The sequence below is a fragment of the Micromonospora sp. NPDC023814 genome (assembly GCF_040639595.1).
Taxonomy (GTDB): domain Bacteria; phylum Actinomycetota; class Actinomycetes; order Mycobacteriales; family Micromonosporaceae; genus Micromonospora.
The window spans coordinates 56,234-113,455 of record NZ_JBFAAF010000005.1 but is presented as its reverse complement, the minus strand read 5'-3'; the positions used below and the strand labels follow the sequence as shown (position 1 = coordinate 113,455).

At 74.3% G+C, this 57,222-nt stretch carries 49 protein-coding genes and 1 pseudogene (2 of these 50 only partly in view); 21 read left to right on the top strand and 29 right to left on the bottom strand.

What is annotated here, in order from left to right; translation table 11 throughout:
- Both purQ and purS read right to left on the bottom strand, forming a co-directional pair.
- Positions 1–208 carry the start of a phosphoribosylformylglycinamidine synthase subunit PurQ gene (gene purQ / locus AB0G14_RS04145; protein ID WP_357449744.1) on the bottom strand. The gene continues 476 nt to the left of window position 1, outside the view, so only the first 208 of its 684 coding nucleotides appear in the window; its start codon is at positions 206–208; its stop codon lies off the left edge, out of view.
- The gene (gene purS / locus AB0G14_RS04140) at positions 205–468 is read right to left on the bottom strand and encodes a phosphoribosylformylglycinamidine synthase subunit PurS (RefSeq protein ID WP_030332194.1); all 264 of its coding nucleotides are present in this window, start codon (positions 466–468) and stop codon (positions 205–207) included. The genes purQ and purS overlap by 4 nt, the downstream gene beginning before the upstream one ends.
- 407 nt (positions 469–875) lie before the next feature.
- Between purS and AB0G14_RS04135 the strand changes: the two genes are divergently transcribed.
- Entirely contained in the window at positions 876–1,559 is a 684-nt protein-coding gene (locus AB0G14_RS04135) for a trypsin-like serine protease (protein WP_357693533.1), read from the top strand.
- A gap of 23 nt (positions 1,560–1,582) precedes the next feature.
- Positions 1,583–2,150 (top strand): annotated as a pseudogene (locus tag AB0G14_RS04130) (YbjQ family protein).
- Positions 2,151–2,265: 115 nt separating this feature from the next.
- Here the strand turns inward: AB0G14_RS04130 and purB are convergent.
- The 3 genes from purB to AB0G14_RS04115 all read right to left on the bottom strand — a co-directional run bounded on the left by purB (position 2,266) and on the right by AB0G14_RS04115 (position 7,031).
- A complete protein-coding gene (gene purB, locus AB0G14_RS04125) occupies positions 2,266–3,690 on the bottom strand; it encodes an adenylosuccinate lyase (protein ID WP_357693531.1) in 1,425 nt (474 codons plus the stop codon).
- Positions 3,691–3,813: 123 nt separating this feature from the next.
- Positions 3,814–5,595: a PT domain-containing protein gene (locus AB0G14_RS04120; protein WP_357693529.1), complete on the bottom strand. Its 1,782-nt coding sequence runs from the start codon at positions 5,593–5,595 to the stop codon at positions 3,814–3,816.
- Between the two features lie 143 nt (positions 5,596–5,738).
- The gene (locus AB0G14_RS04115; RefSeq protein WP_357693527.1) at positions 5,739–7,031 is read right to left on the bottom strand and encodes an acetyl-CoA C-acetyltransferase; all 1,293 of its coding nucleotides are present in this window, start codon (positions 7,029–7,031) and stop codon (positions 5,739–5,741) included.
- Positions 7,032–7,086: 55 nt separating this feature from the next.
- Here AB0G14_RS04115 and AB0G14_RS04110 point away from each other — a divergent pair, with 55 nt between their 5' ends.
- From AB0G14_RS04110 to AB0G14_RS04080, 7 genes are all read left to right on the top strand, one after another.
- A complete protein-coding gene (locus AB0G14_RS04110) occupies positions 7,087–8,442 on the top strand; it encodes a 3-oxoacyl-ACP reductase (RefSeq protein WP_357693525.1) in 1,356 nt (451 codons plus the stop codon).
- Positions 8,442–9,509, top strand: coding sequence for a MaoC/PaaZ C-terminal domain-containing protein (locus AB0G14_RS04105; protein WP_357693523.1), 1,068 nt, complete (start codon positions 8,442–8,444; stop codon positions 9,507–9,509). The genes AB0G14_RS04110 and AB0G14_RS04105 overlap by 1 nt, the downstream gene beginning before the upstream one ends.
- Before the next feature lie 114 nt (positions 9,510–9,623).
- Complete coding sequence (locus AB0G14_RS04100) at positions 9,624–10,376, top strand: NUDIX domain-containing protein (protein WP_357693521.1); 753 nt, start codon at positions 9,624–9,626, stop codon at positions 10,374–10,376.
- Entirely contained in the window at positions 10,373–11,344 is a 972-nt protein-coding gene (locus AB0G14_RS04095; protein WP_357693519.1) for a serine/threonine protein kinase, read from the top strand. Before AB0G14_RS04100 ends, AB0G14_RS04095 begins: the two co-directional genes overlap by 4 nt.
- Positions 11,345–11,354: 10 nt before the next feature.
- The gene (locus AB0G14_RS04090) at positions 11,355–12,314 is read left to right on the top strand and encodes a hypothetical protein (protein ID WP_357693517.1); all 960 of its coding nucleotides are present in this window, start codon (positions 11,355–11,357) and stop codon (positions 12,312–12,314) included.
- On the top strand, positions 12,311–13,573 hold the full coding sequence (locus tag AB0G14_RS04085) for an adenylosuccinate synthetase (RefSeq protein ID WP_357693515.1): 1,263 nt from the start codon (positions 12,311–12,313) through the stop codon (positions 13,571–13,573). The genes AB0G14_RS04090 and AB0G14_RS04085 overlap by 4 nt, the downstream gene beginning before the upstream one ends.
- Before the next feature lie 123 nt (positions 13,574–13,696).
- Positions 13,697–14,308: a DedA family protein gene (locus AB0G14_RS04080; RefSeq protein WP_357693513.1), complete on the top strand. Its 612-nt coding sequence runs from the start codon at positions 13,697–13,699 to the stop codon at positions 14,306–14,308.
- A gap of 82 nt (positions 14,309–14,390) precedes the next feature.
- Here AB0G14_RS04080 and AB0G14_RS04075 read toward each other — a convergent pair whose 3' ends face one another.
- Together AB0G14_RS04075 and AB0G14_RS04070 are read right to left on the bottom strand one after the other, a co-directional pair.
- The gene (locus AB0G14_RS04075) at positions 14,391–15,032 is read right to left on the bottom strand and encodes a response regulator transcription factor (RefSeq protein WP_357693511.1); all 642 of its coding nucleotides are present in this window, start codon (positions 15,030–15,032) and stop codon (positions 14,391–14,393) included.
- The gene (locus AB0G14_RS04070) at positions 15,029–16,234 is read right to left on the bottom strand and encodes a histidine kinase (protein ID WP_357693509.1); all 1,206 of its coding nucleotides are present in this window, start codon (positions 16,232–16,234) and stop codon (positions 15,029–15,031) included. The genes AB0G14_RS04075 and AB0G14_RS04070 overlap by 4 nt, the downstream gene beginning before the upstream one ends.
- A gap of 249 nt (positions 16,235–16,483) precedes the next feature.
- Here AB0G14_RS04070 and AB0G14_RS04065 point away from each other — a divergent pair, with 249 nt between their 5' ends.
- Positions 16,484–17,125 (top strand): DedA family protein, encoded by a 642-nt coding sequence (locus AB0G14_RS04065; RefSeq protein WP_357693643.1) that lies wholly within the window; start codon positions 16,484–16,486, stop codon positions 17,123–17,125.
- 163 nt (positions 17,126–17,288) lie between these two features.
- Here the strand turns inward: AB0G14_RS04065 and AB0G14_RS04060 are convergent, their stop codons facing one another.
- The gene (locus tag AB0G14_RS04060) at positions 17,289–17,927 is read right to left on the bottom strand and encodes a TetR/AcrR family transcriptional regulator (protein WP_357693507.1); all 639 of its coding nucleotides are present in this window, start codon (positions 17,925–17,927) and stop codon (positions 17,289–17,291) included.
- A 68-nt stretch (positions 17,928–17,995) separates the two neighbouring features.
- Here AB0G14_RS04060 and AB0G14_RS04055 point away from each other — a divergent pair, with 68 nt between their 5' ends.
- The 3 genes from AB0G14_RS04055 (at position 17,996) to AB0G14_RS04045 (ending at position 21,200) form a co-directional block, all read left to right on the top strand.
- A complete protein-coding gene (locus tag AB0G14_RS04055) occupies positions 17,996–18,448 on the top strand; it encodes an SCP2 sterol-binding domain-containing protein (RefSeq protein ID WP_357449789.1) in 453 nt (150 codons plus the stop codon).
- A gap of 1 nt (position 18,449) precedes the next feature.
- Positions 18,450–19,664 carry an acyl-CoA dehydrogenase family protein gene (locus tag AB0G14_RS04050; RefSeq protein WP_357693505.1) on the top strand — a complete coding sequence of 405 codons (1,215 nt, stop codon included), beginning with the start codon at positions 18,450–18,452 and terminating at the stop codon, positions 19,662–19,664.
- Between the two features lie 210 nt (positions 19,665–19,874).
- Entirely contained in the window at positions 19,875–21,200 is a 1,326-nt protein-coding gene (locus AB0G14_RS04045) for an MFS transporter (protein ID WP_357693503.1), read from the top strand.
- Here the strand turns inward: AB0G14_RS04045 and AB0G14_RS04040 are convergent.
- The 10 genes from AB0G14_RS04040 to AB0G14_RS03995 all read right to left on the bottom strand — a co-directional run bounded on the left by AB0G14_RS04040 (position 21,191) and on the right by AB0G14_RS03995 (position 37,037).
- A complete protein-coding gene (locus AB0G14_RS04040) occupies positions 21,191–22,018 on the bottom strand; it encodes a hypothetical protein (RefSeq protein ID WP_357693501.1) in 828 nt (275 codons plus the stop codon). The genes AB0G14_RS04045 and AB0G14_RS04040 overlap by 10 nt on opposite strands.
- On the bottom strand, positions 22,011–22,529 hold the full coding sequence (locus AB0G14_RS04035) for a SigE family RNA polymerase sigma factor (RefSeq protein ID WP_357693641.1): 519 nt from the start codon (positions 22,527–22,529) through the stop codon (positions 22,011–22,013). The genes AB0G14_RS04040 and AB0G14_RS04035 overlap by 8 nt, the downstream gene beginning before the upstream one ends.
- A gap of 59 nt (positions 22,530–22,588) precedes the next feature.
- Positions 22,589–23,836 carry a phosphoribosylamine--glycine ligase gene (gene purD, locus AB0G14_RS04030; RefSeq protein ID WP_357693499.1) on the bottom strand — a complete coding sequence of 416 codons (1,248 nt, stop codon included), beginning with the start codon at positions 23,834–23,836 and terminating at the stop codon, positions 22,589–22,591.
- Positions 23,837–23,847: 11 nt separating this feature from the next.
- A complete protein-coding gene (locus tag AB0G14_RS04025) occupies positions 23,848–26,055 on the bottom strand; it encodes a hypothetical protein (protein ID WP_357693497.1) in 2,208 nt (735 codons plus the stop codon).
- On the bottom strand, positions 26,056–28,473 hold the full coding sequence (locus AB0G14_RS04020) for a hypothetical protein (RefSeq protein ID WP_357693494.1): 2,418 nt from the start codon (positions 28,471–28,473) through the stop codon (positions 26,056–26,058).
- Positions 28,473–29,969: a hypothetical protein gene (locus AB0G14_RS04015; RefSeq protein WP_357693492.1), complete on the bottom strand. Its 1,497-nt coding sequence runs from the start codon at positions 29,967–29,969 to the stop codon at positions 28,473–28,475. Before AB0G14_RS04015 ends, AB0G14_RS04020 begins: the two co-directional genes overlap by 1 nt.
- Complete coding sequence (locus tag AB0G14_RS04010; RefSeq protein WP_357693490.1) at positions 29,938–33,282, bottom strand: AAA domain-containing protein; 3,345 nt, start codon at positions 33,280–33,282, stop codon at positions 29,938–29,940. Before AB0G14_RS04010 ends, AB0G14_RS04015 begins: the two co-directional genes overlap by 32 nt.
- Positions 33,282–34,709 carry a hypothetical protein gene (locus AB0G14_RS04005; RefSeq protein ID WP_357693488.1) on the bottom strand — a complete coding sequence of 476 codons (1,428 nt, stop codon included), beginning with the start codon at positions 34,707–34,709 and terminating at the stop codon, positions 33,282–33,284. Before AB0G14_RS04005 ends, AB0G14_RS04010 begins: the two co-directional genes overlap by 1 nt.
- Positions 34,710–34,775: 66 nt before the next feature.
- Positions 34,776–35,438, bottom strand: a complete 663-nt coding sequence (locus tag AB0G14_RS04000) for a VWA domain-containing protein (RefSeq protein WP_357693486.1) — start codon at positions 35,436–35,438, stop codon at positions 34,776–34,778.
- Between the two features lie 312 nt (positions 35,439–35,750).
- A complete protein-coding gene (locus AB0G14_RS03995; RefSeq protein WP_357693484.1) occupies positions 35,751–37,037 on the bottom strand; it encodes an adenylosuccinate synthase in 1,287 nt (428 codons plus the stop codon).
- 123 nt (positions 37,038–37,160) lie between these two features.
- Between AB0G14_RS03995 and AB0G14_RS03990 the strand changes: the two genes are divergently transcribed.
- Together AB0G14_RS03990 and AB0G14_RS03985 are read left to right on the top strand one after the other, a co-directional pair.
- Positions 37,161–38,309 carry a hypothetical protein gene (locus AB0G14_RS03990; protein ID WP_357693482.1) on the top strand — a complete coding sequence of 383 codons (1,149 nt, stop codon included), beginning with the start codon at positions 37,161–37,163 and terminating at the stop codon, positions 38,307–38,309.
- Positions 38,310–38,334: 25 nt separating this feature from the next.
- Positions 38,335–40,647, top strand: coding sequence for a chromosome partitioning protein (locus AB0G14_RS03985; protein WP_357693480.1), 2,313 nt, complete (start codon positions 38,335–38,337; stop codon positions 40,645–40,647).
- Between the two features lie 57 nt (positions 40,648–40,704).
- Here the strand turns inward: AB0G14_RS03985 and AB0G14_RS03980 are convergent, their stop codons facing one another.
- Entirely contained in the window at positions 40,705–41,133 is a 429-nt protein-coding gene (locus tag AB0G14_RS03980) for a DUF3151 domain-containing protein (protein WP_357693478.1), read from the bottom strand.
- Between the two features lie 356 nt (positions 41,134–41,489).
- Between AB0G14_RS03980 and AB0G14_RS03975 the strand changes: the two genes are divergently transcribed.
- Positions 41,490–42,755 carry a hypothetical protein gene (locus AB0G14_RS03975; protein WP_357693476.1) on the top strand — a complete coding sequence of 422 codons (1,266 nt, stop codon included), beginning with the start codon at positions 41,490–41,492 and terminating at the stop codon, positions 42,753–42,755.
- Between the two features lie 66 nt (positions 42,756–42,821).
- Here AB0G14_RS03975 and fbaA read toward each other — a convergent pair whose 3' ends face one another.
- Positions 42,822–43,847, bottom strand: a complete 1,026-nt coding sequence (gene fbaA, locus AB0G14_RS03970; RefSeq protein WP_357693474.1) for a class II fructose-bisphosphate aldolase — start codon at positions 43,845–43,847, stop codon at positions 42,822–42,824.
- A gap of 152 nt (positions 43,848–43,999) precedes the next feature.
- Entirely contained in the window at positions 44,000–44,383 is a 384-nt protein-coding gene (locus AB0G14_RS03965; RefSeq protein WP_357693472.1) for a phage holin family protein, read from the bottom strand.
- Between the two features lie 127 nt (positions 44,384–44,510).
- Here AB0G14_RS03965 and AB0G14_RS03960 point away from each other — a divergent pair, with 127 nt between their 5' ends.
- Complete coding sequence (locus AB0G14_RS03960) at positions 44,511–44,723, top strand: hypothetical protein (protein ID WP_357693470.1); 213 nt, start codon at positions 44,511–44,513, stop codon at positions 44,721–44,723.
- 4 nt (positions 44,724–44,727) lie between these two features.
- Here the strand turns inward: AB0G14_RS03960 and AB0G14_RS03955 are convergent, their stop codons facing one another.
- Positions 44,728–45,789 carry an LCP family protein gene (locus AB0G14_RS03955; RefSeq protein WP_357693468.1) on the bottom strand — a complete coding sequence of 354 codons (1,062 nt, stop codon included), beginning with the start codon at positions 45,787–45,789 and terminating at the stop codon, positions 44,728–44,730.
- The gene (locus tag AB0G14_RS03950; protein ID WP_357693466.1) at positions 45,786–46,271 is read right to left on the bottom strand and encodes a SigE family RNA polymerase sigma factor; all 486 of its coding nucleotides are present in this window, start codon (positions 46,269–46,271) and stop codon (positions 45,786–45,788) included. The genes AB0G14_RS03955 and AB0G14_RS03950 overlap by 4 nt, the downstream gene beginning before the upstream one ends.
- 180 nt (positions 46,272–46,451) lie before the next feature.
- On the opposite strand from AB0G14_RS03950, the gene AB0G14_RS03945 reads away from it, so the two are divergent.
- The 4 genes from AB0G14_RS03945 (at position 46,452) to AB0G14_RS03930 (ending at position 53,118) form a co-directional block, all read left to right on the top strand.
- Positions 46,452–47,996, top strand: a complete 1,545-nt coding sequence (locus AB0G14_RS03945) for an LPXTG cell wall anchor domain-containing protein (RefSeq protein WP_357693464.1) — start codon at positions 46,452–46,454, stop codon at positions 47,994–47,996.
- 318 nt (positions 47,997–48,314) lie between these two features.
- A complete protein-coding gene (locus AB0G14_RS03940; RefSeq protein WP_357693462.1) occupies positions 48,315–49,748 on the top strand; it encodes a 3' terminal RNA ribose 2'-O-methyltransferase Hen1 in 1,434 nt (477 codons plus the stop codon).
- Positions 49,745–52,270 carry a polynucleotide kinase-phosphatase gene (locus tag AB0G14_RS03935; protein ID WP_357693460.1) on the top strand — a complete coding sequence of 842 codons (2,526 nt, stop codon included), beginning with the start codon at positions 49,745–49,747 and terminating at the stop codon, positions 52,268–52,270. Before AB0G14_RS03940 ends, AB0G14_RS03935 begins: the two co-directional genes overlap by 4 nt.
- Positions 52,271–52,404: 134 nt before the next feature.
- Positions 52,405–53,118: a VTT domain-containing protein gene (locus AB0G14_RS03930; RefSeq protein ID WP_357693458.1), complete on the top strand. Its 714-nt coding sequence runs from the start codon at positions 52,405–52,407 to the stop codon at positions 53,116–53,118.
- 58 nt (positions 53,119–53,176) lie between these two features.
- On the opposite strand, the gene AB0G14_RS03925 is transcribed toward AB0G14_RS03930, so the two are convergent.
- From AB0G14_RS03925 to AB0G14_RS03900, 6 genes are all read right to left on the bottom strand, one after another.
- Complete coding sequence (locus AB0G14_RS03925) at positions 53,177–53,554, bottom strand: metalloregulator ArsR/SmtB family transcription factor (protein WP_007073957.1); 378 nt, start codon at positions 53,552–53,554, stop codon at positions 53,177–53,179.
- 57 nt (positions 53,555–53,611) lie between these two features.
- Positions 53,612–54,151: an orotate phosphoribosyltransferase gene (locus AB0G14_RS03920; RefSeq protein WP_350685601.1), complete on the bottom strand. Its 540-nt coding sequence runs from the start codon at positions 54,149–54,151 to the stop codon at positions 53,612–53,614.
- A gap of 168 nt (positions 54,152–54,319) precedes the next feature.
- A complete protein-coding gene (locus AB0G14_RS03915) occupies positions 54,320–55,129 on the bottom strand; it encodes an SDR family oxidoreductase (protein ID WP_357693455.1) in 810 nt (269 codons plus the stop codon).
- Entirely contained in the window at positions 55,126–55,830 is a 705-nt protein-coding gene (locus tag AB0G14_RS03910) for a hypothetical protein (RefSeq protein ID WP_357693453.1), read from the bottom strand. The genes AB0G14_RS03915 and AB0G14_RS03910 overlap by 4 nt, the downstream gene beginning before the upstream one ends.
- Before the next feature lie 72 nt (positions 55,831–55,902).
- A complete protein-coding gene (locus tag AB0G14_RS03905) occupies positions 55,903–56,733 on the bottom strand; it encodes a hypothetical protein (RefSeq protein ID WP_357693451.1) in 831 nt (276 codons plus the stop codon).
- Positions 56,734–56,855: 122 nt separating this feature from the next.
- Positions 56,856–57,222: the 3' end of a polyamine aminopropyltransferase gene (locus AB0G14_RS03900; protein WP_357693449.1), read on the bottom strand. 1,202 nt of this gene lie beyond the right edge of the window; 367 of the gene's 1,569 nt are visible here — the last part of the coding sequence; its start codon lies beyond the right edge, outside the window; the stop codon is at positions 56,856–56,858.

Below are 57,222 nucleotides of genomic sequence, written 5' to 3'. Positions count from 1 at the left end.
TCACCGGGGCGAACCGGGCGATGGCCCCGCAGCGCAGGTAGTCGCCGTAGGAGAAGCCGCCGGGCAGGACGACGGCGTCCACCCCGTGCAGCCGCGGGTCACCGTGCCAGAGGCGGACCGGTTCGGCGCCCGCGATGCGGACGGCCCGGGCCGCGTCCCCGTCGTCCAGCGAGCCGGGGAACGTGACCACACCGACCCGGGCGGTCACGAGCGGGCGTCCGCGGTCTCGTCGGCCTCGACCAGGCGGACGGTGAAGTCCTCGATGACCGGGTTGGCGAGCAGTTTGTCGGCGATCTCCCGGGCCCGGTCCAGGTCCGGTTCACCGGTGAACTCGATCTCGATCCGCCTGCCGATCCGAACCGAGGCGACGTCGCTGACGCCGAGCCGGGGCAGCGCGTTTGCGACGGCCTGGCCCTGCGGATCGAGGATCTCGGGCTTGAGCATGACGTCGACGACGACGCGAGGCACTGGGCACTCCTGACTGTGTACGCAGTTGGGTGCCGACCCACAACGGGCGAGCGCAGCCAGCCTACCTGGCAGATACGGCCCTGGACGCACCGGCCGGACGCAGTTCAGGCAGCGATCGGCATTCCCGCCGCGAAGGCCGGGGACCGATACGGGTTCGTTGCGATCCCGATGCGTTTCCGTTGCCGACCAGCCCGTTTCGCCCCACTCCGGCCGCCGGGACGCCCGCCGCCACCGGCCGACGGACCATCCTTCTTATTGATGAAAATCGATGAAACTTGTGAACGACATCTCAGGAGCCCTACCGTACATCGTCGTACGTCGATCGGACGTGTCCGGCCGCCGGGCCACCCGGCCCGCCGGCCGACAGCTCGACCCGGTGACCCCGGGCCCATCCCCGAAGGAGCCCCATGCGCATCCGATCCCTGATCGCAGTGCTGGCCACCGCAGCGGCCGGCCTGCTCGGCGCCAGTTCCGGCGCCCTTGCCGCCCCGGCGGGCCCGCAGCCCATCATCGGTGGCGGGACCGTCTCGTCCGCCCCGTGGGCCGCCGCGGTGTTCAGCAACGGATCGTTCACCTGCTCCGGCACGATCATCGCGCCGGAGTGGGTGCTCACCGCCCGGCACTGCCTCGGCGGCACCATGTCCGTCCGGGTCGGCAGCGTCTACCGCTCCTCCGGCGGGGTCACCCGCACGGTGAGCGCCAGCTACAGCCGCTACGACCTGGCCCTGATGCGCCTGTCCAGCTCGGTGAGCACCTCGTACGTCACGCTGGCCAGCAGCAACCCGCCGATCGGCTCCACCAACTCGATCTACGGCTGGGGCATGACCTGCTACAGCGGCTGTTCCGCCGCCAGCCAGCTGAAGACCGCGAGCGTCCAGGTGACCAGCAACAGCGCCACCGACGCGTACGGCGGCCAGGCGATCCGGAGCACGCGGATCAACGGCAACGCGTGGCGGGGCGACTCGGGCGGCCCGCAGTTCTACAACGGCCGTCAGGTCGGCGTCGCCTCGACCGCCGACGGCTACAGCATCCAGAACTACGGCAGTGTCGCGTACAACCGGGCCTGGATCACCTCGGTGGCCGGTGTCTGACGGTTAGCGCCCGGGCGGCGCGGATGGCCGGCCACGCGCCGGCCGTCCGCGCCGCGCCGTTTTGCAGCATCCGATCAGGTGAACAAGGCTCGCGATCGGGTGCGGGTTCGCCCTGACAGCATCGGAAACGTGCTGGTCGTGACGACGGAGCAACTACCCGGGTACGAGATCCGCCAGATCCTCGGCGAAGTGGTGTCGTCGATGGCCAGGACGCGGAACCCGTACCGCGAGGGGGTCAAGAACCTGCGCGGCGGCGCGTACGACCCGATGGCGCCGGACAACCTGACCCGGTGGCGTACCGACTCGGTGGCCCGGCTCGGCGAGGAGGCCCGCCGCCTCGGCGCGAACGCCGTGGTGGGGATGCGCTTCGACAGCCGCGACTGCGGCGAGATGTGGATGGAGATCTGCGCGTACGGCACGGCGGTGATCGTGGTGCCCAAGGTGCCCGACGTCATGCCGCCCGACCAGCCGCTGGTCGCTGCGGAGACCGCCCACGACCCCGCCTTCGCCGAGTCCCCGGGCGGCATCGCCGAGCCGGCGAGCGCCCCCAACCTCCGCACCGCGGCGGAGACCCCCACCCGCGACTCCTGACCACCCGCCGGCCCGGTCGGCGCCGGTGCGACCGGCCGGGCGGCGGCGAGCGGCGCCGGGCTCCGGGCCGCCCGCGCCCCGGCCGGCGCACAGGAGCCGGTGGCGGAGGGGAAGGTCAGAGGATGGGGGGCGGGGTGTAGGCGACGGCGTCGGGGTGGGCGTCGACCACGGCGGCGACGCGGCGGGTGACCGCCTCGACCTGGGCCGGGGCGGCGCCGACGAAGGCGGTGCGGTCGGCGACGAGCGCGTCGATCTCGCCCCGGGTCAGGCCCAGGCGGCCGTCCGCCGCGAGGCGGTCGAAGAGGTCGTTCTCGGCGGCGCCCTTCTCGCGCATGGCGAGCGCGACGGCGACCGCGTGCTCCTTGATCACCTCGTGGGCGACCTCGCGCCCGACGCCGCGCCGGACCGCCGCCACCAGGATCTTGGTGGTGGCCAGGAACGGCAGGAAGCGCTCCAGTTCCCGGTTGACCACCGCCGGGTACGCGCCGAACTCGTCGAGCACGGTGAGGAACGTCTGGAACAGCCCGTCGGCGGCGAAGAACGCATCCGGCAGCGCGACCCGGCGGACCACCGAGCAGGAGACGTCCCCCTCGTTCCACTGGTCGCCGGCCAGCTCGCCGACCATCGACAGGTAGCCCCGGATGATCACCGCGAAGCCGTTGACCCGCTCGCTGGACCGGGTGTTCATCTTGTGCGGCATCGCGCTGGAGCCGACCTGGCCCGGCTTGAAGCCCTCGGTCGCCAGCTCCTGGCCCACCATCAGCCGGATCGTCGTGGCCAGCGAGGACGGCGCGGCGGCGATCTGCGCCAGCGCGGAGAGCACCGCCAGGTCGATCGAGCGCGGGTAAACCTGGCCGACGCTGTCGAGCACCCGGGAGAAGCCGAGGTGCTCGGCCACCCGGCGCTCCAGCTCGGCCACCTTGTCGGCGTCGCCGTCGAAGAGGTCCAACTGGTCGGCGGCGGTGCCCACCGGGCCCTTGATGCCGCGCAGCGGGTACCAGTTGATCAGGTCGTCCAGCCGCTCGTACGCGATCAGCAGCTCCTCCGCAGCCGAAGCGAAGCGCTTCCCGAGCGTGGTGGCCTGCGCGGCGACGTTGTGCGAGCGGCCGGTCATGACGAGGCCCGAGTGCTCGACGGCCAACCGGGACAGCCGGGCCAGGGTGGCGACCACCCGGTCCCGGACCAGCTCCAGCGAGGCCCGCACCTGGAGCTGCTCGACGTTCTCCGTGAGGTCCCGGGAGGTCATCCCCTTGTGCACGTGCTCGTGCCCGGCGAGCGCGCTGAACTCCTCGATCCGGGCCTTCACGTCGTGCCGGGTGACCCGCTCCCGCTCGGCGATCGAGGCGAGGTCGACCTGGTCGAGCACCCGCTCGTACGCCTCGACCACGCCGTCCGGGACGGACACGCCGAGATCCCGCTGCGCCCGGAGCACGGCGAGCCAGAGCTGCCGTTCCATCCGGATCTTCTGCTCCGGTGACCAGAGGGCGACCAGCTCGGGCGAGGCGTACCGGCTGGCGAGCACGTTGGGGATCGTCGTCACGTACCTCAGTCTTTCATGCCCGGGGACGCGGCCCGACGGACGTCTGGCCGCTCACCAGCGGTGACAGCCGAGGCGGTACCCGGGCAGCGGGGTCTGCCGGGTCTCGCTCGGCTCGCCGCGCGGTCAGTCGGCCCGGCCGCGCGCCGAGCCGCCGGAGATGACGAGGCGGTCCAGGTAGAGCAGCTGCAACGCCACGAACGCGGCCAGGAACAACAGCAGCATCGGCAGCGGCAGCACCTGGGCGACGAGCCCCCGCATGGCCTCCGGGTCGCCGAAGGACTCCGCGAGCCGCAGGAGGACCAGGTTCGTCGCCGGCGCGTGCCGGACGTCCGCGACGACCAGTTGCGGCCACAGCCAGCTCTGCGCGCCGACCAGCCAGCTCAGCAGCCCGGCGCCGGCCAGCATCGGCAGGGCGGGCAGGAGCATGGTCGACCCGAACCCGCCACCGGCCTCCCAGCGTTCCCGCTGGCCCCGGAAGAACAGGGTGAACACCACGAGCGCGGGGATGCAGAGCCAGCCCGGTGGGATCAGCCCGACGAAGGTGCTGAGCTGGTCGGCCTCCCGGGCCCGGACGAAGTGGGCGATGGCCAGCGGACCGTCGCCGACGAAGAGCCAGGGCGCGAACGGCAGCAGGAGCAGCTCGCTGGCCCGGCCCAGTGGACGCAGGCCGCCGATGCCGAAGCCGGCCAGGGCGGCGACGCCCACCCCGACCACCGCCGGGATCAGCGGCGGCAGCCAGGTGTTGACCTGGACCTGGCCGGTGGAGACGCCGGAGGGCAGGGGCGCCGCCTCGGCAGGGAGCGCCCGCAGCCACGGCGCCAGCACGTAGGCGAGCACGCCGAGGAACGCCAGCAGCCCCACCGCCAGCAGGCCGAGCGCGACCGGGTTGCGCGCACCGGCCGGGACCCCCGTCGGAGCGCCCGCCGACATGCCCGTCGGAGTGCCCGTCGGAGCGCCCGCCGGCGTGCCCGTCGGGGCACCGGCCGGGCGGTCGCGCCACCCGGTGAAGGCGATCCTCGTCCGGGTGATCAGGAGCAGGACGACGGCGAGAATGCCGAGCACCGCCAGCAGGGCGAGCAGCAGCACGTTGCCCGCGGCGCCGACGCCGAACTGGAGCCAGGCCACGCTCTCCCGGACGATCCGCACCAGGGGGGCGACCTGGTCTTCCCGCCCGCCGAGGACGGGCCACTGGAGGGACCAGGACTGCACGGTCACCGCGACGACGGCCAGCCCGAGCACGCCGCCGACGGCCAGGACCGCCGGGCCGGAGCGGCCGCCGCCGGGGCCACGGCGCAGCGCGGCGAGGAAGACGGTGGCACCGACCGCGACCACCAGCCCGGCCGTCAGCAGCGCCACGGCGCGTACGGCGGTCAGCGTGGGCGCCTGCGTCCAGGCGTCCCGGTCGGCCTCGAACCGGTCCATCGTCCACGCCATTCCCACGGCGAGCGGGGCGTAGGCGGCCAGCGGCAGGGCCAGCAGCGCCCGGGTCACCAGGCGGGGCACCCGGCCGGCACGCTGTGCGGCGAGCGCGAGCAGCGGGGCGACGAGCAGCGCGAGCAGCAGCGGGACGAGGGCGAGGAGCAGCGCGCGGCCCAGGTCGCCGAGGAACCCCCGCTCGATCACCTGCGCGTAGTTGTCGCCGCCGGCGGACTCGGTCGGCCCGCCCAGCCCGTTGCCCCGCCGGAAGCTCTCCACCAGCGTGCTGACCGACGGGAGCACGTACGACCAGAGCAGGGCGACGGCCGCCGGCACGAGCAGCACCAGCCCGGTGACCACCTGGGCCGTCCGGCCGATCCCGACGCCCCCGGACGGCGCCGGGCCGGACGGGGCCGGGCCGGACGGGGCCGGAAAGGGCGGCGCGGGGTGGGCCTTGGGGTCGGGCACGGACGTGGGGTTGGTAGACACCGGCGGGATCCTCCGGTCGACAGTGGAACGGGGGGCGACTCAGGTTAGGCCACCCGACCGGCACCGCGTCCAGGTGCGGATCTGCACAGTCACGCCGGCCGGCGGCGCGCGCCGCACAGCGTCCACCCCAGCGGGGCGGGCGCTCAGCGCTCCAGGATCGCCGTCACGCCCTGGCCGCCGGCCGCGCAGATGGAGATCAGTCCCCGCCCGCTGCCCTTCTCGGCGAGCAGCTTCGCCAGGGTCGCCACGATCCGGCCGCCCGTCGCCGCGAACGGGTGCCCGGCGGCCAGCGACGAGCCGTTGACGTTCAGCTTCTCCCGGTCGATCGGGCCGAGGGGGGCGTCCAGCCCGAGCCGGTCCTTGCAGAACTCGGGCGACTCCCAGGCGGCCAGGGTGGCCAGCACCTGCGAGGCGAACGCCTCGTGGATCTCGTAGTAGTCGAAGTCCTGGAGCGTCAGCCCGGCCCGGGCCAGCATCCGGGGCACCGCGTAGGCGGGGGCCATCAGCAGCCCCTCGTCGCCGTGCACGAAGTCGACGGCGGCGGTCTCCGACCAGGAGAACCAGGCCAGCACGGGCAGGTGGTGCTCGCGGGCCCACTCCTCGCTGGCCAGCAGCACCGTGGAGGCGCCGTCGGTCAGCGGCGAGGAGTTGCCGGCCGTCATCGTCGCCCGCTCGGCGTCCGGGCCCTTCGCGCCGAAGACCGGCCGCAGCGACGCGAGCTTCTCCGGGCTGGTGTCCGCGCGCAGGTTCTGGTCGCGGGTGAGCCCGAGGTAGGGCGTCAGCAGGTCGTCGAAGAACCCCCGGTCGTACGCGGCGGCGAGCCGCTGGTGCGAGCGCAGCGCCAGCTCGTCCTGCGCCTGCCGGTCGACCTGCCAGCGCAGCGCCGTGCGGGCGGCGTGCTCCCCCATCGACAGCCCGGTGCGCGGCTCGGCGTTGCGCGGGATCTCCGGCCGGAACGGCTGGGTCGGGCGCAGCTTCGCGGCGATCCTCAGCCGCTCGCCGAGGGTGCGGGCGCTGTTGAGCCTGAGCAGCGTGCGGCGCATGTCCTCGTTGACGGCGAGCGGGGCGTCGGAGGTGGTGTCCACGCCGCCGGCGATGCCGACGTCGATCTGCCCGAGGGCGATCTTGTTGGCGACCAGGATGGCGGCCTCCAGCCCGGTGCCGCAGGCCTGCTGGATGTCGTACGCGGGGGTGTGCGGGTCGAGCTTCGAGCCGAGCACCACCTCGCGGGTCAGGTTGAAGTCCTTGGCGTGCTTGAGCACCGCGCCGGCGACCACCTCGCCGACCCGCTGGCCGGCCAGGCCGAACCGGGCGACCAGCCCGTCCAGCGCCGCGCCCAGCATGTCCGCGTTGGACGCGCTCGCGTACCGCGAGTTGGACCGGGCGAAGGGGATGCGGTTGCCGCCGATGACCGCCACCCGCCGGATGCTCTGCACGATCCCGCCTCCTCGAAGGGCTTGCCCTCAACCTACTCGCCAGTAGGCTACGCCTATGACCGACAGGTACGCGAGCTTCGTCCGATCGGGGGCCGGTCGCGCGCTGGTCAAGCGCCTCGGGCTGCCCGACCCGCCGCGACTGCGCCGGCACACCCCCGGCGACCCCCTCGCCCCCGGGCCCGTCCTGCTCGGTGCCGCGACCGGGGGTCGGCTCGCCGAGCAGGTCGGCAGGATCCTGACCGCCGCCGGGGTCGCGCTGCGCGACCCCGCCGCCGTGGAGCCCACCGAGCGCTTCGCCGCCCTGGTCTTCGACGCGACGGGCATCACCGACTCCACCGAGCTGCGCCAGCTGTACGACTTCTTCCACCCGCACGCCCGCTCGGTGCTGCCCAGCGGTCGGGTGGTCGTGCTCGGCACCCCGCCCGCCGAGGGCGGCTCGGCCCGGGAGGCCACCGCCCAGCGGGCCCTGGAGGGGCTGACCCGCAGCATCGGCAAGGAGTTCGGCCGCGGTGTCACCGCCCAACTCGTGTACGTCACGAAGGAGGCCGATGCCGGCACGTCGACCGGCGTGGAGGCCACCCTCCGGTTCCTGCTCTCCGGCCGGTCCGCGTACGTCTCCGGGCAGGTGATCCGGGTCGGCGCCGGCACGGCCGAGCCGCCGGCCGACTGGGACCGCCCGCTGGACGGGCAGGTCGTCCTGGTCACCGGGGCGGCCCGGGGCATCGGCGCGGCGCTGGCCCGGGTGCTGGCCCGCGACGGCGCGCGCGTCGTCGCGCTGGACATCCCGGCGGCCGGGGATGCGCTGGCGGCGGTCGCCAACGAGATCGGCGGGACGGCCGTCCAGCTCGACCTCACCGCTCCCGACGCCCCGACCCGGCTCGCGGAGCACCTCGCCGGCCGGCACGGGCGGGTCGACGTGGTCGTGCACAACGCCGGCATCACCCGGGACAAGACCCTCGGCCGGATGGACGCCGACCGCTGGGACTCCGTGCTCGACGTCAACCTCTCCAGCCAGGAGCGGATCAACGACGTGCTGCTGGAACGGGAGCTGATCCCGGCCGGCGGCCGGATCGTCTCCGTCTCCTCCATCGCCGGCATCGCCGGCAACCGGGGCCAGACCAACTACGCCACCAGCAAGGCGGGCGTGATCGGGCTGGTCGACTCGCTCGCCCCCACCCTGCGCGAACGGCAGATCAGCGTGAACGCCGTCGCCCCCGGGTTCATCGAGACCCGGCTGACCGCGCGCATCCCGCTGATGCTGCGCGAGGCGGGCCGGCGAATGAACAGCATGTCCCAGGGCGGGCTGCCAGTGGACGTCGCCGAGACCATCGGCTGGCTGGCGTGGCCGGCCTCCGGCGCGGTCAGCGGCAACGTCGTCCGGGTCTGCGGCCAGAGCCTGCTGGGGGCGTGATGGCCGCGCGGAGGGGACCGGCGGAGGGCCCGTCCGACGACCTGTCGGTGCACGAGCTGATCGACGGCCCCACGGAGCGGCTGTCGGCGGAGGCGCTGGCCGCGATCCGCCGGCCGGGGCCGGCCGACCACGACCTGAGCCTGGCGGAGACGCACGACCTCTCCGGGCACGCCTCCTCCGTGGAGGCGACGCAGGACCTGGCCGGGCACGCCGGGGCGGTCGCCCGGGAGCGCGTCGAGCTGGCCCGGATGCCGGCGGCCGGGCCGCTCTACCGGCGGGCGCTGCTCGGCGCGCTGCCCGGCCTCGGCGGGCGGCCGGCGGCGGCCGGCGCCCCGGCGGTCGAGCTGGCCGTCGGCGGGATCGCCGTCGACCGGGCGCACCTGGCGGACTACGACCGGGTCTGCGGGTTCCGGCTGACCGACCGGCTGCCCGCCACGTTCCCGCACGTCATGGGCTTCCCGCTGGCCCTGCGCCTGATGACCGCGCCGGGGTTCCCGATCCCGCTGACCGGCGTGGTGCACGTGGGCAACCGGATCACCCTGCACCGCCCGGTCACGGCCGACGAGACCCTCGACTTCACCACGTACGCGGAGAACCTGCGTCCGCACGACCGGGGGCGGCAGGTCGACGTGGTGCTGGTCGGCTCGGTCGGCGGGGAGGAGGTCTGGCGCGGCGTCTCGACGTACCTCGGCCGGGAGCACAGGCCCGGCGGCGGCCGCGACCGGGGCGAGCGATCCCCGGCGCCGGCCGGCTCGGCCCACTGGCGGGTCGAGCCCCGCGTCGGTACGCACTACGCGCGGGTCTCCGGCGACCACAACCCGATCCACACCTCCCGACTGGGGGCCCGGCTGTTCGGCTTCCCCCGGCCCATCGCGCACGGGATGTGGAGCAAGGCGCGGTGCCTGGCCGCGCTGGAGAACCGGCTGCCGGACGCCTACACCGTCGAGGTGGCGTTCAAGCTGCCGGTGCCGCTGCCGAGCACGGTGAGCTTCGGCCTGCTGCCGGGCGGCGGGTTCGCCCTGCACGACCTGCGCGGTCGCCCGCACCTGGTGGGTCTCGTGCGCTGACCGCCCCTGCCGACCCCCGGCCGCGCCCCACCCGCGCCGCCGGGGGTTGGCAGGGGCGATCGCATGCGCTAGGTTGTTCTCACATCGAGATGTTCTCAAGATGAGAGGGACGCCGTGGACGAGCAGGACTTCCTGGCCGCGTACGCCCCCCGGGCCTATCCGGCGGTCGCGGTCACCGTCGACGTGGTGGCGCTGACCATCCGCGACGGCGCGCTCCACCTGCTGCTCATCCGGCGCGGTGAGCCGCCCTTCGCGGGGCACTGGGCGCTGCCCGGCGGCTTCGTCCGCCCCGACGAGGACCTGACCGCCGGCGCCCGGCGGGAGCTGGCCGAGGAGACCGGGCTCGGCGGCGAGGGGCTGCGTCGCGTACACCTGGAGCAGTTGGCCAGCTACGGCGGCGTCGACCGTGACCCGCGGATGCGCGTCGTCTCGGTCGCCCACCTCGCGTTCGCGCCCGACCTGCCGGACGCGGCCGCCGGCACCGACGCCGACGAGGCGGCCTGGCTGCCGGTGACCGCCCTGAGCAGCCGGCAGCTCGCCTTCGACCACGACCGGATCATCGCCGACGGGCTGGAGCGGGCCCGGTCCAAGCTGGAATACACCCCGCTCGCCACCCGCTTCCTCGCCCCCGAGTTCACCATCAGCGAGCTGCGCGCCGTCTACGAGACGGTCTGGGGGCACCCGCTGCACGCCGGCAACTTCCACCGCAAGGTGCTCTCGGTGCCGGGCTTCGTGGAGAGCACCGGCGCCAGCACCGAGCGCGGCGGGGCCCGGGGCGGCCCCCGCGCCAAGCTCTACCGGGCCGGCGACGCCCGGCTGCTGCACCCGGCGCTGCTGCGCCCCGCCCGGGAGGAGGCGGTGCGGTGAGGACCGCCGAGGCGATCCGCCTGGTCGCGGCGGCCCGCACCGACGCCGACCTGTTCGGCGCCGACGAGCCGGCCCGGCGCTACCGCGAGCTGGTCGCGGCCCTGCACCCCGACCGCGTGCCCGCCGACTCGGCCGTACGCGCCGAGGCCACCGACGCGTTCGTCCGGGTCACCACCCGCTGGCGGGCCCGGCGGGTCACCGTCCTCGGCGGCTACCGCCTCGGCGCGCCGGCGCACTCCGGCGACCTGGCCGACCTCTACGACGTCGGGGCGGACAGGCTGCTCAAGCTGCCCCGTCGGCCCACCGACAACGACCTGATGGCGCGGGAGGCGCACGCCCTGCGCGCCCTCGCCGAACGCGGCGACCCGCGCTACCTGCCCTACGTGCCCCGGCTGGTGGAGGAGTTCCGGCACCGGGACCCCGACACCGGCGCCGAGCGGCGGATCACCGTGCTCGCCACCGCGCCCGGCCTGCACGACCTCACCGAGGTGCGGCGCGCGTACCCGGACGGGCTGGACGCCCGGGACGCGGCCTGGATGTGGCGGCGGTTGCTGGTCGCGCTCGGCCTGGCCCACCGGGCGGGCGTGGTGCACGGGGCGGTGCTGCCGCCGCACGTGCTGATCGAGCCCGACGGGCACGGCGTGGTGCTGGTGGACTGGTGCTTCTCCGTCGTCGACGGCGGTGCCGTCCCGGCGCTCGTGCCCGGCCACGAGGACTGGTATCCGGCCGAGGTCGTCGCGAAGCGCCCGTGCGGGCCGGGCACCGACATCGCGATGGCCACCCGCTGCATGACCTGGCTGATGGGCCCGCGCGCGCCGCGCGAGCTGCTCGCCTTCGCCCAGGGCTGCCTGCGGCCCGCCCTGAACGCCCGGCCCGGCGACGCCTGGCGCCTGCTCCGCGAACTCGACGAGGTGCTGGACCGGCTCTACGGGCCGCGCACCTTCCGACCCTTCACCCTGAACCCCTGAGGAGGCTGCCATGGGCAGTGGAATCTGGTCCACCGACGTGTACGACGCCGCCGACCGCTACCGCCGGGCCACCGGCAAGAGCGCGTTCTCCTACAGCGACAGCGGGGCGCGCACGGTGCACCCCGCGCTCGACCCCCGCGACGCGACGCGGGAGAGCCGCGACTCCGCCGAGCACCCGCAGTCGACCGCCATCGCCGTGCTGTTCGACGTGACCGGCTCGATGGGTCACGTGCCCCGTACGCTCCAGGCCAAGCTGCCGCAACTGCTCGGGCTGCTCCAGCGGCAGGGCTACGCCCGCGACCCGCAGATCATGTTCGGCGCGATCGGCGACGCCACCTGCGACCGGGTGCCGTTGCAGGTCGGGCAGTTCGAGTCCGACAACCGGATGGACGACGACCTCGGCCGGATCGTGCTGGAGGGTGGCGGCGGCGGGCAGATGACGGAGTCGTACGAGCTGGCCATGTACTTCATGGCCCGACACACGGTCACCGACTGCTGGGAGAAGCGCGGCCGACGCGGCTACCTGTTCATCATCGGCGACGAGCTGGCGTACCCCCGGGTGAAGGCTCGGGAGGTGGCCCGCCTGATCGGCGACGACCTGGCCGAGGACGTGCCGCTGCGGCAGGTCGTCGACGAGGTGACCCGCCGGTGGGACACCTACTACCTGCTACCCGCCGGCAGCCACTACTCCGGCAACGCCAAGGTGCTCGACTTCTGGCGCGACCTGCTCGGGCAGAACGCCGTCGTGCTGGACGACCTCGACGCGGTCTGCGAGACCATCGCGCTCACCATCGGGCTCGGCGAGCAGGCCATCGACCTGGACGAGGGCCTGCGCGACCTCGACCGGGCCGGTTCGGGCGCCACCGGGACGGTGTCGAAGGCGCTGGCCCGGCTCGGCCGGGGGCGGCGCGCCGAGGTGTCGGCGCTGCCGGCCTTCCGGAACACCGACGGCGGGGTCACCCGGCTGTGAGACACGTGACGGTGGTCGACCTCGGCTACGGCGACGCCGGCAAGGGCACGGTCGTGGACTGGCTCTGCGCCACCCGGCCCGTGCACACCGTGGTCCGCTTCAACGGGGGCGCGCAGGCGGCGCACAACGTGGTGCTGCGCGACGGGCGGCACCACACCTTCGCCCAGTTCGGCGCGGGCACCTTCCACCCCGGGGTGCGTACGCACCTGTCCCGGCACGTGGTGGTGGACCCGCTGGCGCTGGCCGCCGAGGCCGACCACCTCGCCTCGGTCGGGGTGCCCGACGCGCTCGACCGGCTGACCGTGGACGGGGAGGCGCTGCTCGCCACCCCGTACCACCGGGCCGCCAACCGGGCCCGGGAGATCGCCCGGGGAGCCGACCGGCACGGCTCCTGCGGGCTGGGGGTGGGCGAGGCCGTCGCGTACGGTCTCGCCCACCCCGACGAGGCGCCCCGGGTGGCCGACTGCCGCACCCCGGCGCTGCTGCGCCGCCGGCTGACCGCCCTGCGGGACCGGCTGACCGCCGAGCTGGGGCCGCTGGACGCGCCGCCCGTCGAGGACTGCCTGCCCGCGTTCACCGGGTTCGCCGGGCGGGTGGCGGTCGTGGACCGGGGCTGGCTGGCCGGGGCGCTGCGCGCCGGGACGTGCGTCTTCGAGGGCGCGCAGGGGGTGCTGCTCGACGAGTGGCACGGCTTCCACCCGTACACGACGTGGAGCACCACCACGTTCGCCAACGCCGACAGCCTGCTCGCCGAGGCGGGCCAGGCGGGCACGGCGACGCGGCTCGGGGTGCTGCGCGTGACCACCACCCGGCACGGGCCGGGGCCGCTGGTGACCGAGGACCCGACCCTGCCGCTGACCGACCCGCACAACCCGACGAACCCGTGGCAGGGCCGGTTCCGGTTCGGCCACTTCGACGCGGTCGCCCACCGGTACGCCCTCGCCGCGGCCGGGGGCGTCGACGGCCTGGCGTTGACCCACCTCGACCTCGCCGGCCCGGGGCTGCGGATCTGCCGCCGCTACGACTGGACCGACCGGCTCACCCCGGGCCCGCCCGGCGACCTGGACCGGCAGGCCACGCTCACCGCCCGCCTGCTGCGCTCCCGCCCGGTGTACGACGACCCGCCCGTCGACTGGCCGTCGGCGGTGGCCCGGGAACTGGCCGCCCCGGTGGTGCTCACCTCGCACGGCCCCACCGCCGGGGACAAGGTCCCGCACGGCCCGCTGCTCGCCCCGCCGGCCCTGGTCACCACCGCCTGACGCGGTGACCGCGGGCCGGCGGCGGGTGAGCGTGCCGCCGCTCGCGGATCCTGAATGCGTCGCCGAGCAGGGTGATCCGGCGACTCGGTCACCCGGCGCACCGTGCCCGGCCAGCATGGGGGCATGGAGTCCGCGCTCGACCTGCTCCGGCAGCTGGTCAACTCCCCGTGGGTGTACCTGCTGCTGTTCGGGCTCACCGCGGTCGACGCGTTCTTCCCGGCGGTGCCCGGCGAGACCGCCGTGATCACCGCCGCCGTACTCGCCACCGACGGCAGCCCCAACCTGGTGGCGGTGATCGTCGCCGCCGCGTTCGGCGCCTGCGTCGGCGACCACATCTCGTACGCCATCGGGCGCGGCGGCGGCGCGCACCGGCTCGCCCGGTTTCCCGAGGACAGCCGGCGGCGGGCCGGTTCGGAGTGGGCCCGCCGGGCGGTGCACCGGCGCGGCGGGCTGATCCTCACCACCGCCCGGTACGTCCCCGGCGGTCGCACGGCGGTGACCCTCACCATGGGCGCGGTCCGCTACCCGCTCCGCTCGTTCCTGCTGTTCGACTCGATCGCGGCGGTGAGCTGGGCGCTCTACTCCGCCCTGCTCGGCTACTTCGGCGGGCTGGCCTTCGAACGCGACCCGGTCCGAGGCATCCTGGCCGCGGTGGGCATGTCGGTGGCGGTCACGCTGGTGCTGGAGTCCGTCCGCTGGCTGCGCCACCGCGCCCACCGCCGCACCTTCCACTGAACGGGCACCGGAACGACCGGACGCCGTGGCCGGACAGACGACGCCGTGGCGAGGCGGGCGCCGACGACTCGTGGCGGGGCCGTCAGAGGAGGTCGGCGTCGTGGACCAGGATCGCCAGCTGCACCCGGTTGGCGAGCTGGAGCTTCGCGAGGGCCCTGCTCACGTGCGTCTTGACCGTCGCCTCGCTCATCGTCAGCCGGCGGGCGATGTCGGCGTTGCCCAACCCCCGGCCCACCTCCCGGACGATCTCCAACTCCCGGTCCGTGAGGTGGCCGAGCCGCTGCCGTGCGGCGTCCCGCCGGGCCGGGCCGCGCTCGGCGAAGGAGTCGATCAGCCGCCGGGTGACCGTCGGGGCCAGCATGGCGTTTCCGGCGGCCACGGTCCGCACGGCGGCGGCGAGTTCCCGGGGCGGCGTGTCCTTCAGCAGGAAGCCGACCGCGCCCGCCCGCAGCGCCCGGTGCACGTACTCGTCTCGGTCGAAGGTGGTCAGCATGACGACCTTCGCCCCGGTGGCGACCACCTGCGGGGCGGCGGTCAGCCCGTCGGTGCCCGGCATCCGGACGTCCAGCAGCACCACGTCGGGACGCAACCGGCGGGTCTCGGCCAGCGCCGCCGCGCCGTCGGCCGCCTCGCCGACCACGGTGAGGTCGGGTGCCGCCTCCAGGATCAGCCGCAGCCCGGCACGGACCAGCTGCTCGTCGTCGACCACCAGGACCCGGATCATGTCGCCTCCTCCACCGGGATCAACGCCCGGACCAGGAAGCCGCCGTCGCGGGGGCCGACCTCCAGCCGCCCACCCAGCAGTTCCACCCGCTCCCGGAGGCCGATCAGCCCGAGTCCCGCTCCCGGCAGGGCCGCACCGCCCGCCGGCCGATCGTCCGCACCCGGCCGGGCTGGGCCGCCCGCCGACGGGCCGGTGCGGACGCTGATCTCCAACCCGCCCGGGAGGTACCGCAGCCGGACGGTGGTGTCCGCGCCCGGCGCGTGCTTGCGGACGTTCGTCAGCGCCTCCTGGACCACCCGGTACACGGTCCGGCCGACGGTCGCGGAAACGGGCCGGGGCGTCCCCTCGTCGTGCCGGTCGACCCGCAGCCCGGCGGCGCGGGACTCCCGGACCAGGTCGTCGACGCCGGCCAGCCCGGCGGTGGTGCTGGTGGCCGGCTCGCCGGCGGGCGCGGGCTGGCGCAGCACGCCGAGCACCTCCCGCAGGTCGGTGAGAGCCTGCCGTCCGGTGGACCGGATCAGGGTCGCGGTGTCGACGGTCGCCGGATCGGTGGCGGTGACCTCCAGCGCTCCGGCGTGCACCACCATCAGCGACACCCGGTGCGCCACCACGTCGTGCATCTCCCGAGCGATCCGGGCCCGCTCCTCGGCCCGGACGCGCTCCGCCCGCGCCTCCTGCTCGCGCTCCAGCCGCTCGGCCCGGTCCCGCAGGGCGGCCAGGGTGTCCCGGCGGGCCCGGACCCAGAGCCCGACGACCAGCGGGAACAGCACCGTCCACGCGAACATCGCCAGCGCGTTGGCGGGCGTGGCGGTGGTCAGCCGCCGCTCGCCACCCACCACGACGCCGATCACCACGCCCGCCACCGCGACCAGGGCGGCGCCGGTGAGGAAGCCGGCGAGCCGCCGCCGGTCCCGCAGCCGGAGTCCGGCCTGCCAGGACGCGACGGCCACCGCCGGCCAGGCCGCCAGGAGCAGCCACGTGACGGCGGCCGTCACGAACAGCGGCCAGCGCCGTACGCGTACCGTCGCGGCGGCCCAGCCCGCGAGGACGGCGACGGCGAGGACCAGCACCCGGGGCAGCGGCGAGCGCACCCCGAGCGAGCCGGTCGCCGCCCCCCAGACCCCCGCCGCGACGACGACGGCGAGCAGCACGGGGGCGTACCGCTCGGCGGTGCGCCGGAACGCGACGGCTCGGGAGGTCACGCCCCGAGCCTAGGCCGGGCGGAGGCCGTTGCCGTCCGCCCGCCTCCGGTGTGCGCGCGGCCCGTGCTTCGCTCCGGCACCGCCGTGGCTGGCCGCGGCGCGCAACCCCTGGCGCCGGTCCGCGCCCGACCCTGAAAGCCGGTCGTGCCCGACCCGGATCCCTCTCCGGGTCGGGCACGACTTAAGTCGCAGGCACCGGGTGACCACCGGGCGATGGCAGGGCCGTCGGGCGGCACCAGCATCGAGATCATGGATTCGGTGCTCGACCTGCTCCACCAGACGATGTCCTCGCCCTGGGTCTACCTGGCGCTCTTCGCGATCGCGGTGATCGACGGCTTCTTCCCGGCGGTGCCCAGCGAGACGGCGGTGATCACCGCCGGCGTGTTCGCGGCGACCGGGCAACCCGACCTGATGGCGGTGATCGCGGTCGCGGCGGCCGGCGCGCTGGTCGGCGACCACGTGTCGTACGCCATCGGCCGGCACGGCGGCGGACGCCTCCTCGCCCGCCTGCCCGACGGCGGCCGACGACGGGCCGCCTACGAGTGGGCGCGGCGCGGGATCGCCGTGCGGGGCGGGCTGATCCTCACCGTCGCCCGGTACGTCCCCGGTGGCCGGACCGCCGTCACGATGACCATGGGGGCGACGCGCTTCCCCCGGCGGCGCTTCCTCGCCTTCGACGCGCTCGCCGCCGGCTCGTGGGGGGTCTACTCGGCGCTGGTCGGTTACCTCGGCGGGCTCGCCTTCGAGCAGGACCCGATCCGCGGGCTGCTGCTCGGGCTCGGTCTCGCGCTGACGGTGACCCTGCTGGTGGAGGCGACCCGCTGGCTCCTGAACCGTCGCCGGGCGGCCGTCGGCGCGCCCGCCCGGGAGCCGGCGGAGCTGCGACGGTGACCCACCGGCGGCCCCGGCTGCCGACGCCGGCCGGGCCTCGGCGCCATCGCCGCCGGCCGGGTGTCGGCGTCATCGCCGGCGGCGGCGTCGGCGAGACGCAGCACCAGCCGGGCATGGGGACCACGCGCGGGCGGCGGGCCGGCCGGCCTTCCCGGGCGGGAGGTCAGGCGGTGGGCGGCCGCCAGGTGGCGCCGTGCAGGAGTTGGCCGGCGCCGAGCCACGCGACGTTCATCATCCGCGTCGCGGTCTTCTCCGGGTCCGCCTCCGGGTGGTCGGCGAGCCAGTCGGCCAGCGACTCGGTCGCCCCCACCAGGGCGTACGCGACGACCTCCAGGTCGGTGTCGCCCACCTCGCGCCCCTCGGCGCGCAGCGCGTGGCCGAGCATCCCGGCGACCACCTCGACCAGCCGGGCGCGCATGCCCGCCAGCTCGCCGGCGAACGGCTGCTCGCCCCGGGCCTGCCGGTAGAGCACCGCCCAGCCGTCCCGGTGCGCCCCGACGAAACCGAAGAACGCCCGCAGCCCGCGCCAGAGCCGCTCGTCGGCCGACAGTTCGGGGGCGGCCGCCCCGGCGATGGCCTGCATCATCCGGGCGCCCTCCCGGTGCAGGCAGGCGACGAAGAGCTCCTCCTTGGTGCCGAGGTAGGCGTAGACCATCGGTTTGGAGATGCCGGCGTCCTCGGCGATCTCGTCCATGCTGGCCGCGTGGAACCCCCGGCGGGAGAACACTTTCACGGCCGCGTCGAGCATCTGCTGCTCGCGTACGGCACGTGGGAGGCGCTTGAAGGTGGGTGGGGTGGACACCCTTGCGAGCATACCTACTCGTGCGTAGGGTTACGCACGAGTAGCCAAACCCCGGAAGGTGCAGACCCATGACTGACTTCGACCCGGCCAACTTCGCGAACGTCGGCCCCAAGGAGTTCGCCCAGCTGGTCAAGTCCACCCCGGACGACAAGATCGCCGAGGTCATGTCCGGCGACCTGCGCGGCAAGATCCTGGGCGAGGTCTTCGGCCGGATGCCGCAGCTCTTCCGCGCCGACCGGGCGGGCTCGACCAACGCGGTCATCCACTGGAACATCACCGGCCGTCCCGACGGTGGCACCGACACCTACGAGGTCGTCATCGCCGACGGCGCGTGCACGGTCAACGAGACCGCGCAGCACGACCCGAAGCTGAGCCTCACCATGGGCCCGGTCGAGTTCCTGAAGATCGTCTCCGGTGGGGCCAACCCCGTCATGATGTTCATGACCGGCAAGCTCAAGGCCAAGGGCGACCTGGGCCTGGCCGCCAACATCGCCAACCTGTTCGACATCCCCAAGGCCTGACATGGCCGAGTTCTCGCTCGACCTGAACGAGGAACAGCGGGATCTGCGCGACTGGGTGCACGGCTTCGCCGCCGAGGTCGTGCGCCCGGCCGCGGCCGAGTGGGACGCCCGGGAGGAGACTCCCTGGCCGATCATCCAGGAGGCGGCGAAGGTCGGCCTGTACGGCTTCGAGTTCCTCGCCACCTGCTGGGCCGACCCCACCGGCCTCTCCCTCCCGATCGCCAGCGAGGAACTCTTCTGGGGTGACGCCGGCATCGGGCTGGGCATCTTCGGCACCTCCCTCGCGGTGGCCGCCATCTACGGCACCGGCACCCCGGACCAGATGGTCGAGTGGGTGCCGCAGTGCTTCGGCACCGTCGACGAGCCCGCCGTCGCCGCGTTCTGCACCACCGAGCCCGAGGCCGGCTCCGACGTCGGCGCGATGCGCACCCGGGCGGTCTACGACGAGGCCACCGACGAGTGGGTGCTGAGCGGGCAGAAGGCGTACGCCACCAACGGCGGCATCGCCGGGGTGCACGTCGTCACCGCCTCGATCGACCCGACGCTCGGTTCCCGGGGGCAGGCGGCGTTCGTCGTACCGCCGGGCACCGCCGGGCTGACCGCGACCCGCAAGCTGCGCAAGCTGGGCCTGCGCGCGTCGCACACCGCCGACGTCTTCCTCGACGACGTACGCGTGCCGGGGCGCTGCCTGCTCGGCGGCCGCGACGCGCTGCGCGAGCGGCTCGACCGGGCCCGCTCCGGCCGGCGCGCCTCCGGCCAGGCGGCGATGCGCACCTTCGAGCTGTCCCGGCCCACGGTCGGCGCGCAGGCGCTGGGCGTGGCCCGGGCCGCCTACGAGTACGCGCTGGACTACGCGAAGGACCGGGTCCAGTTCGGCCGGCCCATCATCGAGAACCAGGCGGTCGCGTTCGCGCTGGCCGACATGAGGACGGAGATCGACGCGGCCCGGCTGCTGGTCTGGCGGGCCTCCTGGATGGGCCGCAACAACCGGCCCTTCACGGCGGGCGAGGGCTCGATGTCCAAGCTGAAGGCCGGCGAGGTGGCCGTCTCCGTCACCGAGAAGGCCGTGCAACTGCTCGGCGGAGCCGGGTTCCTGCGGGACCACCCGGTCGAGCGCTGGTACCGGGACGCCAAGATCTACACCATCTTCGAGGGCACCTCGGAGATCCAGCGCCTGGTCATCTCCCGGGCCGTCTCCGGCGTCCAGATCCGCTGATTCGAGGACCCTCCGCGCCCGGGCGACGCGGGCGGCGCTCGGCGTGCAGCCCGGGACCGGGTCGGCGTGCTCTGCCGCAACCACCACGGGCTGATCGAGACGATCGTCGCCGCCACCCTGCTCGGCAGGGTCGGTCGGCGTCGGGCGCTCCCGCCCGCTCGGCCGTTTCCGGTTCGCACCGCCGCCACCGGCCTCTAGGCTGACAGCACCATGATCAGCTCCGGACCCCGCCGCCGTGCGCCACTGCTGCTGGTCGAGGCGGCGACGCTGCTCTCCGGCATCGGCAACGGGGTGTCCACCGTGGCACTGCCGTGGCTGGTGCTGGAGCGCACCGGCAGCGCCACCGCGGCCGGCCTGGTCGCGGCGGCCACCGCGCTGCCGCTGCTGCTGTCGAGCCTCGTCTCCGGCACCGTCGTGGACCTGCTGGGCCGGCGGCGTACGGCCCTGGTCTCCGACGCGCTCTCCGCCGTCTCGGTCGCCGCGATCCCGGTGGTGGACGCCCTGCTCGGGTTGAACGTCGGCTGGATCGTGGCGCTGGCCGCGCTCGGGGCCGTCTTCGACCCGGCCGGGCTGACCGCCCGCGAGACGCTGCTGCCGGCCGCCGCGCAGGCCGCCGGGTGGCGGATCGAACGGGCCAACGGGGTACACGAGGCGGTCTGGGGCCTCGCCTTCCTGATCGGTCCCGGCGTCGGTGGCGTGCTCATCGCCGCGATCGGGCCCGGTCCGACGCTCTGGGTCACCGCCGCCGGATTCGCGCTGGCCGTCGGGCTGATCGCCGCCGTCCGGCTGCCCGGAGCCGGCCGCCCGGAGCGGCCCCCGGCCGGCCTGTGGGCCGGCACCGCCGAGGGGCTGCGGTTCGTCTGGCGGGACCGGCTGCTGCGGACCATCGCACTGATCACGATGGTGCTGGTCGCGCTCTACCTGCCGGTCGAGGGCGTGCTGCTGCCGGCGTGGTTCGTCGCCCAGGGCGAGCCGGCCCGGCTCGGCGCGATCCTGATGGCGATGAGCGCCGGAGCGGTGGTCGGGGCGCTCGCCTCCGGCACGGCGGGACGGCGCATCCGGCGGCGCACCCTCATGGTGATCGCCCTCGTCGTCACCGGGGTGGCCCTGGTCGGGCTGGCCACCCTGCCGCCGTACCCGGCCATGCTCGGCTTCGCCGCCGCGATCGGGCTCGCGTACGGGCCGGTCAACCCGCTGGCCAACTATGCCATGCAGACCCGCACCCCAGAGCGGCTGCGCGGCCGGGTGGTCGGGGTGATGACCTCCTTCACGTACGCCGCTGGCCCGGCGGGCTACCTGGCCGCCGGGCCGTTGGTGGAGTGGCTCGGGCTGCGCCCGGCCTTCCTGCTGCTCGCCGGGGCGCTGCTGGTGGCGGCGCTGGTCGCCGCGCCGCTGCCGGTGCTGCGGGCGCTGGACGAGCCGCCCCGCCACCCGCCCGCACCGGCCGGCGGCACGTCGGGCCGGGTCGAGGGCCCCCTCCCGCTCGGCGACCAATGGGCGCCCTCGGCGCACCGGGAGCCGCCGGATCAGGGGTAGAGCGTGAATCCGGGCGTGGTGGCGATGGCGGTCAACTGCGCCATGGTGACCACCGGCGGCGGCGCGGGCTCCAGCGACCGAGGACCGTCCTTGATTTTCATGATCATCGGGAAGTTGTCCGCCGACACCGTCACGGTCGTACCGTCCGTCCGTTCCACCCGCACCGTGCGCCGCTCCGACCCCTTGTGGGTCGGGTTCGGCAGAATGCTGGCGGCGAGCAGACTCCCGTCCGGGAGGCGGCGCTCTTCGCAGCTGCCGTGGACCGTCGCGGGGCCACATCCGTCGTGATCGTCGACAGCCCTCAGCGAGAGCATCACCTCCAACCACTCCACCATGGAGCCGTTGGTGACCTGGACGCGGACCGAGTAGGGCGCGCCGCTCCGCCGGTGCCGGAACTGGATCTGGTCGCAGCCGGGCAGCGCCGGCTCAATCTTCAGCCCCGCCGGCAGGTGGTGGTCGAGGGCCGCGCGCAACACACCGGTCAGCCGCGCCACGCCGTCCTCGGGGCGCTCGGTCAGCAGGGCGCGCACGGTCTCGTACTCCGACCCGGGCGGCAGCGGGCCGTCGGACGGCGGGTTCGGACAGAACGACGAGCCGGCGGACGGCGAGCCGCCCACGCCGAGCAGCGGGCGATCGTCGGAGCCGACGACCAGCGTGGGCGTCAGCGCGAGCACGACGACGGCCACCCCCGCGCCCGCCAGCGTCCACGCCCGGTGGCGACGGCGCTGCCGGTCGTCGCCGATGAGCCGGTCCACGTCGATCCGGGTCGGTGGCGATTCGGCGACGGCCGAGTGCAACTGCCGGGAGAGCTCATCCATCGGTGCCTACCTCCTGTGCTCGGGCCGACGCGCCGACGAGGCGGCCTCGCAGCGTCTCGATCGCGCGCGCCGACTGGCTCTTGACGGTGCCGGTGGTGCAGCCGAGCTCCCGGGCGGTCTCCTCGACGGACAGGTCGCAGAAGTAGCGCAGCACCAGGACCGCGCGACGGCGCGGCGGCAACTCGGCCAGGAGGGCGAGGATGGTCAGCCGGTCCGCGGCGCCTTCGGTCGCGGACCGCGCGGGGGCGTCCGGGACATCGGCCCAGGCGGCCTCGCGCCGCCACGGCCGGCGCCGCTCGTCCAGCCAGGCCCGCAGCAGGGTACGCCGGACGTAGGCGTCCGGATTCTCCATGGCGGACACCCGTCGCCAGTGCCGCAGCAGCTTGACCAGCGCCGTCGACACCAGGTCGTCGGCCGTGTGCCAGTCGCCGCAGAGCAGGTACGCCGTGCGGCGCAGCGGCTCCAGCCGGGCCGTCACGTACTCGCGGTAGCCCTCGATGTCGGCAGGCAATCCCGCCACCTCCTCGCCTCACCGCTCAAACGGAGGCGACGGCGGCGGGGGTTGCCCGGTCAGCCCGGAATCGTGATCCGGCCCTCGACGGCGGCGGCGGCGATGTCGGTGCGGTGGTGCGAGCCGGCCAGCTCCACGCCGGCCACCAGCGCGTACGCGGCGTCCCGGGCGGCGGCCAGGTCGGCGCCGGTGGCGGTGGCGCAGAGCACCCGGCCACCGGAGGAGAGCAGCGCCCCGTCGGCGTCCCGGCGGGTGCCCGCGTGGATGACGCCCGGGCACTCGGCCCCGGAGATCACGTCACCGGTACGCGGGGCGGCCGGGTAGCCCTCGGCGGCGACCACGACCGTGACGGCGGCCCCGTCGCGCCACCGCAGCGGCGGGTGCCCGGCCAGCGTGCCGGTGGCGGCGGCGTGCAGCAGCCCGGCGAGCGGGGTCTCCAGCAGCGCGAGCACCACCTGCGTCTCCGGGTCGCCGAAGCGGGCGTTGAACTCGATCACCCGGGGGCCGTCGGCGGTGATCGCCAGCCCGACGTAGAGCAGGCCCGCGAACGGGGTGCCCCGGCGGGCCATCTCGGCCAGGGTCGGGTGGACGACGTCGCGCATGACCTCGTCGACCAGGCCGGGCGGCGCCCAGGGCAGCGGCGCGTACGCCCCCATGCCGCCGGTGTTCGGGCCGGTGTCGCCGTCGCCGACCCGCTTGAAGTCCTGCGCCGGCAACAGCGGCACCGCCGCCTCGCCGTCGGTGACCACGAAGAGGGAGACCTCCGGGCCGGCCAGGTATTCCTCCACGACGACCCGCCCGCACTCCTCGGCGTGCCGGAGCGCGGCGGCGCGGTCGTCGGTCACCACGACGCCCTTGCCGGCGGCGAGCCCGTCGTTCTTCACCACGTACGGCGCGCCGAACTCGTCCAGCGCCCTCGCCGTGCTCTCCGCGTCCGTGCAGGTGTACGCGCGGGCGGTCGGCACGCCGGCGGCGGTCATCACGTCCTTGGCGAACGTCTTCGAGCCCTCCAGCCGGGCGGCCTCGGCGGACGGCCCGAACGCGGGGGTCCCCTTGGCGCGTACGGCGTCGGCGACCCCGGCGACCAGCGGCGCCTCCGGCCCGATCACCACCAGGTCGACCCCGGTCTCCACCGCCAGCGCGGCGACGGCCGCCGGGTCGGCCGGATCCACCGACCGCAACTCGGCGACCCCCGCGATGCCGGGGTTGCCCGGCGCGGCGATCAGCTGGTCGACGGCGGGATCGGCGGCCAGGCCGAGCGCGAGCGCGTGCTCCCGCCCGCCGCCACCCAAGAGAAGTACGCGCACGACCCGAGATCCTACGCGCGCCGGCCGGGTGCCTCCCGCTTCGGCCCCGACCGGCGCTGCGGACCGCACCCCCGCCCGCAGCCGGCCTCGCCCGCCGCGAAGTGCCGACCGCAGTGGCCGCAGTGCGGGCAGACGAAGAGCCTCCGCTCGCTCGGCAGCCAGCACGGGACGCTCAACACGTCGTTGCCGTGCGACAGGTCGAGCGCGTCGCCGTCGCCGCCGGTGAGGTGGGCCGAGCCGTACCAGAGCACGGGATACCGGCCCTGGCACTCCCCGCAGGCGTTCACCCCCCACTCGGTGCCGCAGGGGCCGCAGGTGACGTGGAAGGTGCGCCCCTGCCAGGCGGTGAAGTCGTGGCCGCCGGCCACCGTCCCGCAGGTGGGGCAGGTGGCGAGCCGGGTCAACGCCGCACCGGCCGTGACCAGCCGGTGCTCGACGTCCGCCACGGGCACCTGGCTGCCCCGGCGGGCCTCCCGAGTCGCCCACTGGCGCAGCGCGGCCCGGACGGCCTCGAACTCGTCGCTCCTGGGCGGCCGTACCGCGAGGAGCCGCCCGTCCACCACGCGCAGCCAGGTCGACGCGGCCGTCACCGGTTCCACCGCCGCGTCCGGCACCGGGACCACCGGCGGGTACGCCAGCAGCCGGGGTACGTCGACGGTCCACCGCAACGCCCGGGCGACCCGCTCCAGGGAGTCGGACTCCAGCGGGCTCACCGGCACGCAGAGCGGACCGGGCGGGGCGGCCGCTCCGGCGGCTCGCTGGAAGCCGGCCCAGAACGCCCGCAACCGGGTGGCGACCGGAAGCACCGCCCGCTCCTCCGCGGTGCCGGGATAGAGGAGAACGGTCGTCACGTCCGTCGGCGGCAGGTCGTCCAGCAGGGCGGCGACCGACCCTCCCGGACTGGTGAGCGCGTGCGGCAGCGGGACGAACCGGACGAGTGGCCGCTCGGCTCCGGGCTCCCGCTCCACGAGCAGGAGCACGCCGTCCGGGCCCCAACCCAGGTGGTAGGTCACGTCGTCGCGGTGCAGGGGGACCGGCGGACCGGACCGGTCCGGGGCCGGCGCCGGGCCCACCTCCATCCGCAGGTACTCGCAGGCCCGCAGGACCAGCAGCGCGCAGTACCGCTCGAAGCCCACCGCGAACCGCTGGTGCCGCGACCGGTCCGTGGTCCGCGCGTGCACCTCGTCCGTCCAGGCGGTCCAGAGCCGGCCGACCCGGCGGTACCGGTCGTCGTTGTTGACGAGATTGGTCCGCTGCAGCGTGACCGGCAGGTGCGCGAGGCGGTTGACGCCCTTCACCAGGCGTGACCCGCGCAGGGCGTGGACCTGCCCCCACCACTGCCGCAGCACGGCGCCGAACTCGTTGGCCTCCGCGATCACCCGGTCCGAGTCGGCGGCCATCTCCTCCAGCAGCAGCGCGAACCGGAACGCGTTGCGCCACGAGGGCCTTTCGACGTGCCGGTGGTCGACCAGCCGCGCGACCAGGCGGACGATGTCCTCCACCTCGCGGATGCGGGACGCCAGATAGACCGCCAGCCGTTCCACCAGCCGGCCGGCGAGCCGATTCTCGTAGAGGTCGATGTCGTCGTCGAAGCGCAGCGCCAGGATGTGCGACGGGACCACCCCGCGGACGGTCCGCACCTGCCAGTACTCGCTGTGCTGCGACAGGTGGGCGGTGGCCGTGGTGGCGATGCGAGCGGCCCGGTCGACCCGGGTGACCTCCCGCAGGACGCGCAACCGGTCCGCCGGACTCCGCCCGACCGCGACCAGGGCGTTCAGGCCGGCACGGATCTCCTCGTCGAGTCGGCTCGGGTTCAGCCGCTCGCGCGGCTCGGCGATCAGCGGGGACTGCTCGGCCCAGTCCTCGGCGGTCCCGCCCCCCGCGGCGATCGACGCGAGCCGACCGGAGATGGTCAGGATGGTGTCCACCACGAGCGGTTCCGACTCGCCGTGCGGCCGCAACTGCCCGCCGACCGTCTCCCCCGGCACCGGTGTGCCCCGCCCGGTGGGAAGGGCGCCCGACGGGTCGGCCGGAAGCCGCAGCGACCAGCGTTCGCCGGTGACCGGCACCAGGTAGTCGCCGGGCCCCACCGGATGGCCGTCGAGCGTCGCGCCCGCCGGCGCGGTGTGCAGCAGGTACCGCCCGGCCGGCGCGGGCCCGACCGGCAGGGCCGGCAGCCGGCGGCCGGTGAGCCGGTCGTACCACTCGACGCCGCTCATTCAGCCCCGTCCCCGGCGGCGGATCGCCCGGTCCAGCACCGCGTCGACGGCGACCGGTTCGCCGTCCAGGCCGTGGGCGTGCCAGGTGGCGGACACCGCCTCCCGCACCCGGTCGAGCGTCTCGGCGCTGATCTCGTAGTGATGCTCGATCTTGTGCAGGACCTTGGTGGCGAGCAGCCGGTCCGCCGCCTCACCCACGGTGCCCCCGGCCGCGCAGACCACCGGCACGTACGCGTCGATCTGGCGCTTGAGCCGGGACCCCCAACCGAGGTGGCACTCCTCGGCGAGCAGCGTCTTGAGGTCCCCCTCGAGGAACCGCCACACGACGCCCGGCTGCTCCCGGAAGGCGCGCCGGGCCCGGCCGAACGCCTTCCGGAGCCCGGCGAGCGTGACGACCGGCTGGGCGGTCGGCGCGGGCTCGTCGATCCAGGGCCGCTGCGCCGGCAGTTCCAGCACGTACGCGCGGTCGTAGGTCTTGTCGGCGAACCGCACGGTCGTCTCGTCGTTGTTGGCGGTGCCGACGAACCAGACGTTCTCCGGCAGCGCGATCCGCCACTCGCCGTCCGACTCGTCGGTCAGCAGCCGCCGCGGTGGTCGCCCACTGCCGCTCGGCAGCAGGTCGAACGCGGCCCCCCGGGGGTTCTCCAGCTTCGACAGCGCGTCGGCGAAGTACTGCTCCGGGTGCGACAGGTTCATCTCGTCGAGCACGATGAAGTAGGGAACCTCGGCGTAGTAGGGGCACTGCGCCTCGTAGAGGGCCTTGAGGAAGGCCGACTCGTGGAACCGCCGCTCGAAGGTGTTGTAGTGCCCGAGCAGGTCCTGCCGGTCGCGCCAGCCCGCCTGGACCTCCACCACCCGGTGACCAGCGCCGATCGCCCGCGCGAACGCCCGTGGCAGGCTGGTCTTGCCGATCCCGCTGAGTCCTTCGAGCAGATGCAGGCGACTCATCGCCAGTCCGCCCAGGAACGACCGGACGTCCTGCTCCGAGTACGCGAGCCGGTCGGCCGGATCCTGGTGCCACATGGTCCGCCGCACCTCGAACGCGAACTCGGCGAGGTCCGGCTCGCTCACGTCCTCCAGGTCGCGGGCGTCGTTCAGCTCCGGATCCCGGTCCATCTCGTCGCAGCCCCGGAACGCGGTCTCCCGCTCGGCCTGCCTGCTCAGCGAGTCGTACCGCTGGTGCAGCTCCTCGATGGTGGCCTGGTAGCCGTTGATCACCCCCTGGTACGCCAGCTGGGTGTCGCGAAGCAGCTCGACCTCGGCGACGGCCACGCGCGAGGCCTGCACCTCGCCGAGCAGCCGCTGCTGCTCCAACCGCAGCTCGGTCACGCGCTGCGCGCAGCGGCGGTGCTCGTCCGCGGTCCGCCGCAGGTGCAGCACGTCCTCCTCGTCGGGCCGGCGGGCCAGCTCGTCGCGGAGCCGCTGGTTCGCGCTCTCCAGCTCCTGCAGACGCCGGGCCGACGCCTCCGGGCTGTGCTGGCCGAACAGATCCAGGTCACGGCGTTGCTGCTCGATGAGGCCACGCTGACGCTCGACCTCGGCGTGGGCGGCGGCGAGGCGCTCCGCGCCGGCGCGCAGCCTGAACTCCAGCTCGGCGACCCGGCGGGCCGACTGCGACTCGACCGCAAGCCGTACCGTCTCCGACTGTTCCTCGACCTCGCGGCGGGCGCTCTCGACCTCGCGGCGGTCGGCGCGCAGCAACGCCCACTGCCGTTCCAGTTCGGCGGCTTCGTCCTCGGCCCGCTTGCGTCGACCGGCCAGCTCCAGCTCCAGGGCCGCCCGCTCGGCGTCCAACGACTCCCGGTGCTGCCTGCGCTCCCGGTCCCGGCGGTCACGATGCTCCCGCTCCTCGGCCTCGAGCCGGGCCACCAGCTCCGCCAGCTCGGCGTCGAGCCGGGCCCGGGCCTGCGCGCCGTACTCCCGGAAGCCGGCCTCCGCGTCCAGCTCCCGGTCGCGGATCGACTCCTCGCGCTCCCGCAGCTCCCGCTCACGGTCGTCGAGGGTGGCGGCCAGGCGCCGGGCCTCGGCTTCCGCCTCGGCGAGGGCCGTCTCCCTGCGGTGCAGGTCGGCGAGCCGGTCCTCGGCCTCCTCGATGCGCCGGGCGGCGGACCGGGCGGCCTCGGCGTACACCTTCTGCTGCCGCACCTCGGCCAGCGCCCGGGCGAGCGTCCGCCCGTCGGCCGCCTCGTCCTCCGGCGCGCCGCCACCGTCCGGGCCGGCGTCGTCCACGTGCAGGCCCTCCGCGGCGGCGAGCGCCTCGACCTCCTCGGTCCGCTCGAACGCCTGCTCGAGGGCGCGATCGGTCGTTCCGGCGGGGGTCGGCTCGGTGACCGTCCCGCCGCGCGGGGACGGTACGCCAGCGGATCGTGCCGGGGTGGCCTTGCGCTGGGGGGTGCGGGACGACCTGCGCTTCGACATCAGGTTGGGGTTCCTTCGCTGCGGGCGGGCAGGGAGCTGAGATAGGCGTCGACCATGTCGTGGGCGAGATCGCGGCTCCACTCGACCTCGTCGGGCGTCGGGTCGGAGATGGCCGCGTGGGAGCCGTCGTTGCGCAGGTTGCCGAGCAGGTCCCAGGCGTTGACGAAGCCCGGTTGCCGTTGGCCGAAGCGGGCCAGGGGGTGCCCGGGCCGGCCGTCGAGCACGCTCAGCACCGCCGTGGCGAGCAGGGCGTGGCGGTTGACGTGGCCCTTGCCGGCGAACGCCTCCTCGATGTCGTGCCACGGCACCGAGGCGAGCCGCCCGGGCGGCCCGAACCCGATGGTCCGGCAGACGGTGTCCAGGGTCCTGCGGCGCAGGGTCTCGTTGCGCCGGAGTTCCGCCATCACCTGGCTGTCCGGCCGGTACTCGGCGACCGTCCTGCGCAGCAGCAGCTCGATGGTGCGGGCGGAGTAGGTGAGGGTGTGCTCGTTGGCCGCCCTGCCCCGCCCCTTCCCGCTGCGCAGGTAGGCGGCCTCCACCACCACCATCAGCCGGCACAGGTCCGGGTCGTCGGCGGCCCGCAGGCCGAACCGCAGCTCCAACTGCGCCTCGACGTCACGACGGACCCCGAGGTCCGCCTCGTAGAGGTCGGCGGCCCGCTTCTCCGCGGTGCCGCTGACGAGGTCGGCGAGGACCTGCTTGAGCCCCTGGTCGTGGTCGGTGCGCGACACCACGAAACTCCGCAGCAGCGGGCTCGCCCGCGGGGCGAACGGATCGCGCGCCTGCCACACCTCGTCCTCGCCCGGGTTGTTGACGTAGAGGCAGGTGGCCAACCACACCATCGCGGGCGCCGGATCCACGATGGACACGCGGCGGATGGCCCGCGGCGGTGCCTGACCGTCCGGGCGTCGCAGGCGGCGGCGTCGTACCGCGTCGAGGATCGTCACCGCGTCCGGTGGTTGCGGCGCCAGGCCGTCCGGCAGGTGCACCGGCACCAGCCGGCGCGGCGGCCCGGGACTGCCCTTGCTGCCGCTGCGCAGGAACGGACCGCCCTGGTCCCAGGCGAGGTCCGCGTACCGCGGCGCCGCCTCCGCCCCCGGCCACAGGGTCTGCGAGAAGACGTCCTGGAAGACGTACGCGACCTGGGTGTCCTGCGGATCGACCTCGCCCGTGACGAACGCCTCCCGGCCGGCCTCGGTGACCTGACGGATCTCGTCCAGGTAACCGAACCGCGTCAGCTCCCCGACCACCACCCGCACCAGGGAGGGATGCAGGCGCATCGCGGCGGCGATCTGCTCGGTGCGCCGGACGCCGACCCGGCACAGCCCCAGCACGCCGCGCTGGAACAGGTTCAGCTCGTCCTGCTCGGCGACGGGCGCGCAGATGCGGTACTGCCAGGCCGGCCAGAGGATCCACCGGTGCGTCACGTCGGGGATCCGCCGGACCATGTCGACGACCGGCAGGTCAGACCGGAAGGTGGCGACCGAACTGTCCATGGCACAACTCCCGGAAGGCCGTCAATCCCTCAAGCTGGTCCGGGGCGGCGCCCCGGAGGAACATCTCGCTGTCACCCACCGCAATCAGCAACCTCCGTTGGCGGCTCAGCGCCACGCAGAGCCGGTTGACGAGCATCAGGTGGCCGTACCGGCGCCAGCGCTGCCCGGGGGTGGTCGGCATGTCGTTGCTCCTCGTGGTGGAGAGCAGCACGACGTCGAACTCCTTGCCCTGGAACGCGTCGACCGTGCCGACCCGCAGCCGTTCCTCGCCCGCGGCGTTGAACTCCAGCTCCGGGATCGGCCGGTAGTCGTCGCCGTCCTTGAGGGCGAGGCCGGCCAGCACCAGCTCCGCCCAGATCTGGTCGACCTGCGGACGGTGGAAGGCGATCACCCCGAAGGTCAGGGTCGGGTCCTGCTCGGCGAGCCGCCCCAGCTCGGCCGCGACCACCTTCGCCTCCAGTGGCCGCCGCCACGAGGTGCGGACCCGCTCCTCGGCGGCGGCCTCGAACGGCACGTGCCGCCAGACGCCGACCAGCCCCTGGTACGGGCGCAGCGAGTGGCTCAGCTCGTCCGCCGACCTGCCGGCCTGGATCCTGTCCGGGCCGCCGTAGAACACGGTGCTGACCAGCCGGCCGAGTTCGGGGTGCATCCGGTACTGCACGTCCAACCGGACGGTCCGGTCGGCCTTCCGCTCCAGCAGCTCGAACAGTCGCTCGAACAGGCTCCGACCGAGATCGGCCTCCAGCCGCTCGTCGCCGGGGAGCTGGCGCCGCAGGACGTCGATGAGCTCCCGCTCGACCGTGTGGGGCAGCTGCGCCTGGTCACCGACGAGCACGATGCGTTTCCGGGCGCAGGCCATCGGGATCATCAGGTCGAGCGGGTTGGCCCGGGCCGCCTCGTCGATGATCACCGTGTCGAACGACAGCCTCCCCTCCGCCGCCAGCTCCCGCATCTGGGCCGAGTCCACCTGCTGACAGGTGGCGGCGAGGACCGGCGCGTAGGCGTGCACGGCTTCGTAGACCCGCTCCGGATCATGCTCGAAGACGTCGACGTAGTCGGCGAGAACCGCGTCCCGGCCGTCACGCGAGTCGTGCAACCGCTGCTCCGCCTCGGCCGACAACTCCAGCAGCGCGTCCCGGACCAGGGGATTCAGGCCCGGGGCGGCGACCGGACCGCCGGTGCCGGCCAGCAGGTTCAACAGGCGGCGCCGCAGCGCACGCAGGTCGTCGAGGAAGCCCGGTGCGGCCCCGCCGGTCCAGGCGGCGGCCCGGGCGAGCAGGTCGGCTCCGGCCGCGTCGAGCAGCTCGCCGCCACCGAGCTGGTCGAGCACCCGTCGGCAGCCGTACGGGCCGTCGTCGGCGAAGCCCGCCGGTGTCTCCCGCAGGCCACGGACGAGCCGGCGGAGCCGGCCGGCCCGGACCGGGTCGACCAGCGGGGCCTCCAGGGCCAGTTCCAGTTGGCCCCGGACCGTCGCCACCCGGTCCCGTACCGCCAGGCCGACCTCCCCCTCGGCGAGCTGTTCGACCTGACGGAGCAGGCCGACGGTGGCCTCCAGCGGAGGGGGCGCGACGAGGTACGAGGCGACCAGCGTCTGCACGGCCCCCAGTCGTCGCCGCCGGGCGCTCTCGGGCCGCCCCGCCAGGTCCTCGTTGAGCCGGCCCAGCAACTGCCGCCGCCAGCGTTCCGCGGTCCGGACCGTGCCCCGCTTGCGGGCGTCCACCTTGACCCCCGGCAGGTCGTAGACGCTCGTCTTGGCGAGGACGTGGTCCAGGGCGTCGTGCTGGTACGTCGTGAGCAGGGTGTTCCGCCCCACCGTGCAGACCAGCTCGTCGACCTCGGCCAGCCGCTGCTGCAGGGCCGTGATCACCTGCGTCTTCCCGGTGCCGGGTGGGCCCTGGATCAGCACGATCCCCGTGGTGTTCAGCGCGATGCGGATCGCTTCCTGCTGTTTCTCGGTCGGGCGGCCCGGCCGGAACACGTCCCTGGTCGCCGCCGACATCGCCTCGTGGCCGAGCGGACGGGTGTCCGGCGGGACGGCCCCGTTGATGAGCAGACCCAGCCCCTTCATCTCGGCCTGACCGCGCGCGATCCGGTCCCGCGCGTGTTCCCGGCGCTGCTTGCTGACCTCGCTGCCCCGGTAGGCGTAGTGCAGGTGACCGCTGGGCGGTGGGGCCACGTCGTCGCGGTGGCCCAACCGGGTCACGAGCACGAGCTGCATGCTGTCCCGGTCGATCCAGCGCAGCGGCGCGCTGAACGTCGGACCGCTGCGCGCCGAGCCGGCGTTCTCGTCGGCGCCGAGCAGGAGCGCCGGCACCCGCTCCGACGCCTGCAACTCGAGGTTGGGCTCGTCGGCGCGGGCGTCCCTGACCTGCTCGACGAAGCGCCGCGTCTTCGGGTCGGCGGCGAGCCGGAAGCGCCACGCGCCGCCCTCGACCGCCTCGCAGGACGTGTAGTGGCCGGTGCCGAGGTCGGTCGCGAACCGCACGGCGCGCGCCCACTCCTGGTTGTTGTACTCCTCCCACAGCTCCAGGTAGGAGCGCTCCCCGCCGGTCACGCCGTCGAGGCCGCCGAGCTGGTGCGCGTCGAGCCGCGCCCCGGCCGTGTCGTCGGTGAAGCTGAGGTCGGTGCGCAGCAGCGTCAGCTGGCGGCCGTCCGCCGGGCGACGGGCGATGAGCAGCCTCGTCAGCAGGAGGCGCCCGTCGTGCTGGCCCAGGTCGGCGTCGACGGCGAGGCCGTGCAGCCGCAGCCCGGTGTAGCGGTCGGCGTCGCTGGTCCGCCCGGACACGACGGCCCGCCGGTGCGCCTCGCCGGGCAGCGGCGGCAACAGCAACTGCTGCCGCAGCCACCGGCACACGTCCTCGACCGAGGCGAGCGACCGGTTGCGCCGCTGCGCGTACGCGATGGTCCGCTCGTCGACGCCGACCCGCACGGCCTCGCCCCAGAGCAGGTCCCGGTCGAACAGGTGGATGCGGACGGCGACCCCGCGCCGGTCCCGGTCGACCCGGGCCGCCCACGCCACCGACCGGCGTCGCGCGGCGAGCACCAGCCCCAGCGCGTCCTCGTCCCGCGCCGTCCTGCCCCGGACGGCGACACCCGCTGCCGAACCGGCCCGGGGCGGACCGCCGCCGGCGTCGCCCGCCCGGCCGAGCAGCACCTCGCCCTGACCGGACGCCAGGACCACCTCCTCGGTGGCGCGCATGCTCTCCGGCAGCCGTTCCGAGCCCACCGTCCGCAGCTCCAGGTCGATGACCTGCCCCTGCCACGGCCGGAGACCGCTCGCCAGGAGACCCGCGCCGGCTCCCCTGCCCGACATCAGCGCACCGCCCCGGTCGGCCCGACGACATCGAACGTCACCTGCCGGTGCGGGCTGAGCGGGTCGCTGGTGAAACAGAGCCGCCACGGTGGGACGTCCGGACGCAGCTCGACCTCCGCGTCCCGGCCGGGGGGCAGCCGCCGGTGCACCTGCCGGTCGCCGGAGACCAGCAGCAGCGGCCGAACCCCGACGTTCGTCACCCGGACCCTGCGCCCACCGTCCCAACTCACCGTGGACAACGGCCGGTGGGGGTCGTCCGAGCGGATCTCGCCGTGCCGGGCGGTCAGCTCGAACGGCCGCCCGCTGTCGATGGCGACGACCTCACCGGCCGGGATGCTCCACCCCTGTGCCCCCATCACCCGCTCCGGGTCGGCGGCGTCCGAGGCTCGTGCCAGGCTGAAGATGTCGGGGCCGGCGTGCAGCCAGACCCGGCAGACGAGGTCGTTGCCCGGCGTCGTGCCGCACCACGGACAGGCACGGGCCGCGAACCGGTGGCCGCTGCAGGAACGACAGGTGAGTGTCGCGTCGACCGCCTGCCACAGGGCCGTGGCCCAGTCGGCGCAGGAGGGACGCCGGACGGGAGCACGCAGGCCGTCCTCGAAGGTGGCCCGGAAGTAGCCGCTCAGCGTCCGGGTCAGCAACCGGTCGCGGCCGGGAAGCCCCATGGTCGAGGTGTTGCTGCGGTCGTGGCTGTGGTCGATCCAGGGCACCCGGTACGTGTGGGCGGCCTCCTCCAGCTCGACCGGCCCGTCCTCGATGTCGTCGCCGACGAAGGGATGCGCGACGAACAGGGTGTGGTGTGCCAGGACGGCGAAGGCGAACGCGTCCGACAGCGTGCTGGTCCGACTGCCCCGGCTGACGAGTTCCGGCGCGCCGTAGCCGGGGGTGTAGACGGCGGGCCGCGAGCCGTCGGACTCGACGGCGAGATTGTCGGGGTCGACCAGCCAGATCTGGTCCTGGTCGAGCGGCTCGGACACCAGCACGTTGCCCGGCGACGGATCGCCGTACACCATGCCCCTGGCGTGCAGCGCCGCGAGCGTGGCGGCGAGCCGCGCGAGCACCCGCAGCCGCCGGCGCAGTCCTCCGGTCGCCAGGTACCAGGAGATCAGCTCCACCTCGTACGGCGGGAGCATCTGCTTCTCCAGCGGCACCATGTCGTCGAGCAGCTCCATCACGTAGCCGATCTCCGGCTCGGCGAGCATGACGAGCGGCCGCGCGACCGGCAGGTCCTCGATCGGCATCCGGGCGACCGCCCGCAGTCGCTCGTCGAGCAGGGCCGCGTGGTGGGAGCGAGGCCCGCGGAGGAAGAGGCGCTTGACCGCCAACGGGCTGTCCCGGACCCGGTTGACCACCCCTTCCGCGCCGTGCCCGAGCCGCTCGGCCAGCGGCAGTGTCCGACCCCGCACGTCGCGTACGGTCGATTCCATCGCTGCTCCTTCGGATCCGGCGGCACGGCGCTGAGCCGCGCGGACGCCGGCTGGGGTGAGCCGGGGTCAGATCAGGTCCTGTAGTTCCTGGGGATCCAGCGGCGGAATGGTGTCCGGCTTGACGCTGTGGACCCGCTCGGTGACCCGCATGGTCACCCAGCGGAAGAACTGCGGGATGCGGCTGACGTCCTCCGCCCGGAAGACCGGCAGCGCGGGGTTGGCGACGAAGGTCTCCAGTACATGCTGCGCCTCGTCGTCGATGTCCTGACCGATGCCGACGGCGATCCGCAGGGCCGCCCGGCCGCGCCTGGAGTCGAGGAACCTCTCCATGCCCGGCTGCCAGTCGTCGGTGGGCCTGCCGTCGGACACGAGGATCACCGTCGGCGTGAGCGCGCGGGCGGGGACGACCCCGTCGTCCGCGAGCAGGTCGGTGGCCAGCGAGAGCGCGGCGCCGATCGGCGTGCGACCGAACGGCTGCAGGTCCGTCCAGGTTGCCGAGGGCGCCGGTGTCATCGGCTGGTGCAGGTACGCCTCCTCGCCGGCGAACACGATGGCCGCGACGTGGATCAGCCCGCGCGGGGAGTCCTGGGCGGCGAAGTCCCGGAACATCGTGGCGATGCTGCGGTTCAGGACGCCGATCTTGTCGTCCTCGGCCATGCTGCCGCTGGCGTCGGCGAGGACCAGCACCGGAAGCGGACGGGGCGTGGACGACCGGGGCCGGAGATTCATGATCGGCTCGGCGGGCGGCGGCTCGTTCGATCGCGTCGATTCTTCGCCGATCACAGTCGGTCCTCCGGTGAACTCGGGCGGAAGCAACACGACAGGATCGCGAAGCCGGTCGATCATGTCAACGACAAATCGACCGACTGTCGTCATTGCGTCAGCACGAGCACGAGGACGGACAGGACGGCACGAAAGTGGTACGGCAAGCCTTCCGACACCAACGCACCGCCGGACCGGGAGCCGGAGACGCTCCCGTGAGCTACCGGCGGTTCGGAGCCGAACCGCCGGCAGCTCCCCGGCGAGGGGACGGGTGAAGGATCAGAGGAGGGGGTGGCGGAGGACGTTTTCCTCGCGGCCGGGGCCTACGCCGACCACGCTGACGCGGGTGCCGCAGAGTTCCTCGATGCGGGCGATGTAGCGGCGGGCGTTCTCCGGGAGTTCCGCCTCGGTCCTCGCCTCGGTGATGTCCTCCCACCAGCCGTCGAGCTCCTCGTAGATCGGAGTCGCGTGGTGGAAGTCGGTCTGGGTCATCGGCATGTCGTCGTAACGCTTGCCGTTGATCTCGTAACCGACGCAGATCGGCACCTTGGGCAGGCCGGTCAGCACGTCCAGCTTGGTGACCACCAGGTCGGTGACCCCGTTGAGGCGGCAGGCGTACCGGGCGACGACGGCGTCGAACCAGCCGCAGCGGCGCTCCCGGCCGGTGGTGGTGCCGTACTCGTGGCCGACCTTGCGCAGGTGCTGGCCGTTGTCGTCGAAGAGTTCGGTCGGGAACGGCCCGGAGCCGACCCGGGTGGTGTACGCCTTGCTGACCGCGATCACCTTGCTGATCGCCGTCGGCGGGATGCCGGCGCCCACGCACGCCCCGCCGGCCGTCGGGTTCGACGAGGTCACGAAGGGGTACGTGCCGTGGTCCATGTCGAGCATGGTGGCCTGGGCACCCTCCAGCAGGACCGTCTCGCCACGGTCCAGCGCGTCCCAGAGCATGACCCGGGTCTCGGCGATGTACGGCTTGAGCCGCTCCGCGTACTCCAGGTACTCCTCGATCGTCGCGTCGACGTCGATCGCCTTGCGGTTGTAGACCTTGAACAGAAGCTGGTTCTTCTCGCGCAGCGCCAGTTCCAGCTTCTTGCGCAGGATGCCCGGGTCGAGCAGGTCCTGCAGGCGGATCCCCATCCGGGCGACCTTGTCGCCGTACGCGGGGCCGATGCCCCGGCCGGTGGTGCCGATCCGGGAGCTGCCGAGGTAGCGCTCGACGACCCGGTCCAGGGCCCGGTGGTGCGGCATGATCAGGTGCGCGTCGCCGGAGATCCGCAGCCGGCTGACGTCCACGCCCCGCTCGGCGAGCCCGTCGATCTCGGCCAGCAGCACCTTCGGGTCGACCACCACGCCGTTGCCGATGACGATCATCGCGCTCGGTGACAGGGCACCCGACGGCATCAGGTGCAGCGCGTACTTCTGGCCGTCCGGGGTGATCACCGTGTGGCCGGCGTTGTTGCCGCCGGAGTAGCGCACGACGTAGTCGACCCGCTCACCCAGCAGGTCGGTAACCTTGCCCTTGCCCTCGTCGCCCCACTGGGCGCCGAGGAGCACGATCGCTGGCATCTTCTCGCCTCCAGAAGGCTCGGGTGCCAGGTGGCGACCGGTCAGCGAGCCCGGGGTGTCAGGCTAACAAGTAGTGACGGCGCGGCCGGCAGGGGTCGCGTCGAGAGGCAGGAGGCCGTTTCCGTGTACGACGTGGTGCTGCTCACCCTCGGCTCGGAGCGCGACGCGCCCGGCGGGGCCTGCGGCAGCGGCGGTGCCTGCTGCGGCGGCGCGACGGCGCACGAGGCCGAGACCGGGGCCGGGGCGACGGCGAACGGAGCCGAGGCCGACGCCGGGGCGACGGCGCACGAGGCCGAGACCGGGGCCGGGGCGACAGCGGACGGGGGCGCGACGGCACGTGACGCGGCCGACGTCTGCGGGACCGGCGACCGGCACGGCGGGAAGGCCGGGGAGCGCTGCGACACCCCCCGGGTGCCGGTGCTGGCCTGCGCGGACGCGCTCACCGCCCGGGGCGCCCGGGTGGAGACGGTCACCGCCCGCTCGGACGCCGAGATCGACGACGTGCTGGCCCGGTTCGACGGGCCGCCCCGCCCGGACGGCCTCACCTGGCCCGACCCGGACTCCAAGATCCGGCTGGTGGTCGCCGCCGCCAGCGACGCGCAGTTGCGCGCCGTCGTGCGCCGGCTCGTCCGGCGGTACGCCCCACCGCCCAGCCGCCGTCCCGACGACCTCCCCGGCAACCGCACGGTGCCGGACCTGCCGCCGATCGGCGTACTCCCGCTCGATCCGGCGCGGAGCACGACGCACCGTGACCTGGCGGCGCAGCTCGGGCTGCCCCGCGACCCGGCGGCGGTGGCCGCCGCGGTGCTGGACGGCACGGCCCGCCGGCTCGACCTGCTGCGCAACGACGGCGGCTCGGTGACCCTGGACGGCGCGCTGATCGGCGCCGCCGACGACAGCGGCCGGCCGCTGCACTGGCGGGGGCGGGTCGAGGTGGACGACGCCGTTCTCTCCAACGGCGACGACCCGCTGCTGGCCTGCGCGATCGGCAACGCCGGCGGGTACGCCCGACTCGACGACGTGACACTGCTCGGCAATCCCGAACCGAACGACGGGCTGGTCGAGGTGGCGGTGGCGGTTCCCGTGGTCACCCGCTCGGCGTTCGGCAGGAAGCGGATGCGGCTGGAGGTGCGCCGCGCCCGTGGGCGGGCCGTGTCCGTGCTGCCCCGCGAGGGCAGGGTCCCGTACCTCGACGACGGGGCCGAGGGCGAGCTGAGCCGGAAGCGGTCCTGGTGGACCGAGCCGGGCGCCTGGGCGGTCTGGACAAGCTGACCTCGGCGTCCCGCGACGGCCGACCATGGCTGGCCACTGGGCCTATCCTCGGCAGAAGGAATGGGGAGGAACCGTAGTGGACGAGAACGCCGACCGGGTCCACGTGCCCGGGCAGCCGCCGGTGCCGGAGCGGGACATCGAACCACTCTGGCCGCCCGACCAGATCGACGGCGCCGACGCCCCGCCGTGGGTGTCGACCAGCTCACCGACGTCGCCCGTCCCGCCGCAGGGCCGGCCGGCCGCCCCGCCCTCGCCCGCCGACTACCCGTCCCTGACCGGCGGCCCGGCGACGACCGCGCCGCCGGCCGCGACGACCGGCTGGGCACCCCCGCCGGCCAGGGCCTCCGGCCGGGCACCCGCCCCCTCGGGCCAGGGCTGGGCCCCGCCCACGCCCTTCACCCGGCCCACCGCCCCGCCGGCACAGGAAGCTGTCGCCCCGCCCAGCGACCCGGCCGTCCCGCCCGGCACGGGCACAGCGGTCCCGCCCGGCACGGGCACGAGCGCCCCGGGCATCGCCGGAACCGGGCCGGCCGTCGGGGCGGGTGGACAGGCGGCCGGGGGTGCCGGGGCCGGTGTGCCCGCTCCCCGGTCTCCCCAGCCCGCCCCCACCCGGGTCGACCTCGACACGCCCTTCAGCCTGGACCAGCCGGCCGCACCCGTCCCGGTGACGCGCCCGACCGCGATTCCCCAGCCCTCAGCCACCGACCGGGCTGCCGCCAGCGAGCGGTCGCCGGAGGTCGCCGCCGACTCGGGAGCGACCGGTGCCGGCCCTGCGAAGAGCGGGGTTCCGGTCGCTGGCAGCGCCGGGAGCGGAGGCGGCGCACCGACGAGCGGCGCGGCGGCGAGCAGCGGCGCGGCGAACGGCGGCGGGGCGCGCGGGTCGGCCGAGTCCCCGTGGGCGCAGCCGCCGCAACGGCCCGCACCGGCCGCCGTCGAACCCGCACCGGCGGCCGGAGCCGACGGGCCGGCACCCGTGACGAACCACCGTGCCGCCCAGCCGGTGCCCCCGACGTACCGCGGTGCCGCCAGAGCGGCGCCCCCGAGCGGAGGCGCGACCGGTCACGGTACGACCGGGCAGGGCGTGCCCCAGCCGGGCAGCCCTGGACATGGCGGGTCGGCCGGGCCGGCGGGGGACCTCGGGCCCGGTGCGGGGGCACCGCAGGCCACACCGTCCGGCCCCTACCCACCGCAGACGACCGTCCCGCACCCACCGCAGACGACCGTCCCGCCGCAGCAGGCCGCCCCGACGCCGCCCGGCCCGTACCCGCCCCAGCCCGGCTGGTATCCGTCGGCCTGGCCCCTTGGCACGCCGGGAGCCGCCGGCCCGGCACAGCAGCAGGCGTACCAGCCGGCCGAGGGGGTGACCGCGGTGCCGCCGACCCAGCCCGACCCGGGCTGGAACCCGGCGATCGCCGCGCCGCCGACCGCCGAGGACTTCGCCCGCCGCCGCCAGGTCCGGCCCGCCGACCCGGTGGCCACGATGGGCGTACGGGCGGTGGCGAACCTGGTGGGGCTGCGGCTCCCGCCGGGGCGGCACGAGCAGGAGTTGCGGCGGGACATCGAGATGGTGCGCCGCAACTTCGGCGGGCTGCGTCAGGTGACGGTGGTGAACCCGAAGGGCGGCGCCGGCAAGACGGTGGCCATCCTGCTGTTGGCGATGACGTTCGGCCAGAAGCGCGGGGGCTACGTGCTGGCGTGGGACAACAACGAGACCCAGGGCACCCTGGGGATGCGCGCCCAGCAGGACTTCCACTCGCGTACGGTGCGGGACATGCTGCGCGACCTGGGCCAGTTCCAGGGCGCGCACGGGCGGGTGGGCGACCTGTCGCAGTACGTCCGGTCGCAGGGCGAGGGGATGTTCGACGTCCTCGCCTCGGACGAGTCGGCCACCGGCGGCGAGATGCTCACCGCCGCCGCGTTCGCCGAGATCCGCGAGGTGGTGAGCCGGTTCTACAAGCTGATCTTCGTGGACACCGGCAACAACGTGCGTGCCCAGAACTGGCAGGCCGCGATGGACGCCACCGACCAGCTGGTGGTCACCATGTCGGCCCGGAACGACTCGGCGGAGACGGCCGCGCGGATGCTGGACCACCTGGAGCAGAGCGGCCGGCAGCGGCTGGTCCGGCAGGCGGTCACCGTGGTCTCCATGCCGCCCTCACGCAAGGAGATCGACCTGCCGGCGATCCAGGAGCACTTCGCGGCCCGCACGCGGGCTGTGCTGCTCGCGCCGTACGAGCGGCTCATCGACACGGGCGAGCCGATCCGGTACGCGGCCCTCTCCTCGGCCACCCGGGACGCCTGGCTGAAGATCGCCGCCGCCGTCGCGGAGGGGCTGTAGGACCCGGGACAGCCCGACGGTCGGCCCGCAACGCGTCGGGCCGGCCGTCGGAGCGGGTCAGTTGCTCGCCAGCGCGTCCGCGGCGGCCGGGTCGCAGTCGCGGAGGAACTGGGCGCAGCGGGCCGCCTCGTCCGCCTCGCCGATCTCGTCGGCGGCACGGGACAGCACGTAGAGGCAGCGCAGGAAGCCCTGGTTCGGCTCGTGCGACCACGGCACCGGGCCGTGCCCCTTCCAGCCGCTGCGGCGCAACTGGTCCAGCCCGCGGTGGTAGCCGGTGCGCGCGTAGGCGTACGCCGGGATGACCTGGCCCGCGGCGAGGGCCCGCGCCGCCAGCGCGCCCCAGCCGGCGCTGTAGGTCGGGAAGCGCGCCGCCACCTCGGCGTACGCCTCGTCGCTGCCGGCCTGCTCGGCGGCGGCCAGAGCGGCGTCGGCCTCGTCGTGCGCGGGGAGGAGGGTGGCCGGTGGTTCCGGCAACAGGTTCTGCATCGTCCCATTCAACCCGCTTCGCCCGCGGGTGCGCGAGGGGGTTGGGCGAGCCGGTTGTCTGAACGGCTGAGGAGTTGGTCACGCCTGCGGCCTATGCCACCGGCAGATGTTTTCCACTACAACTATTGGTCCGGAGCCTCCCCAGGACCGGGTTGTGCAGGAGCCCGGTGGCCGCGGCCGCCGGGCTCCTGTCCGTTCCGGGCAGACCCGGCGCGTTCCCCGACGAGCCGAGCGGCCCGGTGCCGCCGACGTCGCCATCGGCACCGCACGGCGTCCGCACCGCCCGGCCGCCGGCCCGGGTCTGCCGACCGCCCGGCCACCCCCGCAGGTTTGGCCGGTTGCCGGGGCGGGGCAGGATGGCGAGGGTGCCGACCCCACCACCCGCGGACGTCATCGAGCCGCACACCTGCACCGACGAGATCGAGACCCGCGCCGAGTTCGACCGGCGCCTGGCCACGGGCAGCCTGGTCGGGCTGACCGTGCAGGGGCTGCGGCTCGACCTCGCACCCGTCCCCGACCTCACCGGGATCGAGGTGACCGGCACCCTGTTCGTCGGGTGCCGCTTCGCCTCCCGCGAGGTCGGCGCCGACCTGGTCCGGCGCGGCGCGAACGTCGTGCCGCCGTTCTCCGGGCTGCCCTACCCGACCCAGCCCTCGCACCTCTACACCCCGGAGGACCTGGCCGCCGGCTTCACCGAGGGCGGCTTCGCCGGGATGTACGACACCCGGGTCTACGAGCACTTCCGCGCGCACGGCGGGGCTCTGCCGGAGGTGAAGGAGGCGCTCGGCCAGCGGCTGCACGACCACGGCGTGGACAACGCGCTCGCCGACGCCACCCGCGCCTGGCTGGCCACCCACGGGCCGCAGTCGGTGGTCGGCATCATGGGCGGGCACGCGGTGCCGCGCGGCAGCGCGCCGTACCGGATGGCGGCCGTGCTGGGCTGGGAGCTGGCCCGGGCCGACCGGCTGGTGGTGACCGGCGGCGGGCCCGGGGTGATGGAGGCCGCCAACCTGGGCGCGTTCCTGGCGCTGCGGCCGGTCGAGGACCTGGACGCCGCGATCGACCTGCTCGCCGGGGCGCCGGACTTCACCGACCACGACCGCTACACGGCGGCGGCGCTGCTGGTCCGGGAGCGCTACGGCCAGCCGGTGCCGCCGCCCCGGCCCCGGGCCGCCGACCCCGCCAGCGTCTCCCGCGTCGACTCGGCCACGCTGGCCGGCGGCGACGTGGACTGGGCACGCGCCGGCGGGCTGGCCATCCCGACCTGGCTCTACGGGCACGAGCCGGCGAACCTGTTCGCCGGCCGGATCGCGAAGTACTTCTCCAACGCCATCCGGGAGGACACCATCCTGCGGCTGGCCCGGGGCGGGATCGTCTTCGCGCCCGGCCGGGCCGGCACCGTGCAGGAGGTGTTCCAGGCGGCCACCAAGACCTACTACGGCACCGACGGGGCCAGCGGCGCGTACGTCTTCCTGGACCGCGCGTACTGGACGCGGGAGCTGCCGGTGGAGTCGCTGCTGCGACCGCTGTTGGGCGCCTCGCCGTTCGGCGACCTGTCCGCCACCGTGCACCTCACCGACGACGTCCACGAGGCCATCCGGGTGCTCACCGCGGCGGCCTGACGGGCCGGACACGCCGACGGCCGGCCCCCGGTGGGGAGCCGGCCGCCGGCGGTACGCGTCAGCGCGTCACTTGGCGAGCGTGGTGCCGGTCGAGCGCAGGTGCTCGCAGGCCTCCACGACGCGGGCGGCCATGCCGGACTCGGCGGCCTTGCCCCAGACCCGCGGGTCGTACATCTTCTTGTTGCCGACCTCGCCGTCGACCTTGAGCACGCCGTCGTAGTTGCGGAACATGTGGTCCGCGACCGGGCGGGAGAAGGTGTACTGGGTGTCGGTGTCGATGTTCATCTTCACCACGCCGTAGTCGAGCGCCTCGCGGATCTCCGACAGCAGCGAGCCGGAGCCGCCGTGGAAGACCAGGCTGAGCGGCTTCTCCTTGCCGTACTTGGCGCCGACCGCCTCCTGGATCTGGTTGAGGATCTCCGGGCGGAGCTTGACGTTGCCCGGCTTGTAGACGCCGTGCACGTTGCCGAAGGTCAGCGCCGCCATGTAGCGGCCCTTCTCGCCCAGGCCGAGCGCCTCCACCATGGCCAGGCCGTCCTCGACCGTGGTGTAGAGCTTCTCGTTGATGGCGTTCTCGACGCCGTCCTCCTCGCCGCCGACCACGCCGACCTCGATCTCGAGGACGATCTTGCCCTTGGCGGCCTCGTCGAGGAGCTGCGCGGCGATCTCCAGGTTCTCCGCCACCGGCACGGCCGAGCCGTCCCACATGTGCGACTGGAACAGCGGCTCCTCGCCGCGCTTCACCCGCTCCTGCGAGATGCCCATCAGCGGGCGGACGAACTTGTCCAGCTTCTCCTGCGGGCAGTGGTCGGTGTGCAGGGCGATGTTGACCGGGTACTTCTTGGCCACCTCGTGCGCGTACGCGGCGAACGCCACCGCGCCGGTGACCATGTCCTTGATCGAGGGTCCGGAGAGGTATTCCGCGCCACCGGTCGAGACCTGGATGATGCCGTCGCTCTCCGCGTCGGCGAAGCCCTTGAGCGCCGCGTTCAGGGTCTGCGAGGACGTCACGTTGATCGCGGGGTACGCGTACCGGCCGGCCTTGGCGCGGTCCAGCATCTCCGCGTAGGTCTCGGGGGAAGCGATGGGCATGTCGAACGCTCCTTACTTACCGCTGTCGGCCGTCGCCGGCCGCTGTTGTCCTTGGGTGCGCCGGACCGCGCTGTCCACCGTCGGAAGTATCCCGTAGAAGAGGGGCGCCGGCACAACCGACCCGGTACGCGCCCGAAGGCCGGTCGCGGCGCTCACCGCTCCCCCCACCTGTCGGGCACGACGACGCTGATCAGCCAGGTGGCCACGGCCATCACGATGGCGCCCCAGAACGCGGCCCAGAAGCCGTCCACCTGGAACGGCAGGTCCAGCGCCCGGGCGATCCGGTCGGTCAGCAGGAACAGCAGGGCGTTGACCACCAGCGCGAACAGGCCGAGGGTGAGCAGGTAGAAGACGCAGCCGAACACCTTTATCAGTGGCTTGAGCAGCGCGTTGACCACGCCGAAGATCAACGCCACGACGACGAGCGTGAGCGCGTCGTCGGCGCCGGAGCGGCCGGTCACCTCGACGCCGGGCACGATCAGCGTGGTGATCCACAGCGCGACCGCGGTGATCGCCAGCCTGATCAGGAAGCCCACGGCATCATCCTGGCACCGGGGGCGGCGACCGGTGGGGTGATTCGGTCGACTCGGCTTCCGAGCGGCGGGCGGGCGCAGCCCGTACGGTGTGTGGGGTAACCGTCCGCCGAGATCCCGGGAGGGACCGATGGGTCAGCCCGACGAGGACTTCGCCCCCGGCGACCACCTCAGCCCCGAGGAGCGCGACATGGAGGCGGAACCGGCCGACGCGGTCGAGCAGGCCGCCGTGGTCGACCCCGGCGAGGCCGACGTGGAGCCGCATCGCGGCCTGGAGATCAACGACTGGGACGCCATGGAGCAGGCCCGGGTGGTCGCCCCCGACGAGGAGGACTACCGCTGATCCGTCAACGGGTGCGGTTGACCTGACCCGGATTCCGCGCCGCCCACTGCGCCAGCCGGTCCTCCCGCAACGCGGCAAGGAACGCCGGGGCCTCCTTCGGATCCGGTGGCAGCCGCCAGCCGAGGCCCTCCGGCGGCCCGACCGGGAGACTGAGCCCGACCGGGTCGACGGACTTCAGATCCGGAAGCACCTTCAGCAGATCCACCAGTGGCGAACCGTCGCCGCCCACGACCAGGTCCGCGCCGATGGTGTCGACCAGGGCGAAGAGCCTGACCGGACTGGTCAGCACCCCCTGCTCGCCGGCCCGACGGATCAGCCCGGCGGCGAACAGCTGCGCGTGCCGGTCCCGGTCGAGCCCGCCCTCGGGCAGTCCCCGCCGCTGCCGCAGCAGGTCGACCGAGGCGGCGCCGTCGAGCCGCTGGCAGCCGGTCGGGAAGACCCGCTTCGTGTGGATGGAGCGCACCTCGCGCGGCAGGCAGACCTCCACGCCGTCGAACTCGTCGGTGAGCCGGCGCAACACCGGGTAGGTGAGCACCGCGCCGGCGTCCACGCGTACGCCCGTCAGGTCGGTGACCACCCGGCGGGTCAGCTCGTAGCCGCGCCCCAGGTCGGGCCGGCCGTCGCCGGCACCGTGCCGGAAGGCGGCGTTGAGCTTGTCGGTCCCGTGACCGGGAATCGGCACCGCCAGGTCGCGGGGCAGCGAGATGAGGTACGGCCGGCTGCGGTCCGCCGGAATGTGCACCAGCAGGACGGAGTCCGCCAGCCGGGCGGGCTCCTTCGCCGAGCCGTCCACGCCGAGCAGCAGGATGTTCAGCGCGCCCGTCGGTGCCGAGCCGGCGGGCGCGGCGAACAGCGTGGCGTCCTCGGCGACCCGGTCGGGCGTGAACGGTGGTAGCCCGATCCCCAGCACGCCGAGCAGGGCCAGCGCGGCACCGCCGGCCCGGAGCCGCAGGCGGCGACGGCGACGGGCAGCCGCGAGCCGGTCGATCCTGGACCGCAGCGGACCGACGGGCGGGGTCAGGGCCTCGTGCCGGGCGAAGGCGGCACGCAGGTCGTCCTCGATCATGAGCAGGCCTCCACGTGTTCCGCCCGCAGGGTGGCCAGGGCGCGCGAGATGGACGAGCGGACGGTCCCGACGGCGCAGCCGAGGATGTCGGCGATCTCCGCGTCGGGCAGGTCCTCGTAGTAGCGCAGCACCAGGGTGGCCCGCTGCCGGCGCGGCAGCCCGGACAGCCAGGACCAGACCTGGTCCCGGTCCACGGCGTGCTGGGCGTGGTCGGCCGGCACCGGCACCGCGTCGTCGGGCTCGGCGCGCAGCAGCACCCGGCGCATCCAGGAGGTCCGCCGCCAGTCGACGTACTGGTTGGTCAGCATCCGGCGGACGTAGCGCTCGGGCGAGTCGGCCCGAGCCACCCGACGCCAGTTGAGCTGGACCCGGACCATGGTGTCCTGCACCAGGTCCTGCGCCTGGTGCGGGTCGCCGGTCAGCATGACCGCGTACCGCAGCAGCGCGGCCAGCCGCGAGTCGGCGAACTCCTCGTACGTCACTGCACCTCCCGGGCTCCTGCCCCAGATGACGGGTCCGGGCGGGCGGAACGTTGCGGCGATCCTGGTCAGCCGTTCGGTCGATGTTGGCTCTCAGCGGCGGGCCAGGGCAGCGGCGTGCCTTAAGGCTTCCTTAAGATCCGCTGGCCACTCCTGGCACCCCCCACGGGAGGGAACCCCCACATGTTCACGCACTCCACCCGGCGCTGGCTGGCCGGGCTGGGCGTCGCAGGCGCGCTCGTCGCCGCCTCCGCCAGCCCCGCCGTCGCCGAAGAGCCCGGCGACGAGCTTCTCCTCTACGCCAACAACGCGCTGGTCGCGCCGGGCGGCGAGGCCAGGTCCGTCACCCTGTACGCGTTTGCGGAGACGCTGCCCGAGAAGCTGACCCTCACCATCGACCGCAGCGACGTCGACGGCTTCGCCACGGTCGTCCTCGGCGACCGGGTGTCGAGCTGCAAGGAGGCCGACGCGGTCATCACCTGCGCCCTCGACGGCACCGAGATCACCGACTACCTGGTCAACCTGACCGTCACCGCCAAGGATGCCGCCGCACCCGGCGACAAGGGCGAGCTCGTCCTGAGCGTGGCGGCCAAGGGAAGCCCCACCGCCACCGCACGATCCACCATCGAGGTCGGCGAGGGCGTCGACCTGAAGACGGAGCGCTCCCTGGAGTTTGCCGGCGACCCCGGCGCCACGGTCAAGGCGCCGCTCACGGTGGCCAACATCGGCGACCGACCTGCGCGCGGCACGGTGCTGCTCCTCGCCATGACCCCTGGTCTCGCCCCGGCGCGGCGGCACTCGAACTGCTCCTACCTCTCGGAGTTCGGCAGCAACCTCGCCCAGTGCCACTTCGACGAGGAGCTTCCGCCGGGAGCCGCTCTCCAGCTCGACGACTCGTCCGCCCTGACGATCGCCTCCGACGCCTGGGCGCCGGGCCGGCAGTACGGCCAGGCGATCTGGTTCGCCAAGGGTGACTGGGAGGAGTTCATCGGTGACTTCTCCGGCGCGGACTGGGAGAAGGGCAGCGGAAGCGCGATGACGCTGGTGCCGGCACCGGCGTCGCGGGCCCGCGCGGTGAAGCAGACCGACAAGGACACGACGAACAACGTCAGCTGGATCGACGCCACCGTCACCGGTGACCAGCGGGCCGACGTCGCCGCCACCGGTGCGGAGGTCACCGGCGCAGCCGGCGGGACGGTCACCGCCAAGGTCGGCTTCGTCAACAACGGGCCCGCGGCGATCAACTCGTACAGCCCGGGCGAGCTCCTGACCGGCGCCCTGGTGACCGTCCCCGCCGGCGCCACCGTGGTGAAGGCGCCGGAGCAGTGCTCGCCGGGCACGGCCGAGGAGCCGACCGGCTGGTACGGCGAGCCGGGCGGCCGGGTCTACTTCTGCGAGTGGTTCGAGCTGCGCCGCAAGGGCGAGGCGGCCGTCTTCGAGTTCGGTCTGCGGATCGACAAGGTGGGTGGCGCGCCGGGCTCGGTCAAGCTGCTGCACTTCGGCCCGGGCGAGCCGGGGCAGGTCGTCGACCTGGAACCCAGGAACGACACCGCCGCGCTGGTCATCAAGGGTGCGACCGGCGGCGAGGGCGGCGGCGGTGACGACCCCGAGCTGCCGATCACCGGTGAGTCCACCGGCCTGATCGCCGGCATCGGCGGCCTGCTGCTCGTGGCGGGCGTCGGCGGCTACCTGGTGGCCAAGCGTCGCCGGACCCGCTTCGTCGCCTGACCCTCCCCGCACCACCGGTGCCCCGCCGACCCCCGGTCGGCGGGGCACCGCCGTCTCCACCCACTCCCGACACCACCCCGGCACACGCCCCCGATTCCCGGCCCACCGCCCCCCGATTCCGACCCGGCAGCACGCGTCCTCACCGCCCGAGCCACCCGCCGCCCTCCGACGACGCCGGACCACCACGGGTTTCCGGGGGGAGCCCCACCCGCGCAGGGATCAAGCCTGACCGCCCGGAGCGGGTGGGGCTCCCCCCGGAAACCACCCCGAGACAAAAACGGGACGACGCAAGATCGAAGACACTGACACCATGGGCGCGTGCTGCTCACCCTGACCACCACCCACCGCCCGGCGACCGACCTCGGTCACCTGCTGGTCAAGCACCCCGACCGCGCGCACACCTTCGACGTGCCGGTCGGCACCGCGCACGTGTTCTACCCGGAGGCGGGCGAGCAGCGCTGCACCGCCGCCCTGCTGCTGGACGTGGACCCGCTGCGGCTGGCCGGCGCGCGGGGCAAGGGTCGCGGCCGGCAGCAGGCGACGCCCCCGGAGGGCTTCACCCTCGGGCGGTACGTCAACGACCGGCCGTACGCCGCGTCCAGCCTGCTCTCCTCGGCGCTGTCCAAGGTGTACCGTTCCGCGCTGCGCGGCGAGTCCCGGGAGCGCCCCGAACTGGCCCGTACGCCGATCCCGCTGGAGGTGCGGGTGCCGGTGCTGCGCTGCCGGGGCGGCGCGGACGTGGCGGCCCGGATGTTCGGCCCGCTCGGCTGGGCGGTGACCGCGACCCCGATCCCGCTCGACGAGCGGCACCCGGAGTGGGGCGACAGCCGGTACGTCGACCTGACCCTGACCGGGACGCTGCGCGTCGCCGACGCGCTCAACCACCTCTACGTCCTGCTGCCGGTCCTGGACGACGCCAAGCACTACTGGGTGGCGCCCGACGAGGTGGACAAGCTGCTCCGGGCCGGCGAGGGCTGGCTGGCCGGCCACCCGGAGCGGGGCATGATCACCCGCCGCTACCTGGCGCACCGGCGGGCGCTGGCCGGGCTGGCCCTCGCCCGCCTCGCCGAGCAGCGGTTGACCGACGAGCCGGCCGCCGCCGAGCCCGACACGGTGGACGAGCCCACCCTCCGCCAGCCGACGCTGGCGGCGCGGCGGCGGGAGGCCGTCCTCGCGGCACTGGTCGAGTCCGGCGCGAGCCGGGTGCTGGACCTGGGCTGCGGCGGGGGCGCCCTGCTCGCCGCGCTGGTCGGCGACCGCCGGTTCACCGAGATCGTCGGCACCGACGTGTCTTCGCACGCGCTGACCCTGGCCGCCCGGCGGCTGCGGCTGGACCGCCTGCCGGAGCGGCAGCGGGACCGGGTCCGGCTCTGGCAGTCCGCGCTGACCTACCGGGACGACCGGCTGCGCGGCTACGACGCGGCGGTGCTGATGGAGGTCATCGAGCACGTCAACCCGCCCCGGCTGCCGGCGCTGGAGGACGCCGTCCTCGGTCACGCCCGCCCCGCCACCGTCGTGGTGACCACGCCCAACGTCGAGTACAACGTCCGCTACGAGGGCCTGCCCGCCGGGCGGTTCCGGCACGCCGACCACCGGTTCGAGTGGACCCGCGCGGAGTTCGCGGCGTGGGTCGACCGGGTGGCCGCGACCTACGGCTACTCGGCCGCGATCGGCGGGGTCGGCGACGACGATCCCGAGGTCGGCGCCCCCACCCAGCTCGCCGTGCTCACCCGCCAGGAGAACAGCCGATGACCACCCTCGACATCCCCGAGCTGGCCCTGGTCGCGCTGGTCGGCGTCTCCGGCTCGGGCAAGTCCACCTTCGCCCGCCGGCACTTCGCGCCCAGCCAGGTGCTCTCCTCCGACGCGTTCCGGGCGATGGTCGCCGACGACGAGAACGACCAGTCGGCCTCCGCCGACGCGTTCGACGCGCTGCACCACGTCGCCGCCACGCGGCTGCGGCGGGGCCGGCTCACCGTGGTCGACGCGACCAACCTCCAGCCGCACGCCCGGGCCGCCCTGGTGAGGGTGGCCCGCGAGCACGACGTGCTGCCGGTGGCCGTCGTGCTGGACGTGCCCGAGGCACTGGCCTGGGAGCGCACCGAGGGCCGCGCCGACCGCACCTTCGGCCGGCAGGTGCTCGCCCGGATGCAGCGTGACCTGCGCCGGTCGTACGGGCAGCTGGCCCGCGAGGGCTTCCGGAAGGTGCACGTGCTGCGCGGCGTGGACGAGATCGACGCCGCCGAGATCCGCTACGAGAAGCTGTTCAACGACCGGCGGGAGCTGACCGGGCCGTTCGACGTCGTCGGTGACGTGCACGGCTGCCGCGCCGAGCTGGAGGCGCTGCTCACCCGGCTCGGCTGGGAGCTGCGCCGCGACGAGCACGGCCGGCCGGTCGACGCGACCCACCCGGCGGGGCGTACCGCCGTCTTCGTGGGTGACCTGGTGGACCGCGGCCCGGACTCCCCCGGCGTGCTCCGCCTGGTCATGGGCATGGTCGCCGCCGGGCACGCGATCTGCGTGCCCGGCAACCACGAGCAGAAGCTGCTGCGCCGGCTGCGCGGCCGGGACGTGCGGCTCACCCACGGCCTGGCCGAGACGATGGCCCAGCTCGCGGCGGAGCCGGACAGCTTCGTGGCCGAGGTGGCGGCCTTCGTCGACGGCCTGGTCAGCCACTACGTGCTGGACGGCGGCCGGCTGGTGGTCGCGCACGCCGGGCTGAAGGAGGCGTACCAGGGCCGCGCGTCGGGCCGGGTGCGGGCCTTCGCGCTGTTCGGCGAGACCACCGGCGAGACCGACGAGTACGGGCTGCCGGTGCGCTACCCGTGGGCGCGGGAGTACCGGGGCTCGGCGATGGTGGTCTACGGGCACACGCCCACCCCGGAGCCGGAGTGGGTGAACAACACGATCTGCATCGACACCGGCTGTGTCTTCGGCGGCCGGCTCACCGCGCTGCGCTACCCGGAGAAGGAGCTGCTCTCGGTGCCGGCGGAGCGGGAGTGGTACGCCCCGGCCCGCCCGCTGACCGCCGCCCCGGCCCGACCCGACCAGGTGCTGGAGCTGACCGACGTGACCGGCCGGCGGCACATCGAGCACGCGTACGGGTCGCTGACCGTGCCGGCGGAGAACGCCGCGGCGGCGCTGGAGGTGATGAGCCGGTTCGCGGTCGACCCGCGTTGGCTGGCCTGGCTGCCGCCGACGATGACGCCCTGCTCGACGGCGACGGTGGGCGGCTTCCTGGAGCACCCGGCGCAGGCGTTCGCCGACTACCGCGCGGCGGGCGTGGACCGGGTGGTCTGCGAGGAGAAGCACATGGGCTCGCGGGCGGTGGTGCAGCTCTGCCGGGAGCCCGACGGCGGGCCGTTCGGCCCGGGCGGCGGGGTGGTGCACACGCGCACCGGCCGGCCGTTCTTCGGCGAGCCGCTCGACACCGGGCTGCTCGACCGGGTGCGCGCAGCGGTCGACGGGGCGGGGCTCTGGGCCGAGCTGGAGACCGACTGGCTGCTGCTCGACTGCGAGCTGCTGCCCTGGTCGGCGAAGGCGGGCGGGCTGATCCGCGAGCAGTACGCCGGGGTCGGCGCCGCCGGCCGGGCCGCGCTGCCCGCGGCGCTGGCCGCGCTGGAGGCCGCCGCCGGTCGGGGCCTGCCCGTGGGCGACCTGCACGACCGGATGGCCCGCCGACGCGACGAGATCGTGGCCTACTCGGACGCCTACCGGGCGTACGTGGGGCCGACCGACGGGCTGCGCGGGGTGACCCTGGCCCCGTTCACGGTGCTCGCCGGGGCCAAGGCCAGCTACGCCGACCGGGACCACGGCTGGCACCTCGGGCTGGCCGACCGGCTCTGCGCGGCCGACCCGGAGTTCTTCACCCCGACCCGTCGACAGGTGGTCGACCTGGCCGATCCCGCCGCCGAGGCGGCGGCCACGGACTGGTGGCTGGAGCTGACCGCGGCCGGCGGCGAGGGCATGGTGGTCAAGCCGTACGCCGGTCCGGCCGCCCGCTCCGAGCGGGGCTCGCTGCTCCAGCCGGGGATCAAGTGCCGGGGCCGGGAGTACCTGCGGATCATCTACGGCCCCGGGTACGACGAGCCGGAGCAGCTCGCCGCGCTGCGCCGCCGGTCGCTGGGGCGCAAGCGGGGGCTGGCGCTGCGCGAGCACGGGCTGGGGCTGGCGGCGCTGAACGCGCTGGTCGCCGGTGCGCCGCTGTGGCGCCGGCACGAGCTGGTCTTCGCGATCCTGGCCTGCGAGTCCGAGCCGGTTGACCCCCGGCTGTAGGTACGGTCCCCGCCGTCCCGGCCCCGGTCGGGACGGCGGGCGGGCGCGGGTGTGACGTCGAGCACCGGCACGCCGGGGAGCCACCTAGACTACGGACGTTCCGTCCCCGACCGGCATCCATCGGAGGTCACCTCGTGCCGACGCCCACCACCACCCTGGCCCTGGGGCCGAGCTGGCTCGATCCAGAGGTGTTGATCTCGACGTTCGGGCTGATCGGCATCCTGGTCATCGTCTTCGCCGAGTCCGGCCTGCTGATCGGGTTCTTCCTGCCGGGCGACTCGCTGCTGTTCACGGCGGGTCTGCTCACCGCCGACGGGAAGTACATCACCTACCCGCTGTGGCTGGTCTGCCTGCTGATCACCCTCGCGGCGATCGCCGGCGACCAGGTCGGGTACGCGTTCGGCCGCAAGGTCGGCCCGGCGCTGTTCCGCCGGCCGAACTCGAAACTGTTCAAGCAGGAGAACGTGCTGAAGGCGCACGACTTCTTCGAGAAGTACGGCGCGCGTTCCATCGTGCTGGCCCGCTTCGTGCCGATCGTGCGGACGTTCACGCCGATCGTGGCCGGGGTCAGCCGGATGAACTACCGCACCTTCGTCATCTACAACGTGATCGGCGGCGTCCTCTGGGGCACGGGCGTGACCGTGCTCGGCTACTTCCTGGGCCAGATCCCGTTCGTCAAGGCGAACATCGAGATGATCCTGATCGCCATCGTGGCGATCTCGGTCGTCCCGATCGCCGTCGAGCTGCTGCGGGCGCGGATGGCCGCCAGGCGTGGCACCACCGCGCAGGAGCGGGCCGCCGCCGAGGAGGCGATCCGCGAGACCCGCGAGCACTACGGCAAGCACTGAGCGGCCGGCCGTCCGGTGCCGTCCCCGGTGGGGGATGGCACCGGACGATCGGTACGGGTCAGCGAGCCTTCTTGGTGGCGCGCTTGCGCGGCGGGGTCAGCAGATCCGCGATCGTGGCGATCGCGGTCGGCACCAGCCGGTAGTAGGCCCAGACACCGCGCTTCTCCCGCTCCAGCAAGCCGGCCTCGGTGAGGATGCGCAGGTGGTGACTGACCGTCGGCTGCGAGAGGCCGAGCGGCGCGGTCAGGTCGCACACGCACGCCTCGCCCTCGGGCGCCGACTGGATCAGGCTGAGCAGCCGCAGTCGAGCGGGGTCGGCGAGGGCCTTGAGGACCCCGGCGAGACGCTCGGCATCGGCACGTTCGATCGGCTCGCCGGCAAGCGGCGAGATCTGAGGCATGGTCATTTCAGCCAACGCAGTTCCCACGTATTCCATCCTTCCACCAGCAGCATCGATCCGCCTGCATATCAGCAGATCCGAATCGGCAGACTTTTACGCCACAAGGCCGAGGTCAGCCAACGTATAGGCCGCCCGATAAGGCAGTCCGGCAGCTCTCACCGCGTCGCCGGCGCCTCGATCAACAATAACCGCCACACCCACGATCTCGGCCCCGACCTCACGAAGGGCCTCGACCGCCGTCAACACACTCCCCCCGGTGGTGGACGTGTCCTCCACCGCCAGCACCCGCCGGCCGGCCACGTCCGGTCCCTCGATCCGGCGCTGGAGCCCGTGCGCCTTGCCCGCCTTGCGGACCACGAACGCGTCCAACGGATGATCAGTCGCGGACGCGGCGTGCAGCATGGACATCGCCACCGGATCGGCGCCCAGGGTCAGGCCACCCACCGCGTCGTAGTCCCAGTCGGCGGTCAGCTCGCGCATCACCCGGCCCACCAACGGGGCGGCCTGGTGATGGAGCGTGACGCGACGCAGATCGACGTACCAGTCCGCCTCGCGCCCGGAGGAGAGCACCACCCGGCCGTGGACCACCGCCAGGTCGGTAATGAATTTACGCAGGTCGTCGTGGTCCCCCATGGGGGTAGAGGGTACTGCGCAAGTCTGGGAGCCGCGTGGCGGGTCCACCCGGATCAACCGTGGGAGCGACCGATGGATGGCGATGGCCGGCTACGCTGAGCGACCGTTCAGCCGGTGGGGCGGGCGATCGACGCCGACCGGCGGCCCGGCGCGGCCCCGTTGCGGCGGTCAGCCGCCGTCGCGGCCGATGCGGCCCCGGGTGTCGCGGGCCACCGCCTCCAGCAGCCGCCGGGGCGCGTGCCGCAGACCGGCGACGGCCAGCTTGTACTTCCACGCGGGGACGCTGACCAGCTTGCCTTTGCGCAGGTCACGCAGCGCTTCGTCGACCACGTCGTCGGCCCGCAGCCACATCCACTCCGGGGTCTTCGACATGTTGATGCCGGCCCGCTCGTGGAACTCCGTCCGCGTGTAGCCGGGGCAGAGCGCCATCACGCGGACGCCGAACGGCCGCGCGGACTGGCCGACGGACTCACTGAAGTTGGTGACCCACGCCTTGCTGGCCGAGTAGGTCGAGCCCGGCATGACCGCCCCGAAACCCGCCACGGAAGAGACATTTATCACTGCCCCGTGGCGCCGCTCCGTCATCGGACGCAGGGCCGCGAGGGTCAGCCGCATCACCGCGTGCACGTTGAGCCGCAGCAGCCGCGCCTCGTCCTCGACGGACGACCGCAGGAACGGGGTGTTCAGGCTGATGCCGGCGTTGTTGACCAGCAACTCGACCGGCGCCCCCTCCGCCAGCCGCCGCTCCACGGCCGCGCAACCGTCGTCGGTGGACAGGTCGGCCGGGATCGTCTCGACCTCCCGGCCGTGCCGCGCGGTCAGTTCGGCCGCCGTGTCGGCCAGCCGGGCGGCGTCCCGCGCCACGAGCACCAGGTGCCAGCCGTCCGACGCCAGCCGGCGGGCGAAGGCGGCGCCGATGCCGGCGGTCGCGCCGGTGACCAGGGCCCGCCGCCCGGTGGTCGGCTGGTCGAGCGTCACGGGCGATCCTCACTAGGCGGGTACGAAGGCGCGGGCGGCTGGTGCCACGAGTGCTGGGTGGGCGGCGGTGCGGGCTGCTGCGGGTCGGCGGGCGGTGCGGGCGGCGGCGTGGGTTGCTGCGGGGCGGGTGCCGCTGGTCGGCGGCGGAACCAGGCGTTCGCCGCCGGCAGGGCCAGCAGCGTTGCTACCACAAGGTAACCGAGCACCTGGCCGACGGAAAGCCCCGCGCCCAACGGAATCCACCAGGAGGGGTGGGCGTCGTCGACGAGGCCCAGCAGCTCCCCCGTCGCCCGGTCGTCCTCGCCGAGTCGCAGCGGGGCGGCGCGCTGGCCGACCAGCACCGCCAGCGCGCAGCAGCCGAGGATCAGGCCCAGGCCGGACACCACCCAGGTCGCGGTGCGCGCGCCGGAGCGGCCGGCCCGCAGGCCGAGGGCCAGGCCGGCGAGGAGCAGCCCCGCCAGCAGGCTCACCACCACGGTGAGCACGGTGGACACGCGCAGCAGGGTGACGATGCGGTCGACCTGGTCGGGGCCCGCCGAAGTGTCCCCGGCCGCGTCGCGGAACCGGTCCACGGTGCCCCCGAGGGTCGCCGCGCCGGCGACGGCGTACGCCAGGGCGGCGACCGCCATCAGCACCAGCGCCGCCACGGCCAGCGTGACCACGGCCGGGCGACGGGCCGGTGCCCGATCGGGGTACGACACGACGAGTCCCTCCGGTAGGCGTCGGGATGCAACCTACTCGGAGGGACCGTCGGCGTCGCTGTTATCGACCGGTCAACTCACCGGCGGCGGCGTCGGACCGGGGCGGTCCGAGCCGGGTTGCTCGCCACCCGGGGTCGCCCCCGGCTGACCCTGGTGCCCGCCGTACGGAGAGGACGGTGGCTGGCCGCCCGGAGCCGGGTAGCCGGGCTGGCCCGGTGCCGGCGGCTGGCCGGGTGCCTGCGGATACCCCGGCGTCTGCGGGTAGCCGGGCTCGCCGGACGTCTGCGGGTGGCCCGGGTAGGCCGCGCCCGGGACCGGCGGCTCCCACGCCTGCTTCGGCTTGCGGAAGAACTCGTTGGCCTTCGGCAGCGCCAGCAGGATCAGCGCGGCGAGCAGCGAGAGCAGCCCGATCACGGCGACCAGCGTGGAGACCGGGTTGACCCAGCCGGGCAGCGCCTCCTCGAGGCGACGCTGGACCTCCTCCGGGCTCGGCCCGTTGCCGGTCGTCTGGCCGGTGCCGCCGAAGCCGCCGCCGGCCAGGCCGCTGGCCAGGCCGCCGCCCACGCAGCAGACCAGGATGCCGCCGATGATCCAGGTGGTGATCCGCGCCCCGTTGCTGCCCCGGTTGTTGAACACGCCCAGTACGGCGAGCACCACCGCGAGCAGGAGCAGGATGACGGCACTGACGATGGTGATGACCTTGGTGATGTCCGCCAGGTTCTGCACGCCGTTGGCCTCGGTGCCCCGGTAGGCCTCGTCGAGCACCCTGGAGACGGTGCCGAGAGTGGACAGCGTGATGATGACGCCGATGAGCTGGGTGAGCGCGAACAGCCACAGCAGATACGTGGAAATGGTCACCACACCCGGCCGGGTGCGGGCCGGCGTGTTGTGGGGATCGACCATGATTCTCCCTCCCTAAGATCGCGGTCACACCGTATCGAGATCGGGCCAGTCGGGCACGACAGGCGGACACCGACCCGCCGTGCGGCATCGACATACCCACACACGGCGGGCCGCGACACGCGTCAGTAGCCGCGCCACTCCGCCCGCGCGTACTCCAGCACCCGGGGCTGGAGCAGGGTGGAGGCCGGCACGTCCACGCGGCGGCGGTCGGCGGGGAAGGCCCCGGCGGCGGAGAGCGTCGCCGCGTCGAGGAAGCGCAGCGCCGGCGCGTCCGGCGGCAGGGCCAGGGCGGGCGCGGTCGCGCCGGGGGCGGCGAGCAGGAAGCCCCAGTCACCGAAGGACGGCACGTCCACGTGGTACGGCGTGGTGGCGAAGCCCGCCTCGCGCAGCGAAGCCTCGATCGACCAGTACGACCGGGGCGCGAAGTACGGCGAGCCGGACTGCACGACCAGCCGGCCGCCCTCGGCGAGCACCGCGCGCACCAGCGCG

What these genes read in the sequence shown, in the direction of transcription:
- AB0G14_RS04135 (WP_357693533.1), top strand. Translation starts at nt 876, where the DNA reads ATGCGCATCCGATCCCTGATCGCAGTGCTGGCCACCGCAGCGGCCGGC.
- AB0G14_RS04110 (WP_357693525.1), top strand. Translation starts at nt 7,087, where the DNA reads ATGACCGACAGGTACGCGAGCTTCGTCCGATCGGGGGCCGGTCGCGCG.
- AB0G14_RS04105 (WP_357693523.1), top strand. Translation starts at nt 8,442, where the DNA reads ATGGCCGCGCGGAGGGGACCGGCGGAGGGCCCGTCCGACGACCTGTCG.
- AB0G14_RS04090 (WP_357693517.1), top strand. Translation starts at nt 11,355, where the DNA reads ATGGGCAGTGGAATCTGGTCCACCGACGTGTACGACGCCGCCGACCGC.
- AB0G14_RS04080 (WP_357693513.1), top strand. Translation starts at nt 13,697, where the DNA reads ATGGAGTCCGCGCTCGACCTGCTCCGGCAGCTGGTCAACTCCCCGTGG.
- AB0G14_RS04075 (WP_357693511.1), bottom strand. Translation starts at nt 15,032, where the DNA reads ATGATCCGGGTCCTGGTGGTCGACGACGAGCAGCTGGTCCGTGCCGGG.
- AB0G14_RS04065 (WP_357693643.1), top strand. Translation starts at nt 16,484, where the DNA reads ATGGATTCGGTGCTCGACCTGCTCCACCAGACGATGTCCTCGCCCTGG.
- AB0G14_RS04055 (WP_357449789.1), top strand. Translation starts at nt 17,996, where the DNA reads ATGACTGACTTCGACCCGGCCAACTTCGCGAACGTCGGCCCCAAGGAG.
- AB0G14_RS04050 (WP_357693505.1), top strand. Translation starts at nt 18,450, where the DNA reads ATGGCCGAGTTCTCGCTCGACCTGAACGAGGAACAGCGGGATCTGCGC.
- AB0G14_RS04045 (WP_357693503.1), top strand. Translation starts at nt 19,875, where the DNA reads ATGATCAGCTCCGGACCCCGCCGCCGTGCGCCACTGCTGCTGGTCGAG.
- AB0G14_RS04040 (WP_357693501.1), bottom strand. Translation starts at nt 22,018, where the DNA reads ATGGATGAGCTCTCCCGGCAGTTGCACTCGGCCGTCGCCGAATCGCCA.
- AB0G14_RS04025 (WP_357693497.1), bottom strand. Translation starts at nt 26,055, where the DNA reads ATGAGCGGCGTCGAGTGGTACGACCGGCTCACCGGCCGCCGGCTGCCG.
- AB0G14_RS04020 (WP_357693494.1), bottom strand. Translation starts at nt 28,473, where the DNA reads ATGTCGAAGCGCAGGTCGTCCCGCACCCCCCAGCGCAAGGCCACCCCG.
- AB0G14_RS04015 (WP_357693492.1), bottom strand. Translation starts at nt 29,969, where the DNA reads ATGGACAGTTCGGTCGCCACCTTCCGGTCTGACCTGCCGGTCGTCGAC.
- AB0G14_RS04010 (WP_357693490.1), bottom strand. Translation starts at nt 33,282, where the DNA reads ATGTCGGGCAGGGGAGCCGGCGCGGGTCTCCTGGCGAGCGGTCTCCGG.
- AB0G14_RS04005 (WP_357693488.1), bottom strand. Translation starts at nt 34,709, where the DNA reads ATGGAATCGACCGTACGCGACGTGCGGGGTCGGACACTGCCGCTGGCC.
- AB0G14_RS04000 (WP_357693486.1), bottom strand. Translation starts at nt 35,438, where the DNA reads ATGAATCTCCGGCCCCGGTCGTCCACGCCCCGTCCGCTTCCGGTGCTG.
- AB0G14_RS03995 (WP_357693484.1), bottom strand. Translation starts at nt 37,037, where the DNA reads ATGCCAGCGATCGTGCTCCTCGGCGCCCAGTGGGGCGACGAGGGCAAG.
- AB0G14_RS03985 (WP_357693480.1), top strand. Translation starts at nt 38,335, where the DNA reads ATGGCTGGCCACTGGGCCTATCCTCGGCAGAAGGAATGGGGAGGAACC.
- AB0G14_RS03980 (WP_357693478.1), bottom strand. Translation starts at nt 41,133, where the DNA reads ATGCAGAACCTGTTGCCGGAACCACCGGCCACCCTCCTCCCCGCGCAC.
- AB0G14_RS03975 (WP_357693476.1), top strand. Translation starts at nt 41,490, where the DNA reads ATGGCGAGGGTGCCGACCCCACCACCCGCGGACGTCATCGAGCCGCAC.
- fbaA (WP_357693474.1), bottom strand. Translation starts at nt 43,847, where the DNA reads ATGCCCATCGCTTCCCCCGAGACCTACGCGGAGATGCTGGACCGCGCC.
- AB0G14_RS03960 (WP_357693470.1), top strand. Translation starts at nt 44,511, where the DNA reads ATGGGTCAGCCCGACGAGGACTTCGCCCCCGGCGACCACCTCAGCCCC.
- AB0G14_RS03955 (WP_357693468.1), bottom strand. Translation starts at nt 45,789, where the DNA reads ATGATCGAGGACGACCTGCGTGCCGCCTTCGCCCGGCACGAGGCCCTG.
- AB0G14_RS03945 (WP_357693464.1), top strand. Translation starts at nt 46,452, where the DNA reads ATGTTCACGCACTCCACCCGGCGCTGGCTGGCCGGGCTGGGCGTCGCA.
- AB0G14_RS03935 (WP_357693460.1), top strand. Translation starts at nt 49,745, where the DNA reads ATGACCACCCTCGACATCCCCGAGCTGGCCCTGGTCGCGCTGGTCGGC.
- AB0G14_RS03925 (WP_007073957.1), bottom strand. Translation starts at nt 53,554, where the DNA reads ATGGAATACGTGGGAACTGCGTTGGCTGAAATGACCATGCCTCAGATC.
- AB0G14_RS03920 (WP_350685601.1), bottom strand. Translation starts at nt 54,151, where the DNA reads ATGGGGGACCACGACGACCTGCGTAAATTCATTACCGACCTGGCGGTG.
- AB0G14_RS03905 (WP_357693451.1), bottom strand. Translation starts at nt 56,733, where the DNA reads ATGGTCGATCCCCACAACACGCCGGCCCGCACCCGGCCGGGTGTGGTG.